Source organism: Pseudomonas antarctica, from assembly GCF_900624995.1.
Classification (GTDB): Bacteria; Pseudomonadota; Gammaproteobacteria; order Pseudomonadales; family Pseudomonadaceae; genus Aquipseudomonas; species Aquipseudomonas antarctica.
In genome coordinates this window covers 1-57671 of sequence record NZ_UYXQ01000021.1, presented here as the reverse complement: position 1 = coordinate 57671, position 57671 = coordinate 1, and the positions used below count along the sequence as shown (strand labels likewise).

56 protein-coding genes and 2 pseudogenes (1 of these 58 running past the window's edge) are annotated in these 57671 nt (G+C 57.1%); 16 read left to right on the top strand and 42 right to left on the bottom strand.

Features of this window, described 5'->3' with window-relative positions:
* The 4 genes from E0F99_RS14310 to E0F99_RS14295 all read right to left on the bottom strand — a co-directional run.
* Positions 1-217, bottom strand: the beginning of a protein-coding gene (locus E0F99_RS14310; protein WP_083359448.1) for a universal stress protein. 284 nt of this gene lie to the left of the window's left edge; 217 of the gene's 501 nt are visible here — the first part of the coding sequence; its start codon is at positions 215-217; its stop codon lies beyond the left edge, outside the window.
* A 66-nt stretch (positions 218-283) separates the two neighbouring features.
* The gene (locus tag E0F99_RS14305) at positions 284-1201 is read right to left on the bottom strand and encodes a 5'-nucleotidase (protein ID WP_083359449.1); all 918 of its coding nucleotides are present in this window, start codon (positions 1199-1201) and stop codon (positions 284-286) included.
* A gap of 15 nt (positions 1202-1216) precedes the next feature.
* Positions 1217-2179: a putative 2-dehydropantoate 2-reductase gene (locus tag E0F99_RS14300; RefSeq protein WP_083359450.1), complete on the bottom strand. Its 963-nt coding sequence runs from the start codon at positions 2177-2179 to the stop codon at positions 1217-1219.
* Positions 2176-2562, bottom strand: coding sequence for a YbbN family protein (locus E0F99_RS14295; protein WP_083359451.1), 387 nt, complete (start codon positions 2560-2562; stop codon positions 2176-2178). The genes E0F99_RS14300 and E0F99_RS14295 overlap by 4 nt, the downstream gene beginning before the upstream one ends.
* Here E0F99_RS14295 and E0F99_RS14290 point away from each other — a divergent pair.
* Both E0F99_RS14290 and E0F99_RS14285 read left to right on the top strand, forming a co-directional pair.
* Positions 2561-2995, top strand: coding sequence for a PilZ domain-containing protein (locus E0F99_RS14290; protein ID WP_083359452.1), 435 nt, complete (start codon positions 2561-2563; stop codon positions 2993-2995). The two genes, E0F99_RS14295 and E0F99_RS14290, sit on opposite strands and share 2 nt — an antisense overlap.
* A 130-nt stretch (positions 2996-3125) precedes the next feature.
* A complete protein-coding gene (locus E0F99_RS14285) occupies positions 3126-4202 on the top strand; it encodes a 3-deoxy-7-phosphoheptulonate synthase (RefSeq protein ID WP_060753323.1) in 1077 nt (358 codons plus the stop codon).
* A 64-nt stretch (positions 4203-4266) separates the two neighbouring features.
* Here E0F99_RS14285 and E0F99_RS14280 read toward each other — a convergent pair whose 3' ends face one another.
* A complete protein-coding gene (locus E0F99_RS14280) occupies positions 4267-4548 on the bottom strand; it encodes a GNAT family N-acetyltransferase (RefSeq protein ID WP_003189869.1) in 282 nt (93 codons plus the stop codon).
* 609 nt (positions 4549-5157) lie between these two features.
* Here E0F99_RS14280 and oprI point away from each other — a divergent pair.
* Positions 5158-5409: an outer membrane lipoprotei OprI gene (gene oprI, locus E0F99_RS14275; RefSeq protein WP_003172710.1), complete on the top strand. Its 252-nt coding sequence runs from the start codon at positions 5158-5160 to the stop codon at positions 5407-5409.
* A 134-nt stretch (positions 5410-5543) separates the two neighbouring features.
* On the opposite strand, the gene E0F99_RS14270 is transcribed toward oprI, so the two are convergent.
* The 3 genes from E0F99_RS14270 to E0F99_RS14260 form a co-directional block, all read right to left on the bottom strand.
* Positions 5544-6515, bottom strand: coding sequence for a L,D-transpeptidase family protein (locus E0F99_RS14270; RefSeq protein WP_083359453.1), 972 nt, complete (start codon positions 6513-6515; stop codon positions 5544-5546).
* A gap of 84 nt (positions 6516-6599) precedes the next feature.
* Positions 6600-6890, bottom strand: coding sequence for a hypothetical protein (locus tag E0F99_RS14265; RefSeq protein WP_058414681.1), 291 nt, complete (start codon positions 6888-6890; stop codon positions 6600-6602).
* A 58-nt stretch (positions 6891-6948) separates the two neighbouring features.
* Positions 6949-7554: an arylesterase gene (locus tag E0F99_RS14260; protein WP_083359454.1), complete on the bottom strand. Its 606-nt coding sequence runs from the start codon at positions 7552-7554 to the stop codon at positions 6949-6951.
* A gap of 10 nt (positions 7555-7564) precedes the next feature.
* On the opposite strand from E0F99_RS14260, the gene E0F99_RS14255 reads away from it, so the two are divergent.
* Both E0F99_RS14255 and E0F99_RS14250 read left to right on the top strand, forming a co-directional pair.
* Positions 7565-8248: an ABC transporter ATP-binding protein gene (locus E0F99_RS14255; protein WP_083359455.1), complete on the top strand. Its 684-nt coding sequence runs from the start codon at positions 7565-7567 to the stop codon at positions 8246-8248.
* Positions 8248-10758: an ABC transporter permease gene (locus E0F99_RS14250; RefSeq protein ID WP_083359456.1), complete on the top strand. Its 2511-nt coding sequence runs from the start codon at positions 8248-8250 to the stop codon at positions 10756-10758. Before E0F99_RS14255 ends, E0F99_RS14250 begins: the two co-directional genes overlap by 1 nt.
* Before the next feature lie 41 nt (positions 10759-10799).
* On the opposite strand, the gene greB is transcribed toward E0F99_RS14250, so the two are convergent.
* Positions 10800-11273, bottom strand: coding sequence for a transcription elongation factor GreB (gene greB, locus E0F99_RS14245; protein ID WP_083360479.1), 474 nt, complete (start codon positions 11271-11273; stop codon positions 10800-10802).
* Positions 11274-11398: 125 nt separating this feature from the next.
* A complete protein-coding gene (locus tag E0F99_RS14240) occupies positions 11399-12448 on the bottom strand; it encodes a hypothetical protein (RefSeq protein ID WP_083359457.1) in 1050 nt (349 codons plus the stop codon).
* 238 nt (positions 12449-12686) lie between these two features.
* Here E0F99_RS14240 and E0F99_RS14235 point away from each other — a divergent pair, with 238 nt between their 5' ends.
* Genes E0F99_RS14235 through E0F99_RS14225 form a run of 3 tightly spaced genes read left to right on the top strand, consistent with a single transcriptional unit; the run spans position 12687 to position 16095 of the window.
* On the top strand, positions 12687-13613 hold the full coding sequence (locus E0F99_RS14235; RefSeq protein WP_083360480.1) for an ABC transporter ATP-binding protein: 927 nt from the start codon (positions 12687-12689) through the stop codon (positions 13611-13613).
* Positions 13610-14335: an ABC-2 transporter permease gene (locus E0F99_RS14230; protein ID WP_083359458.1), complete on the top strand. Its 726-nt coding sequence runs from the start codon at positions 13610-13612 to the stop codon at positions 14333-14335. The genes E0F99_RS14235 and E0F99_RS14230 overlap by 4 nt, the downstream gene beginning before the upstream one ends.
* Before the next feature lie 14 nt (positions 14336-14349).
* Positions 14350-16095, top strand: a complete 1746-nt coding sequence (locus tag E0F99_RS14225) for a Gldg family protein (protein WP_083359459.1) — start codon at positions 14350-14352, stop codon at positions 16093-16095.
* A gap of 18 nt (positions 16096-16113) precedes the next feature.
* Here the strand turns inward: E0F99_RS14225 and E0F99_RS14220 are convergent, their stop codons facing one another.
* The 3 genes from E0F99_RS14220 to E0F99_RS14210 form a co-directional block, all read right to left on the bottom strand.
* The gene (locus tag E0F99_RS14220) at positions 16114-16422 is read right to left on the bottom strand and encodes a hypothetical protein (RefSeq protein WP_083359460.1); all 309 of its coding nucleotides are present in this window, start codon (positions 16420-16422) and stop codon (positions 16114-16116) included.
* A gap of 258 nt (positions 16423-16680) precedes the next feature.
* Positions 16681-17115 (bottom strand): DoxX family protein, encoded by a 435-nt coding sequence (locus E0F99_RS14215; protein WP_083359461.1) that lies wholly within the window; start codon positions 17113-17115, stop codon positions 16681-16683.
* Between the two features lie 103 nt (positions 17116-17218).
* Positions 17219-18640 (bottom strand): MltF family protein, encoded by a 1422-nt coding sequence (locus E0F99_RS14210; RefSeq protein ID WP_083359462.1) that lies wholly within the window; start codon positions 18638-18640, stop codon positions 17219-17221.
* Between the two features lie 236 nt (positions 18641-18876).
* Between E0F99_RS14210 and E0F99_RS14205 the strand changes: the two genes are divergently transcribed.
* The 4 genes and pseudogenes from E0F99_RS14205 to E0F99_RS14190 form a co-directional block, all read left to right on the top strand.
* A complete protein-coding gene (locus E0F99_RS14205; protein ID WP_083359463.1) occupies positions 18877-19683 on the top strand; it encodes a TatD family hydrolase in 807 nt (268 codons plus the stop codon).
* Between the two features lie 96 nt (positions 19684-19779).
* Positions 19780-21261 carry a methyl-accepting chemotaxis protein gene (locus tag E0F99_RS14200; protein WP_083359464.1) on the top strand — a complete coding sequence of 494 codons (1482 nt, stop codon included), beginning with the start codon at positions 19780-19782 and terminating at the stop codon, positions 21259-21261.
* 195 nt (positions 21262-21456) lie between these two features.
* A pseudogene (locus tag E0F99_RS14195) lies at positions 21457-21974 on the top strand (type IV secretion protein Rhs); the annotation flags it as partial.
* A gap of 196 nt (positions 21975-22170) precedes the next feature.
* Positions 22171-22419 (top strand): annotated as a pseudogene (locus E0F99_RS14190) (DUF962 domain-containing protein); the annotation flags it as partial.
* 6 nt (positions 22420-22425) lie between these two features.
* Here E0F99_RS14190 and E0F99_RS14185 read toward each other — a convergent pair.
* The 3 genes from E0F99_RS14185 to E0F99_RS14175 all read right to left on the bottom strand — a co-directional run bounded on the left by E0F99_RS14185 (position 22426) and on the right by E0F99_RS14175 (position 24399).
* The gene (locus tag E0F99_RS14185; protein WP_083359467.1) at positions 22426-23223 is read right to left on the bottom strand and encodes an acyl-CoA thioesterase; all 798 of its coding nucleotides are present in this window, start codon (positions 23221-23223) and stop codon (positions 22426-22428) included.
* A 90-nt stretch (positions 23224-23313) separates the two neighbouring features.
* Positions 23314-24075, bottom strand: a complete 762-nt coding sequence (locus E0F99_RS14180) for a CHAD domain-containing protein (RefSeq protein ID WP_083359468.1) — start codon at positions 24073-24075, stop codon at positions 23314-23316.
* Between the two features lie 45 nt (positions 24076-24120).
* Positions 24121-24399: a hypothetical protein gene (locus E0F99_RS14175; protein WP_010176194.1), complete on the bottom strand. Its 279-nt coding sequence runs from the start codon at positions 24397-24399 to the stop codon at positions 24121-24123.
* A 216-nt stretch (positions 24400-24615) separates the two neighbouring features.
* Between E0F99_RS14175 and E0F99_RS14170 the strand changes: the two genes are divergently transcribed.
* Positions 24616-25653, top strand: coding sequence for a patatin-like phospholipase family protein (locus E0F99_RS14170; protein ID WP_083359469.1), 1038 nt, complete (start codon positions 24616-24618; stop codon positions 25651-25653).
* A 50-nt stretch (positions 25654-25703) separates the two neighbouring features.
* Here the strand turns inward: E0F99_RS14170 and E0F99_RS14165 are convergent, their stop codons facing one another.
* The 6 genes from E0F99_RS14165 to kdpF form a co-directional block, all read right to left on the bottom strand.
* Positions 25704-26393 carry a response regulator gene (locus tag E0F99_RS14165; protein ID WP_083359470.1) on the bottom strand — a complete coding sequence of 230 codons (690 nt, stop codon included), beginning with the start codon at positions 26391-26393 and terminating at the stop codon, positions 25704-25706.
* A gap of 37 nt (positions 26394-26430) precedes the next feature.
* Positions 26431-29082 (bottom strand): sensor histidine kinase, encoded by a 2652-nt coding sequence (locus tag E0F99_RS14160; RefSeq protein ID WP_083359471.1) that lies wholly within the window; start codon positions 29080-29082, stop codon positions 26431-26433.
* Between the two features lie 135 nt (positions 29083-29217).
* Positions 29218-29763: a potassium-transporting ATPase subunit KdpC gene (kdpC, locus tag E0F99_RS14155; protein WP_083359472.1), complete on the bottom strand. Its 546-nt coding sequence runs from the start codon at positions 29761-29763 to the stop codon at positions 29218-29220.
* An 84-nt stretch (positions 29764-29847) separates the two neighbouring features.
* Positions 29848-31899, bottom strand: coding sequence for a potassium-transporting ATPase subunit KdpB (kdpB, locus tag E0F99_RS14150; RefSeq protein ID WP_408003451.1), 2052 nt, complete (start codon positions 31897-31899; stop codon positions 29848-29850).
* Positions 31900-31920: 21 nt separating this feature from the next.
* Positions 31921-33615 carry a potassium-transporting ATPase subunit KdpA gene (kdpA, locus tag E0F99_RS14145; RefSeq protein WP_083359474.1) on the bottom strand — a complete coding sequence of 565 codons (1695 nt, stop codon included), beginning with the start codon at positions 33613-33615 and terminating at the stop codon, positions 31921-31923.
* 9 nt (positions 33616-33624) lie between these two features.
* Entirely contained in the window at positions 33625-33714 is a 90-nt protein-coding gene (gene kdpF, locus E0F99_RS14140; protein WP_003218754.1) for a K(+)-transporting ATPase subunit F, read from the bottom strand.
* Positions 33715-34126: 412 nt separating this feature from the next.
* Between kdpF and eat the strand changes: the two genes are divergently transcribed.
* Positions 34127-35491, top strand: coding sequence for an ethanolamine permease (gene eat / locus E0F99_RS14135; protein ID WP_083359475.1), 1365 nt, complete (start codon positions 34127-34129; stop codon positions 35489-35491).
* 109 nt (positions 35492-35600) lie between these two features.
* Positions 35601-35768: a DUF2897 family protein gene (locus E0F99_RS14130; RefSeq protein ID WP_083359476.1), complete on the top strand. Its 168-nt coding sequence runs from the start codon at positions 35601-35603 to the stop codon at positions 35766-35768.
* Between the two features lie 8 nt (positions 35769-35776).
* Here E0F99_RS14130 and E0F99_RS14125 read toward each other — a convergent pair whose 3' ends face one another.
* Together E0F99_RS14125 and E0F99_RS14120 are read right to left on the bottom strand one after the other, a co-directional pair.
* Complete coding sequence (locus E0F99_RS14125) at positions 35777-36625, bottom strand: urea carboxylase-associated family protein (RefSeq protein ID WP_083359477.1); 849 nt, start codon at positions 36623-36625, stop codon at positions 35777-35779.
* Positions 36626-36646: 21 nt separating this feature from the next.
* Entirely contained in the window at positions 36647-37285 is a 639-nt protein-coding gene (locus tag E0F99_RS14120) for a GntR family transcriptional regulator (RefSeq protein ID WP_083359478.1), read from the bottom strand.
* 121 nt (positions 37286-37406) lie between these two features.
* Here E0F99_RS14120 and E0F99_RS14115 point away from each other — a divergent pair, with 121 nt between their 5' ends.
* Positions 37407-37964, top strand: a complete 558-nt coding sequence (locus E0F99_RS14115; RefSeq protein WP_083359479.1) for a TetR/AcrR family transcriptional regulator — start codon at positions 37407-37409, stop codon at positions 37962-37964.
* A 27-nt stretch (positions 37965-37991) separates the two neighbouring features.
* On the opposite strand, the gene E0F99_RS14110 is transcribed toward E0F99_RS14115, so the two are convergent.
* From E0F99_RS14110 to E0F99_RS14025, 18 genes are all read right to left on the bottom strand, one after another.
* On the bottom strand, positions 37992-38324 hold the full coding sequence (locus tag E0F99_RS14110; protein WP_083359480.1) for a ComEA family DNA-binding protein: 333 nt from the start codon (positions 38322-38324) through the stop codon (positions 37992-37994).
* Between the two features lie 111 nt (positions 38325-38435).
* Positions 38436-40430, bottom strand: coding sequence for a polysaccharide biosynthesis protein (locus E0F99_RS14105; RefSeq protein ID WP_083359481.1), 1995 nt, complete (start codon positions 40428-40430; stop codon positions 38436-38438).
* A gap of 94 nt (positions 40431-40524) precedes the next feature.
* Positions 40525-41541, bottom strand: a complete 1017-nt coding sequence (locus E0F99_RS14100; RefSeq protein WP_130908799.1) for an MraY family glycosyltransferase — start codon at positions 41539-41541, stop codon at positions 40525-40527.
* Entirely contained in the window at positions 41538-42497 is a 960-nt protein-coding gene (locus E0F99_RS14095) for a UDP-glucose 4-epimerase family protein (protein ID WP_083359483.1), read from the bottom strand. Before E0F99_RS14095 ends, E0F99_RS14100 begins: the two co-directional genes overlap by 4 nt.
* A 14-nt stretch (positions 42498-42511) precedes the next feature.
* Positions 42512-43639: a non-hydrolyzing UDP-N-acetylglucosamine 2-epimerase gene (gene wecB, locus E0F99_RS14090; protein ID WP_083359484.1), complete on the bottom strand. Its 1128-nt coding sequence runs from the start codon at positions 43637-43639 to the stop codon at positions 42512-42514.
* Complete coding sequence (locus E0F99_RS14085) at positions 43632-44642, bottom strand: polysaccharide biosynthesis protein (protein ID WP_083359485.1); 1011 nt, start codon at positions 44640-44642, stop codon at positions 43632-43634. Before E0F99_RS14085 ends, wecB begins: the two co-directional genes overlap by 8 nt.
* A 13-nt stretch (positions 44643-44655) precedes the next feature.
* Complete coding sequence (locus tag E0F99_RS14080) at positions 44656-45513, bottom strand: dTDP-4-dehydrorhamnose reductase family protein (RefSeq protein ID WP_083359486.1); 858 nt, start codon at positions 45511-45513, stop codon at positions 44656-44658.
* Positions 45514-45516: 3 nt separating this feature from the next.
* Positions 45517-46758, bottom strand: a complete 1242-nt coding sequence (locus tag E0F99_RS14075; RefSeq protein ID WP_173667127.1) for a glycosyltransferase family 4 protein — start codon at positions 46756-46758, stop codon at positions 45517-45519.
* Position 46759: 1 nt separating this feature from the next.
* Positions 46760-47971: a glycosyltransferase family 4 protein gene (locus E0F99_RS14070; protein ID WP_083359487.1), complete on the bottom strand. Its 1212-nt coding sequence runs from the start codon at positions 47969-47971 to the stop codon at positions 46760-46762.
* Between the two features lie 17 nt (positions 47972-47988).
* Complete coding sequence (locus E0F99_RS14065; RefSeq protein WP_083359488.1) at positions 47989-49119, bottom strand: EpsG family protein; 1131 nt, start codon at positions 49117-49119, stop codon at positions 47989-47991.
* Complete coding sequence (locus E0F99_RS14060; RefSeq protein ID WP_083359489.1) at positions 49104-50384, bottom strand: O-antigen translocase; 1281 nt, start codon at positions 50382-50384, stop codon at positions 49104-49106. Before E0F99_RS14060 ends, E0F99_RS14065 begins: the two co-directional genes overlap by 16 nt.
* Positions 50368-51513: a dTDP-4-amino-4,6-dideoxygalactose transaminase gene (rffA, locus tag E0F99_RS14055; protein WP_083360482.1), complete on the bottom strand. Its 1146-nt coding sequence runs from the start codon at positions 51511-51513 to the stop codon at positions 50368-50370. The genes E0F99_RS14060 and rffA overlap by 17 nt, the downstream gene beginning before the upstream one ends.
* Positions 51514-52402: 889 nt before the next feature.
* Positions 52403-52636 (bottom strand): lipopolysaccharide assembly protein LapA domain-containing protein, encoded by a 234-nt coding sequence (locus E0F99_RS14050; RefSeq protein ID WP_083359490.1) that lies wholly within the window; start codon positions 52634-52636, stop codon positions 52403-52405.
* A 24-nt stretch (positions 52637-52660) separates the two neighbouring features.
* Positions 52661-52957 (bottom strand): integration host factor subunit beta, encoded by a 297-nt coding sequence (gene ihfB, locus E0F99_RS14045; RefSeq protein ID WP_003218804.1) that lies wholly within the window; start codon positions 52955-52957, stop codon positions 52661-52663.
* Positions 52958-53088: 131 nt separating this feature from the next.
* Positions 53089-53370 (bottom strand): hypothetical protein, encoded by a 282-nt coding sequence (locus E0F99_RS14040; RefSeq protein ID WP_083359491.1) that lies wholly within the window; start codon positions 53368-53370, stop codon positions 53089-53091.
* Positions 53371-53530: 160 nt separating this feature from the next.
* Positions 53531-55225, bottom strand: coding sequence for a 30S ribosomal protein S1 (gene rpsA / locus E0F99_RS14035; RefSeq protein WP_064451489.1), 1695 nt, complete (start codon positions 55223-55225; stop codon positions 53531-53533).
* 119 nt (positions 55226-55344) lie between these two features.
* On the bottom strand, positions 55345-56034 hold the full coding sequence (gene cmk, locus E0F99_RS14030) for a (d)CMP kinase (protein ID WP_003172653.1): 690 nt from the start codon (positions 56032-56034) through the stop codon (positions 55345-55347).
* Positions 56031-57671, bottom strand: a 1641-nt coding sequence (locus E0F99_RS14025; protein WP_130908798.1) for a bifunctional prephenate dehydrogenase/3-phosphoshikimate 1-carboxyvinyltransferase, incomplete at its 5' end; no start/stop codon positions are given. The genes E0F99_RS14025 and cmk, both read right to left, overlap by 4 nt.

Below are 57671 nucleotides of genomic sequence, written 5' to 3'. Positions count from 1 at the left end.
TCGCCATCACCGTGGTCAGCCCCTGGCTTTGCCATTCACTCAAGGCCTTCTCATCAAGGTAGCTCTGCAACACCGATTCGGCGAACAGACCAATCGGCTCGACCACATGAACCACATACAAATCCGCCTTGAACGTTCGGGCCAGTGCCAGCGCATGTTGCATGACATAGGGCGCATACAGACCGAGGTCCGTGGCGTACAGCATCGAACGAATCATAGAACCTCCTGGACGGCCAGGATGGCGGGGATTGAATGAGCTTAGCAGCGCCTAAGGGACTTCGGCTTAGCTCTCGGTGTGGATTTTCAACTCATTGCTGATGCCATGGGGCACATGCCCGGTGGCCACCACTTCCCTGGCTTTCTCACAATGACCTGCCTGGTCATCGAAAAACACATCAGCGCCGAACGCCTCCAGAAACGCGGATTTATCCAGGCCTCCGAGGAACAGCGATTCATCCAGGCGGATGTCCCATTCGCGCAAGGTACGGATCACCCGCTCGTGGGACGGCGCCGAGCGCGCGGTGACCAGCGCGGTGCGAATTGGGCACGCCTCGTCGGCGAACTCACGCTGCAACAGGTTGAGTGCCGCCAAGAAACCTTTGAACGGGCCACCATGCAAAGGCTGACGCGCCGACTCGCGCTCGCTGGCCTGAAAGGCTGCCAACCCGTCCGACTGATAAACACGTTCAGACTCATCGGAAAACAGCACCGCATCGCCGTCGAAGGCAATCCGCAGTTCCTCACTCGAGGCCCGTCGCGTGCCGCCCGACAGAATGGTCGCCGCAGCAAAACCGGCGTCCAGTGCACTGCGCACGTCTTGCGCGTGGGTCGATAGAAATAGATGGCAACCAAACGCGGCCAGATAAGGATAAGGACTACGCCCACCGACGAAAGCGGCGCGGGAAATGTCCAGGCCGTAATGCTGGATCGAATTGAACACACGCAAGCCAGTGTCGGCACTGTTGCGCGACACCAGCACCACCTCGACACGGGCACGGCCAAGGCTGGCGTTGAGACTCAGAAGTTTTTTGACCAGCGGGAAGGCCTCGCCGGGTTCGAGAATTTCTTCCTCGTGTTCAATCTGATATTGGCGGTAGGTCTCGACACCTTCGGCCAGGTATATCGTATGGCTCTCGCTCAAGTCGAACAGTGCCCGCGATGAAATCGCCAGCACCAACTTGTCGCCCAATCCCTTTGCCATGGTGTTCCCCCCGAATCAGCGGTTGTGCCGATCCATAAAACTCAAGGCCTGGTACAGCGCCTCAATACGTGGCAATTCACACCCCGCCGCCTTCGCAGCGGCCAATGGCCGGGCGTAAATCGCCGCCAGCTCCAGCGGGCGCTTGTGCACATGGTCGTGGAACATGCTGGGCAGGTAGTCGTCCATGGTTTCGGTCATGGCGAACATCTGCTCGGCGTAGCTGGCAGGAATTTCATGGCCGCAGGCGTGGGCGCCCTTCACCACTTCGGCCATCAATGCCTGGATCAACTCGCGGCTGGATTCATCGGCCATCATTGCCGTGGTACCGGTGCCCAACAACACGGAAAGGCCGTTATACGGCACATTCCACACCAACTTGTGCCAACGGGCCAGGTGCACGTTAGCCATGGCCTGGGAGTCAATGCCGGCCGTGTGAAACAGCGCCGCCCCCGCTTCGACAATCGTCTTCTGGCGCACCTCATCGTTGGCCGCGGTACCACTGTGATAGCCAAGATTGACCCGGCCCAAGGCCTGATGCTCGACGACGCCCGGTGCGGAGCGGTGCACGCCGATGTAGCACAGGCCACCCAGCAAGTGCAGCGACGGCGGCAGGTGTGCGCGCAGGCTGTCTTCGACGTCGAGGCCGTTTTGCAACAGCACCACTTTGGCGTCCGGCGCGGCGACTTGGGCAATGGTCGGCGCGAGGTCCACATTGCCGGTGGATTTGGTGCCTACCAGCAGCCAATCGCACGCCGGCATATCAGCGGCGCGGGCATAGGCCTGCACCGGGTGCAGGTGCAACGTGCCATGCAGCGTGCTGTTGAGGTGCAGACCGTGCTCGCTGACCGCTGCGTATTCGCTGCGCAACAGGAAGTGCACATCGAACCCGGCACGCGCCAGCATCATGCCGTAGAACCCTCCGATGGCACCGGTGCCGATAATGCCAATGCGTGGCGACGGGGATGCAACTGCGGTCATGGCAAATCCTCTGGTGTGCGGGTAAGTGCGTCATTCACCGCTTCGGTAAGGTCGGCAAGCGTAAGACGCGTCTGTAATTGCCCAAGGAATTGACCCTCGCACACGAGGAACAACGCGGGCAAATGAAAGATCTGGTAGCGCTGGACCGCACCGCCGTTGTGCCCGGCATCCACCCAGCACACGCGGTCTACCGGCAAGCGCCAACCCGGCAGTTGCTGGCGTGCCCAGCGGCAACTGGAACAGCCGACACTGGTAAACACCAAAAGCGAAATACCTGGCAATCCCAGCAGTTGCTGGTCAATATCCAGGTCGGTCAATTCCAGTTCCTTCACTATACTGCTGCTGCTGCCGTCAACTGGACGGTGCTCGGAGTCCGTGTACATGGGTCGTTTTTTACCTCACCCTGATGATGTCGCTGTCGAGTTAATCCAACGTCCCGCTCCTGCCATTCCCCGCCAACGCCTGCACACTATCGGCCTGGGCGGCGTCGCCTGCAATTGCCCGCGTGCCTGGCGCCAGGGTACGGCGGTTGATTTGCGCATTCCGTCCCTGGGCGCCAGCGCCTGTTATCCAGGCTATGTAGCCTGGTGCCGCAAGGTCGAAAATAGCTATCGCATCGGTATTTCTTTTACCGATGAACACGCCTTATTCGGTGCGCGCATGGGCGAGCAAGTGTGCCAGATCGAACGCTACTGCCGCTTGCAAGAACACGCTGAGCCGACGCCTGCGCAACTCGAAGCCATGGCCCGCGAGTGGGTCTCGCGCCATGCCGGCGAATTCTCTCGTGAGACTTTTGTGGCGCCGGCGCTGGATTAAACCCGGCTTTGCCCATTGTCGCGGGCCCGTGTTACGCGCTAAGGTTCCTCCCCCCTGTATTCAAATCATGCTGTGCCCGCCGCACGGGGATGGCTGGCGGCCGGCACCCGTGACCCTGGCGAGTAACACGATGGCTGATTTACCGATCAATGACCTAAACGTCGAATCCAACGAGACCCTGATCACTCCCGATCAGCTCAAGCGCGAAATCCCCCTGAGTGACGCTGCCCTGCAGACCGTGACCAAGGGCCGCGAAGTTATCCGTGACATTCTCGACGGCACCGACCACCGCCTCTTTGTGGTGATCGGCCCTTGCTCGATCCACGATCTCAAGGCTGCCCACGAATACGCCGAGCGCCTCAAGGTGCTGGCGGCTGAAGTGTCGGACACCTTGTACCTGGTGATGCGCGTCTATTTCGAAAAACCGCGTACCACCGTCGGCTGGAAAGGCTTGATCAACGACCCGTACCTGGACGACTCGTTCAAGATTCAGGACGGCTTGCACATCGGTCGTCAGTTGCTGCTGGACCTGGCCGAAATGGGCCTGCCCACCGCCACCGAAGCCCTCGACCCGATCTCCCCGCAGTATCTGCAGGACCTGATCAGCTGGTCGGCCATCGGCGCGCGCACCACCGAATCCCAGACCCACCGTGAAATGGCATCCGGCCTGTCGTCGGCAGTGGGCTTCAAGAACGGCACCGACGGCGGCCTGACGGTTGCGATCAACGCGCTGCAGTCGGTGTCCAGCCCGCACCGTTTCCTGGGTATCAACCAGGAAGGTGGCGTGTCCATCGTCACCACCAAGGGTAACGCCTATGGTCACGTGGTATTACGCGGCGGCAACGGCAAGCCCAACTATGATTCGGTCAGCGTTGCGCTGTGTGAGCAGGCACTGAACAAGGCCAAGATCAAGCCGAACATCATGGTCGACTGCAGCCACGCCAACTCCAACAAGGACCCGGCCCTGCAGCCGCTGGTGATGGAAAACGTCGCCAACCAGATCCTTGAGGGCAACCAGTCGATTATCGGCCTGATGGTCGAGAGCCATCTGAACTGGGGCTGCCAGGCGATTCCAAAAGACCTGGCCGATTTGCAGTACGGCGTGTCGATCACCGATGCCTGCATCGACTGGTCCGCCACCGAAACCACCCTGCGCAGCATGCATGCCAAGCTCAAGGACGTATTGCCGAAACGCAAACGCACCTGACCTCAAACTGCGCACACAAAAACGCCAGGCTTAGCCCGGCGTTTTTCGTGGTGCGGCCGATACGTTACAGCTTCGCGGCATGGCGCTGGTGGCGCTCCATGTAACGCTCTACGTAAGAGCACGAAGGGATCACCGTATACCCGGCCTCTTCGGCGAACTTCAACGCTTCTTCGGTCAACGCCGCAGCAATGCCGCGACCGCGCAACGCATTGGGCACGAAGGTGCGATAGATATCCAGTGTCTGTTTACCGAGGTCCATATAGGTCAGATAGGCACGATGACCGTCCACATTGGTCTCGAACTGATGACCAGCCTGGTCATGGTGGATGGACAACGCCTCGCTCATCACTACTCCTCGCGGGTCTTGGATTTCGACCCCTACCTTACCGATGTTTTTCCGGCGAAGGAACATCTACGCCACCCCGTGCCGGTTTCGACAACGAGAAAACCTATAGCGCTCACAACCAGCACGTAGGGAATAGTAGGCGCCAATCCTGCAATTGCTCAAGGCGCACTCGTCATTCCCGTCGCTGGAGGTTACAGAAAGGGCATCGACCACTCTGTGATCGATAGCCTGAACATTGCCGGCAGTTGAAGCTTGAGACGAACTGCCGCTCTTAAAGTCACCTCTACATGCGCAAAAGATGCTGGGTGAGGTAAGGGCCAAGTAAAAAAAGTGTCAACGTCGATATATAAATTTTTACCCGTTTACGTGGCGTGGCACATGCGGGCCGCACCTTTCAGCGTGGATCCAGTTCCCGGCAAAATGAAAAAACTGGGCAGTTTTTATACAATCCTCCAAAATATTAGCCAAAACAGATTCGGCACAAGAATTTTTTTTGCTTCTTGCGCTACGTCAGTTTACTTACTACAAGTAATGAGTAGTATGTACGCCGGCTATCAGCTCACCCTGAGAAAGTAGCCATTTAATAGAAAGTCCTTGAAGGGGAACACGATGAACAACGTTCTGAAATTCTCTGCTCTGGCTCTGGCCGCAGTTCTGGCTACCGGTTGCAGCAGCGTCTCCAAAGAAACCGAAGCTCGTCTGACTGCAACTGAAGACGCAGCAGCTCGCTCCCAGGCTCGTGCAGACGAAGCCTACCGTAAAGCTGATGAAGCTCTGGCTGCTGCTCAAAAAGCACAACAGACTGCTGATGAAGCTAACGAGCGCGCTCTGCGCATGCTTGAAAAAGCAAGCCGCAAGTAATAATCCCTCGGGGTTGTTATCAAGCCGATCCATTCTTGGGTCGGCTTTTTTATTGCCTGCAATTGCGTCCTGAAAACCAGGCAATAAAAAGCCCGCCGCAGCGCAAGGCCGAAGCGGGCGTTTGAGTGACAGGCTTATTGCTGCAGATCGACCGGCGCACTGGACGCAACCGGTGCATTACCACCCGGCACACCAATCTGCGTGGGCAGACCATCTTCGGCCGCGACCACGTCACGCACCTGATCCCAGTTCACCCGCAGGTTGTTGGCCAGGTCTTCGCGTTTGAGCAAGGCATTGATAACCGCAGTGTGCTTGTCGACCACTGACGGTGTGCCGTCGTCGTTGAGCGGCGTATGCGCCTCGAGGTAGACCTTGCCGCCACTGCTGCCGAACTTGTAGGCATCGTTGATGATGCGCACCGACGTGCCGACCGGCACCATGTCGGCCATTTCCAGCACATTGTTGTTGAACATGCGGAAGCAACCATGGCTTGTACGCGTGCCGATACCAAATTTCATGTTGGAACCGTGGATCAAGTAACCCGGCGTGCCCAAGGTGAACTTGAACGGCCCCAGCGGGTTGTCCGGCCCGGCCGGCACCACGTTAGGCAGTGGATCGCCGTTAGCGGCGTGCTCGGCCTTGATCGACGCGGGGGGTGTCCAGGTCGGGTTGGGAATCTTGCCGGTGATGGTGGTGTGCGCAACCGGTGAACCCCAGCCTTCACGGCCAATACCCAACGGGAACGTGTACACCACGTTCTGGCCTTTTGGGTAGTAGTAGAGCCGGTATTCCGCCAGGTTGATCACAATGCCTTCGCGCGGGCCGGGAGGCAGGATAAACCGTGTGGGCAGCACAATTTCGGTGCCTGCGCCGGGCAACCAGGCATCAACGCCCGGGTTGGCCGCAACCATCTCCGAATAGCCCAGGTCATAAGTGGTGCCCAGGTCAGCAAAGGTGTCTTCGTACTTGGCTTTGATCACTTGGACCTGACCCACGATGTCTTCACCCGGCGGTGGCAGGGGCAACTGCAAGGCTGATGCCGACCCGGCTGCACAGAGGGCAGCGAGCGACAGCCAGCAGGTAACGACGGAAAGGCGCGACAACATCCGGAAAATCCTTCGCAGAACGACGGGTAGGAAAAAACTGATTGTATACGTGAAGCGAGCGTCAAGCACCCACCCACCCAGCGACTACTCGAAGCGCAGTTCCGGCCAGATCAACGGCGTGCCGCGCTTTTGCGATTCAAGAATGGCCCGGCACAGCGGGCACAGCCGCTGGTCCTGGAAGATCGAGCGATCCACCGACGACCAGCGTGGTTGCGCGGGCAGCAAGGTGCCGCAGAGCGTACGGTCGATGGAGCCACCCAGCTCCAGTTGACGTGCGACCAGATGCACCCGGACTTCCTGGCAGGCGAACAGATCCAACTGCTCGTCAGGCTCGATCAGTTGGTAGTTGAACAGGGACCAGGCAGGGCGCGACATCGGGGGCTCCAGATCGGGGGGGCGCCACCTTAGCCGAAAGCCTGCCGGTAGAAAAGCGTCATAGCAGCGGTTTTAGCGTCGGCCAGACATTTTCCAGCAACTTGCCCTGGGCGCCGACTGCCGGATGCAGTTGATCAGCCTGCATCAGCTCCGGATGGCCGCCCACGCCTTCAAGGAAAAACGGCACCAGCGGGACACTTTTTTCCTTGGCCAGGGCCCCATAGACCTCGGCAAACGCGGTGGTGTATTTCGGGCCGTAATTGGGCGGTAATTGCATGCCCAACAACAGCACCTTGGCGCCACCGGCCTTGGACTGGTCGATCATCGATGCAAGATTTTGTTTCAATTGCGCTGGCGGCTGGCCGCGCAGGCCGTCGTTACCGCCAAGCTCAATGATCACCAGGTCCGGCTTATGCTCTGCGAGCGCCGCCGGCAGCCGCGCCAGGCCTCCGGCACTGGTGTCGCCGCTGATGGAAGCGTTGACCACCTTATCGTCGAAACCTTCGCTCTTGAGCCTTTGTCCCAACAACGCCACCCACCCTTTGCTGGTATCCAGTCCGAAACCGGCACTGATACTATCGCCAACGATCAGGACTGTACCCGCCGCTGCGTTCTGGGCCATGCACATCAAGGCCAGGCCAGCACTCAAAAACCACATTCGCATTGGATTCTCCATGGGCGCAAGCATTCTCACCGCGCGAAACCTTAGCAAAGTGGTTCCCAGCGCGGAAGGTGAACTGACTATCCTGCACGAACTGAGCCTGGAACTGAACAAGGGCGATAGCCTGGCTATCGTCGGCAGCTCCGGTTCCGGCAAATCCACCCTCCTCGGCCTGCTGGCGGGCCTCGACCTGCCCAGCAGCGGTGAAGTCACCCTCGCCGGGCAAGCCTTGAGCACCCTCGACGAAGACCAGCGCGCGCGCATCCGCGCCGAGCACGTGGGCTTTGTCTTTCAATCATTCCAACTGCTCGACAGCCTCAACGCCCTGGAAAACGTCATGCTGCCGCTGGAGTTGGACGGCCGCAAAGACGCCCGCGAGCGCGCCAGGCACCTGCTGGAACGCGTGGGCCTGGGCGAACGGCTGACCCATTCGCCACGCCAGCTGTCCGGTGGTGAGCAACAACGGGTCGCCATCGCCCGGGCATTTGCCGCCGAGCCGGACGTGCTGTTCGCTGATGAACCCACCGGCAACCTCGACAGCCACACCGGTGAGCGCATCAGCGACCTGCTGTTCGAACTCAATAAAGAGAGCGGCACGACCCTGGTGCTGGTGACCCATGACGAGCGCCTGGCCCACCGTTGCCGACGCCTGATCCGCCTTGAAGCTGGCCTGATGGTCGCGCCCCTGGAGCCTTGATGGCACGTTTGCCGCTGTTGCGCCTGTTCAGCCTTGCCATGCGTCAACTGCTGCGCGACGCCCGCGCCGGCGAGTTGCGCGTATTGTTCTTCGCCCTGGTGGTGGCCGTGGCAGCCAGCACTGCCATCGGCTACTTTGGCGCGCGCCTCAACGGCGCCATGCTGTTGCGTGCCACCGAGTTTCTCGGTGCCGACCTGGTACTCGAAGGCAGCTCGCCCGCCCGGCCCGAGCAAATCAAATCCGGGACCGAATTGGGCCTGGATCACGCACGCATCGTCGAGTTCTCCAGCGTTATTGCCACGGATAACGGCATCCAACTCTCCAGTATCAAGGCGGTCAACGCGCAATACCCGCTGCGTGGCGAGCTGAAAAGTGCCGCAGAGCCCTTCGGTACTCAAACCCCCGGAGGTGGCCCCAAGCCCGGTGAAGCCTGGGTAGAAGCACGGTTGCTGACGGCGCTGAACCTGAAGCTCGGCGACAGCATTGATGTCGGCATGAAGACCCTGCATCTAACACGCATATTGACGTATGAGCCCGACCGCGCTGGCAACTTCTACAGCCTCACGCCACGGGTGATGATCAACCTGGCGGACCTGGACGCTACCGGCGTGGTTCAGCCCGGCAGCCGCGTGAGCTACCGCGAACTGTGGCGCGCGCCCCAAGGCAGTACGGCGCTGCAAACCTATCGCGACTTGGTCAAACCGGGCCTCGCCGCCAACCAGCGTTTGCAGGATTCGCGGGACGGCAACCAGCAAATCGGCGGTGCCCTGGGTAAGGCCGAACGCTACCTGAACATGGCCAGCCTCGTCGCAGTGCTACTGGCCGGGGTGGCCGTGGCACTGTCGGCCAACCGCTTTGCCAGCCGCCGTTTCGACGCCAGTGCACTCCTTCGCTGCCTCGGTTTGTCACGCCGCGAAGCGATGTTGCTGTTCAGCCTGCAACTAAGCGTGCTGGGCCTGGTAGCAAGCCTGGCCGGCGCCCTGCTCGGCTGGCTGGCGCAATTTGGCCTGTTCTATTTCCTGCATGACCTGCTACCGGCAGACGTGCCACCCGGTGGGTTGCTGCCGGCGGTGGCCGGCATCGGCACCGGGCTGGTCGCCCTTGCAGGCTTCGCCCTGCCGCCGTTGGCGGCGCTGGGCCGCGTGCCACCTTTGCGCGTATTGCGTCGCGACCTGCTACCGATCCCTTCCAGTACCTGGATGGTTTACGGCGCTGCGCTGTTCGCGCTCGGCCTGATCATGTGGCGACTGAGCCTCGATCTGGTACTGACCTTCGCGTTACTGGGCGGTGGTGTAGTGGCTGCGCTGATCCTCGGCGGCTTGCTGCTGTTGCTGCTGCAAAGCCTACGGCGCTTATTGGCGCGCGCTACCCTGCCCTGGCGCCTGGGCTTGGGCCAGTTGCTGCGTCATCCGCTGGCGGCGGCTGGGCAGTCCCTGGCGTTTGGTTTGATCCTGCTGTCCATGGGTTTGATCGCCCTGCTGCGCGGCGAGTTACTCGACACCTGGCAAAACCAGCTGCCCAAGGACGCCCCCAACTATTTCGCCCTGAACATCCTGCCAGCCGACAAGGAGGCCTTTGGCGCCCGCCTGCTGGACGTGCAAGCACAAGCGGCGCCGCTGTACCCGGTGGTGCCGGGCCGCTTGATCAGCATCAATGGCGAGCCGGTGCAGCAGATCGTCAGTAAAGACTCCAGCGGTGACCGTGCCGTGCAGCGTGACTTGAGCCTGACCTGGGCGGCCGACCTGCCGCCGGGTAATGTGCTGACCGCAGGTTCGTGGTGGTCGCAGCAACCGAGCGATGACATCCCGGGAGTGTCGGTGGAAGCCAAAGTCGCTGAAAGCTTGAAGCTCAAGCTCAACGATCATCTGGTGTTCACCGTCGGTGGAGAGAACCGCGAAGCGCGCGTCACCAGCCTGCGGACGATCAACTGGGATAACTTCCAGCCCAACTTCTTCATGATCTTCCAACCCGGTACCTTGAAAGACCTGCCCGCGACCTATCTGACCAGCTTCTACCTGGCGCCCGGCCATGACCAGCAGATTGTCGACCTGTCGCGAGCGTTTCCGGCGGTGACGATCCTGCAGGTCGAGGCCTTGCTGGAGCAACTGCGCAGCATCCTCGCCCAAGTGACCCTGGCGGTGGAATACGTGTTGTTGTTCGTGTTGGCTGCGGGGATGGCGGTGCTGTTTTCCGGCTTGCAGGCCACCCTGGACGAACGGATTCGCCAAGGTGCGCTGTTACGGGCGTTGGGTGCGGAGCGCAAGTTGCTGGTCAAGGCGCGGCGCATCGAGTTTGGCTTGCTGGGCGCGGTCAGCGGCCTGCTGGCAGCACTGGGCACGGAACTGGTGACATGGGTGCTGTACCGCTACGCGTTTGACCTGGTCTGGCACCCTCACCCGTGGCTATTGCTGTTGCCGGTGATCGGTGCCGTGCTGATCGGCGGTGCCGGAGTATTCGGTACGCGCCGTGCGCTGAATGCCAGCCCGTTGACGGTGTTGCGCGAAGGCTGAAACGACCGATGGCCAGCTCGCGTTAACGTGCCGGCCATCGTCTACTTCACATACTCGATACCGGTAATCCACCAGCACACTTCGCCGGTCGGGGTCTGCACGATGGCCTCATCGTCAACTTCTTTACGCAGCAGAGCCCGCGCCATCGGTGAATCGATGGAGATATAGTCCATGCGCTCATAAATTTCGTCATAGCCGACGATACGGAAACGCTTGGTTTCGCCCTGCTCGTTTTCGATATCGACCCACGCGCCGAAGAACACCTTCCCTTCCTGCTCGGGCATGTACTCCACTACCCGCATGTCTTCCAGACGCTTGCGCAAATAGCGCACCCGCCGATCAATCTCACGCAGCAGCTTCTTGTTGTATTGGTAATCCGCGTTCTCGCTGCGATCCCCCAGGGAAGCCGCCCAGGTCACCTTGCGGGTGGTGTCCGGACGTTTTTCACGCCACAGGTAATCCAGCTCTTTTTTCAGCGCTTCATGACCTTCTTTGGTAATCAGCTTGGTACTCAAACGCTTGCATCCCCAGGCAATGTCCAATGGTGCCGATACGCCGCGGCTTCATGCCTTGGCGTCGGCTGGCGAGGATTGATGATAAATGAACCGAGGAAAGTAGCCAGGTCGCAGCACACATTGATTCAGGCCGGGTCATCCAAGGTCTGATCCAGCTCAAGGAGCATGCCTTGCAGGCGCTGGCGCATACTCGACACCTGCGCCATCGCCGACGTCAACTTTTCGGCCTTCTGGCTGACCTCCATTCGATGATTATGCAACTGCGTATCGCGCTGCTCCAACTCACGGCTCTTCTGGTCCAATTCACCCTGAGCCTGCTGCAGTCGAGCCTGCCACTGCTCAAGCTCCTCTTCTCGCTCAATGACCACGCGTTTTTGTTGCGTCAGCTCTTGGGCAACCTTAGCGAGACTGGTCAGTGTGCTGTCAACTTCCAGCATCGATGCATGCTCCATCGGCGCGGGACGCTTCGCCAGCACGGGCTCACTTGGTTCACCAGGCTCAAATTGAGCTTGAGCGGGCGGCGCGCTGAATTCGCCCTGCGGCTCCATCACCTGCGCAACCTCGTCCATCTGCGCCGTCTGCGCGATCGCAATGGAAGGGGCCGACGGTTCTTCAACGATAGGCTCTCGAGCAGGCTGCTCGGCCGGCCGGAGCGGGTTCGAGATTTTAGGCGGCGAGACCGTTTGCGACGAGAAGCGAATGGACGGCACGATCAACGAAGCACTTTCTATAGCAGGCAATGCGGACGCAGACATGCCCAAGGTGATTACCTTCATCACCAAGGCCTTCTTGATGATCATTGAATGATGATCCTCCGGCCTCGCGGGCGGCAACTTGCAGCCTTTTAAATCAATGAAATGAAAGGGAATCGACGTCTCGATAACTGCGCCGGTCTTAGTGCCGGAAGCCGCCGCTGTCATCAGAATTTGCTTAAAGACCTGCATGGCTACTTGCAAGTCTTCCTTGGATTCAACACTGCCCAGAAAATACCGTTCGAGCTTCTTGCGTAACGCGGCGATATAGACCCTGGAGTTACCGGGCTCGGTCTCCTCATCCAGGCTGTAGACAAGAAAGTTGGAATCGGTTTGCGCGACAGCAAACCCGCAGAGCAGTGCACCGTTGACCGGAGCATCCTGAGCGCTGTGTTCAAGAGCAAGCGTGCGTAAAAGCATCATGGTATTCAGGCCTCATTCAAAAGAGTAAACCTTACATAAAGACCGGATAACACCCGACCATTAATAAGCCTCGGAAACAACGCAATTGTTTCAGCAAGTAAGGCCTCTTGACGTAGGAACTATCTGATAAACATGTCCCCACGTTCCCAATTCAAATGATTGAACGTAACCTTTCAGCACTCAACCGTTCATGACGGGCATATTTTCATACGCTCTGCAAAACTTATTCGGTAAAAAAATGCTCGAGATAAGCAGCCTGACAAAGTACCAGGGCAAAAGAACAGTCATCACCGATCTCTCATTTTTCGCCCAACGCCAGGAATGCATAGGCCTGTTCGGAGAGGATGGCGCAGGTAAAACAACACTGCTGAATTTGATAGCCGGGTTGGTGACGCCCTCTGGCGGGCATATCAACATCCAAGGGTTCGATACCCAAACCCATCCGCTTCAAGCGCGCAAAGCCCTCGGCTATCAACTCCAAGGGGGCCTGAGCCATCACACGATGTCCGTCAAGGGCGTGCTCAATTTCATGGCGGACATTCGAGGTTTCAGCGGAGCGGAAAAACGCAGCCGAGTAGATCGGGCAGCCATGCGCCTGGAATTGTCACGTGTGCTCAACGCGCCCATCGATACGCTGTCCCTCGGTTTGAAGCGCAAAGTCGCTATCGCCCAGGCGATCTTGCATACCCCCAGCCTGCTGCTGCTGGATGAACCGACTGAAGGGCTGGCGACAAATCAATTATTAAAGTTCAGGACGCTTATCCACTCCTTGACCGAAGAAATGACGGTGATCATTGCGTCCCGGCATTGCAATGAGCTGTCCAGTATTTGTACGCGCGCTGCGGTTATCGCCGGCGGCCGCCTGATGGCTGACACCCCATTACCCGACTTACAGCGCCACTCCCGGCATTTCCGGGCCGTCACTCTGGCGGCAGAAACACCTCTGGATTTACTTGCATTGGCCGTATTACCCGGCGTTGCGGGTATTGAAGAAGACCGGCATGCCCCCGGCACCGTAACGGTTCTCGCCATGCCGGGGCACAACATTTATCCCGCAATAAACGCACTTATTGCCAGCCGTGGCTGGAACATAACTTCACTGAATCTGGAGCCTGGGCGACTGAACGAAGTTGTTCATCATCTGAGCCAAGAGGTATCCATTTGAAAATGCTGCCCGTCATTTTTAAACGCCAGCTCACCAGTTACGCCTGCACACCAGGCACGTACCTGAGTGTTGCTGCTTTTCTGGTGCTGTGCGCCACCCTTGGGGTGTATACAAGCCAGTGGCTGGAACGCGACAGCGGCAACTTACAGGCCTTTTTCCAATTGCATCCTTGGCTCTACTTACTGCTGATTCCAACGTTATCCACGCAACTGTGGTCGGACGAGCGTACTGCAAGCCTACGCGACGTCATGAACACGCTGCCTATAACTACTTTCGAACGTGTCATCGGCAAATTCCTGGCCGCATGGGTCGTATGCGGTATCGCGCTGGTCTTGACTTTTCCGACAGTAATTGTCGCAAACTACTTGGGCCCTGCGGACAATCTCGTGATCACTTCTCAGTTGCTGGCCAGCGGGTTGCTGGCGGGCAGCTATCTATCTGTCGGCTGCTTCATTTGCGCCCTGACGCACCGCCGGGTGGTTATTTTTCTATTGACGCTGGGCTTGCTGTTTATCGCCAGCGTACTTTCGTCAGTTCTGGACTCACTTGAACATCAGGCACCTATCTGGGTTATCGACAGTTTGATGGCGCTTAACCCTATCTCGCGCTTCAGCACTATCGACAACGGTAAACTGACACTGCACGACAGCCTGTTTTTTATTAGCATCATCTTTGCCTTTCTGTCGGCAACGACCGTTATCCTCAATTACAAAAACAGTTGAGAAGGAAGCAACGTATGCGATCCGTCCTTCGTACGGGTATGACACTCGTGGTCATACTGTTACTTTTCCTGGCATTCAATCTGACTTGGGTAAATAACCTCCCCGATATCCGCTGGGATTTTTCACAACAAAAAGTTCACACGTTATCGCCCCCGGCACGGCAATTACTCACGACACTCGAGCATCCACTGGACCTGTATTACTTCAACTCAAATAATGACCCGAAGAAAAGCCAAGCACTAAAACGCTATGGTGAGCGTGTGGAAGACCTGCTGAAAGAGTACGAAAAAGCCGCCAAAGGCATGATTAACCTGCACGTGGTTGATCCAGCGCCTTATACAGAAGAGGCCTACAAAGCCGGTTTATTCGGTCTTGACGACACGCACGGATTTCTAGGCCTCATAGGTGCCCGTGCAGGCCAGGCTGCACAACGTATCGACGTATTTCGCCTCGACGATGAGCCACTGCTTGAGTATGAAATCAGCCACCTGATCTACACCTTGATGCACCCCGAGCGCGCCACTGTCGGTCTTCTATCCGGGCTCACATTGAATAAGCCTGCCGGGCAGGTGTTGGAGCAAATGCAGCGGCATTTCAACCTTATTGAACTGGCACCAGACACCGAACACATCCCTCAATCGATCGGAACACTGATGGTGGTGCATCCTCGCGCGTTGCCCGAGGCCACCCTGTACGCGGTTGAACAGTTTGTATTGGGCGGCGCCAAGCTGATGATGTTTATCGACCCCATGAGCGAGATGGATACGAGCGCTGCGCCGCAAGACCCGAAGCTGGAGGAGCTGCTGACCGCATGGGGCATACAGATGCCGACGGACAAACTACTGGTCGATAATCTCTACGCCTCATCGGCGTCGTTCGGCCCAGGGGAGCCGACCGTACTGCATCCGGCCCGCTTAAACCTGCCACGGCAGGCAATGACGGAGAATGACATCAGCGCCTGGAAACTGAACTCAGTAATCGTCTCGAGCAGCGGCGCACTTTCGCGGGTAAGAAAAAGTCGTACGACGCTCACCCCGCTGCTGCAAAGCTCCAGGCAGTCTGCGCTATTGGCCAGCCAGCGCTTTGCAGCCGCGACCGCGTTTGATTCACTGATCGACGAAACGTCCACTCACGGGCAACGCCAGGTGATCGCCGCTCGCGTTGATGGGCCGGCCTATTCGGCATTTCCCGACGGCATGAAAGGGCAAACAGTCGGTTTGCAAAAGGCTGCAAATATCCAGGTGGTCGTGGTCGCCGACACCGACTTACTGATGGACACCGTCATCAATTCTGCGTCCAACAGCAACCTGCCGTTTGTGTTGAATACCCTGGAGAACCTGGCGGTCCCTGATGTTCTCGCGAGCATTCGACCCCGTGCGATCGGCGGTCAACCGATGAACCCGCTGGAGTACATGCGCGAGACAGCAGAACAGACCTACACGCAAAAGTCCGCTGAACTTGAACGAAGGCTTGAGCGAACGGAACAGGAGTGGCAGCGATTGAATCCGCCGAACTCAAGCTTCGGTACCCATACGGTGGATAGCAATACCCAGTTGCAAGCGCTCAACAAGGAACGTCTGCGACTGCCCATGGAGCTGCATGCACTCAAAGTCGAGGCTTACAAGCAGGTGCATCAAGCGGAACGCCACCTCAAGCTGCTCATTATTGCTGCGGTGCCGCTGCTGTTATGCCTGATCGCCTGGGCAGTTTTCCTGTACCAGTGCCGACGTCGATCACCCACCAGCGCCTCACTTCGCTGATTAATTAACAACAATAGGTCAACGGCGAGCAATCAACCCTTGCCGGGCAATACGCGTCAGTTGGCGGATCACCTCATCGGCGTCGCCCGCACTGGGCGCCTGGATAACTGCCAGATCAAAGCTGTTACTGGCAAAGCGGGCCAGGGATTCGCCATCTTCGACAAATTGGATCAGGAACGCCGAAGGCCGCCCGGTGCGACGTGGCCAACCGTCCAGGTAACGCAACAGCGTCGGTTGGTGCTTGCCGCCCAGAAGAATTTTTGGATTGCGTTGAGTCAGGTCCGCAGTGATCGGGGCCAGGCATATGAGGGGGCGTAGTGCATTCATCGTGTCGTGTCTCTGCCTCAAAAGTCTGCGGGCAGGTGAGAGGCAACACCGAACCAGCGCTTTAGCGGTATTTCGAAGCCCGACTCTGATGAGTACACGCGTCTGTCGGGCTGCATTGAGACCCAGTGGCGCCCCGCAATTAGCTGTTTAAATCGGCGCATGAGCAGCATCCTAGAGAAGCCGGTGGGGCAGTGTCAAGAATCCCGAGCAACGAAAAAGCCCGCTCATGGCGGGCTTCTTCTGAGTTTTATCTGCGTATCAGCGGGCGATGGCACCGTCGACAGACAGTTTGCCCGCCCCTTCCAACATTACCGCCAGCGAGCCGCCAAGCAAGGCCAGTGCGAATTCATAACCGTTGTTGGCCATGAAAAGACCGTTATGGATATGCACCGAGAAGATTGCCACCAGCGACAGGAAGGTCAGCCCCAATGCGGCCGGACGCGCCAGCAAACCGATGATCAGTGCCAGGCCGGCGAAGAATTCCGTACCGCCTGACAGCACCGCCATCAGCGTGCCCGGCGTCAGGCCGAGGCTCTCCATGTACTGCGCAGTACCCGCCAGACCGTAGCCGCCAAACCAGCCAAAGAGTTTTTGCGAACCGTGGGCAGCGAAGATGATGCCGACAAAAATTCGCAGGACAGTCAGACCGTAACCGGCGCGGGTGGACAGGACTCGGTTGATCAGTGGGCTCATGCTGCTAATCCTTTTCAAAGTAGGGGTGGGTTGGCCGCTATATTAATCGGATAAGACAATGATAAAAGCGCAAAAAATGCCTAATTATTATCGATAAAACCGATTATTTGCGTGACGCGATTTTTGCCGTTACCGGCTCCAGCGACGCTCGCTCCCGATCGAATGCCAAGTAGTACTTGTTCACGCTATTAACATAGCTGACCCCGCCCATTCCCACCTGCTCCATGGCAATACGTTCAACCTGGAAGAACCACTGATTGGGGTTGAGCCCCCGACGACGAGCCTCTGCGCGCATACCTTGCACCCGCTCCGGCCCCATGTTGTAAGCCGCAAGCACGAAGGCCATGCGTTCACGCTCGTTGAGTTTGGGGCTGGCGAAAAATTTGCGCCGGATCATCGCCAGGTAGCGGGCGCCTGCCTGCACATTACTGTCGAGGTTCTCGATATTGTTGACACCCACACGCTGCGCCGCGGATGGCGTGATCTGCATCAGCCCCGTAGGGCCGCCGCTGTTGCGCACGCCGGGGTCAAGCGCTGACTCCTTGAACGCCAGCGCCGCCAGGTTCAACCAGTCCATGCCTTGCTCGCGGGCGTGCTTTTGCAAGACCGGGCGCAGTTTTTCCAGGCGCTGGCGGTCGGCACGTGCCAGCGGGTTGCGGACCTGATAGAGGCGTCGGTAGATACGCTGGAATGCCACGTCCTGATCGGCGGGCGTGTGATACGTCTTGAGAAAACGATCAATACTGGCCCGTAGCATCGAGGCGTCCTGGCGCACGAACCAGTACTCATCGCCTGGCTCACTGATCGCCACCTGCCGATCAAAACGCAACCTGGGCAGGATTTTCGACCAGCGCTCGGCAATCGGTTTCTCGACGATGGTGAGGTGAAAGATCCCAGCTTGAACCATCTCCAGCACATCTTCCACGGCCAACGTCGGATCGACCCATTCCACCTTCACCGGCGGCCGCTTGTGCAAAGCCAGTTGCTGGTTGACCTGGTTTATCGCATCCGCCGCCGCACTGCCGGTGGTCAACGCCAGCGTGCGCCCGGAGAGTTGCTCCAGCTTGGTAAAGCGCCGCTCGCCCTTGACGCCCACCAGCCAAAGCCGCACATCACTGGCTATTGGGTCACTGGTGCTGATCTTGTGCGCGGCCTTTACGTCCAGCAACTCACCGGGGGCGACCACGTCGCCTTCGCCACGCGCCAACGCGCCGAGCAGTTGGTCCTTGGCCTTGGGAATAATCTTGAGGTTGATTTCCTCACCGTCACGGGCGTGACCATTGAGGTATTGCTCAAAGGCGCGCAGGCGGTGGTACTCAACGCCGATGGCCTGGCCCTGCACCTCACCGGAGCTGTTACGGCTTTGATTGACCAGCACACGTAAGGTGCGGCTGGAGCGAATCTGCGCCAGGTCACGAACCTTGCCGGGCTTGGTCACTTCCAGCGGCCCGTCCAGACGTGCGACCGCTGCCATGGGCAGCAGTAACGTCAGGCACAACATAAGCAACGCCGAGGGTCGGATCATCCGCTCTCCGGAAAGAATACTGACCAGTGCCATCGTGAAAGACGCGGGACTGGGAGTCAGAAACAGAGCGCTTTATGCGCTGGCAAAGCGCGCAACGGTGGCACGATGGAAAGCGTATGGCCAACCACTATGTCACTTGCGACGTTCAAAGACAGCTATAACTCGTTGTAGTTCTTCGTTTTTCTTATAAATCTACAGCTCTGATATGCTTTCCGGCCGCAGGCGGAGATAGCACCATGCAACTCATTGATATCGGCGTCAACCTGACCAACCCCAGTTTCGACGAGAGGCACCAGGCCGTTCTCGACCGTGCCTATGCCGCCGGCGTGCAGCAATTGGTACTCACCGGCACCAGCGTCGAGGGCAGCGAACAGGCGCTGGAGCTCTGTGTAAAACTCGATAACAGCGGCCAGCGCCTCTTCAGCACTGCGGGCCTTCATCCCCATTCGGCCAGCGACTGGAACGGCGAAAGCGCACGGCAATTACGGGGTTTGCTCAACGAAAGCCGCGTGCGTGCGGTGGGCGAATGCGGGCTGGATTTCAACCGGGATTTTTCCCCGCGCCCACAGCAGGAAAAAGTCCTCGAAGAACATCTGGCGTTGGCCGTTGAGTTGAAACTGCCGGTGTTTCTCCACGAGCGCGACGCCAACCAGCGCCTGCTGGAGATCCTCAACGACTACCGCGACCACCTGACCGCCGCCGTGGTGCATTGCTTTACCGGCGAACAGCAAGCGCTGTTCAGCTACCTCGACCTCGACCTGCATATCGGCATCACCGGTTGGATCTGCGATGAACGCCGAGGGACTCACCTGCATCCGCTGGTCAGGGAAATCCCTCGCGGGCGTCTGATGCTGGAAAGCGATGCGCCCTACCTGCTACCGCGTACCCTGCGACCAAAGCCGAAAAATGGCCGTAATGAACCCGCCTACCTGCCGGAAGTGCTGCGCGAAGTTGCCTTGCACCGCAACGAAACGCTGCAAGACCTGGCCGCACACAGCACCGCCTGCGCCCGCGCCTTTTTTGGTTTACCTCAAGTGGATTGATGCGGCGCATTGACCCATGTCAAAACCGGTTTCCTGAGTAGCGGCACAATAATGGCACCTTGCCAATGCTGTTTCCGCTATCAGAGAAAACCTTCCATGGGTGCCTGGCTTAGCAATATCTCGTTGAAATACAAATTCTGGGCCGTCAACGCGGTCGCGTTCATCACCACTCTTGTGCTGGTACTTTACGCCGTGCAGCTGGAACAACAGGCACGCAGCGATGCTTCCCAGGCATCGGCGCAGGCACAGGCGCGCTTGCTCGGTGCTTGGCCGGCCGACAAACCGTTGCCCAAGAGCGAGCAATGGCTGACGTTTGCGCGCGGCCAAGCCCCACAGATGGCCGATCAGGATCTGTCGGCCCTAAGCAACACCAGCGGTTGGATTGAGCTCAATCACATGCCGTTGTTCGGTGAAAACCCGCTGATTGGTGCCGACGTGATCGCGCGCGCCGACGGTCAACAGATCGCCGTACTGGCCTACGGGCACAGCCTGAGCCAGGTATTCGGCGAACGCTTTGCCAATTACGCCGTGGCGGTTCTGATCCTGATGCTGGCGATGCTCGGTGCCTCGCAGTTGCTGATCCGCTTCCTGCTCAGCCAACTCAACACCCTCAAGGACGTCATGCTGCACGTGGAGAAGACCGGCGACCTGTCGGCCCGCGTGCCGCTGGCCTGCAAGGATGAAGTCGGCCAGATGGCCAGTGCCTTCAACGCCATGCAAGCCGGCTACCAACGGGTGGTCAGCACGGTGGCGCGCACCGCCCAGCAACTGGACGATGGCGCCGCGCGCCTGGCCAGCAGCATGAACGAAGTGCAACACGGCATGCTCGGTCAGCAAAGCGAAACCGACCAGGCCGCCACCGCGATCAACGAGATGACCGCCACCGTCTACCACATCGCCCAGCACGCCGGCGCCACTCGCGACCTGTCCCAGACCGCCGACACCCTCGCCGGCAGCGGCCAGGAAGTGGTCGGCCGGGTACAGCGCTCGATTGCCGGCCTGTCCAGCGGCGTGCAACAGACCGCCGAGATGATCCAGAAACTTGCTGACGACAGTCAGAAAATCAACGGCGTGGTCAGCGTGATCCACAGCATCGCCGAACAGACCAACCTGCTTGCCCTCAACGCCGCCATCGAAGCCGCCCGCGCCGGCGAAATGGGTCGTGGTTTTGCCGTGGTCGCCGACGAAGTACGCAACCTGGCCAAACGCGTGCAAAACTCCACCGACGAAATCACCCGCATGGTCTCAGCCCTTCAGGCCGGCACCCGTGACGCGGTGGACTTCATGCAGGAAAGCTCCTTCAAAGCCGACGACTGCGTACAGCAAGCCCAGGAAGCCGGCGCGGCCCTCGCCGAGATCACCGGCGCCGTGGCGCAGATGCGCGAGAGCAACACCCAAATCGCCGTGGCGGCCGAACAGCAAAGCCATGTCGCCGAAGAGATGAACCGCGCGGTGGTGAGCATTCGTGATGTGACCGAGAACACGGTGCAGCAGACCGTGGATTCGGCCACTACCAGCAATGAGCTGGCGACCTTGGCTGGGGAGTTGAGTAAGGCGATTGGGCAGTTGAAGCTGTAGGGTTTCTCAACCTGTAATCCCACTCCTACGATCGCCCTGCGTTACTCGAGATCTTAGCGAAACGTACTAGTCATCCTGGCGAATAACGCCGACATATTTACCTGACAAACCCCTTCAAAGTCTCTCGCCTGACTGTTCAGTGCGAGGGACCGCCGATGTACTTCTCCGTTAATGCCTGGCCCTATGGGGTGCCGTTTGATCCCGGTGATTGCCAGGTTTGTCCTGGCCCCCATGGATGCAAAAACGCCGGATGTTGAAGGCGTTTTGCGTGACTTTCGCAACTGCCTGAACACCTTTGACGACTGGGCCGAAAGCTTCTGGAGCGCTTAGGCTCTGGAAGTGGAGCAGGTGTTCAAGGTTGGCGAAGACGTCGCACTGGTAGCACCGCTCTCTTCCAAAGCGCCAAATCGCACAGTTGCCACGTGCAAGGCCCTGGGTTCGTTGACCCGGGGCACATGTTCGAAAGTGCGCAGTTCGTGCCCATTGGCAACACGCCGGTGATGCTGCAAGCCATTGCAGCGAATGGCCGCCCGGTTGGGGAACCTATCCACCACACCATTGGCCGCTGCGGCATTCTTGAAGTCAAAGAATGTGGCCGTGACCAGCAGTACCACATCACCTTTTATCCCAACGTTTCCATAGAACACGTCAAGGCGTTGTATGCGTCTTATCAGTCGGTGATAGCTGGGTTGGAGCATCGCATAAATTCGGAAGGATAGATGGGATCGGGGGGCAAAAAACGCACTACAAGGTGCGCGTAATCTGATTGATCCGCGCGCATTGGATCATGATGATGTAAACAGAGTAGACAGCCACTATAGCCCCCATAGCCAACCCCAATTCGCCACCCCGCGCCCCTCAAACCTAAACTCTGCCCAAGCTATTTCAACGGACAGAGGATTCACGATCATGGGCAAACGTCACCCCAATCTCCCCGCCTGGCAATGGCGTAATTACCCACAAAACCATCAGCACCCGACCAACTTGGGGCTGCAGTTGATTGCCGTACCCCTGCTGATCATCGGGTTTCTGTTGATCGCGTCTGGGGTGTTCAGCCTCAGCCTGGCCAGTTTTGCCGTCGGCGTAATCGGTGTGTTGGCGGGCGTGGCGCTTCAGCGCTATGGGCGCACGCTGGAAGCTCAGGGCAGCCAGCGGTTCTGAATCTCAGGCGAAGACCACTACGGTCTGCCGGCTAATGGCGATCAGCTCGCCGCTCGGGCTCCACAGTGCGGCGGCGGCGTGGCCGTAGCCGTCGCGGGCGTGTTCGATGTTGACGCAGTACTGGCACCAGTCGAGGGTGGTCAGGTCTTGCAGTGGCTGGATAAATTCGATGGTCCAGGTCAGCGTGCTGCCCGGAGCCGGTTTGGTCAGGTGCGGCAGCAAGGCCGGGGGCCAGGCGTCGACCAAAGCGAGGATGTGCGCCTCGGTCAGCGGTTCTTCCTTCACGTCCCCACGCAGGCGTACCCAACCGCCCATGTCGCGGGATTTATTGCCAGTGAACGGCAAGCCGCCGACACTCCAGCGCATCGCCAGATGGCGCATGAACTCGGGGGTAACGCCCTTGATATAAGGCAACTCCTGGCATTCCTCCCAATGTTTGAACGTAGGCGGCGCCTCGCTCGCGACCTCAATCACTGACTCACGCGGCGCGCCGAAACTGGCCTGTACCAGCGTCGCCACTTCACCGTTCTGCGTCACGCGGCCAAGCAACTGGCTGACGGCCTTGCCTTCGCGCAGCACTTCGACTTGGTAACTGGCCGGCACATCCGGCGCAACCGGGCCGACAAAGGTGATGGCCAATGAGCGCAAAGGGCGATCTGCCGACACTTTGGCGCGCAACGCTTCGTATTGCAGCGCGGCAACCAGGCCACCAAAGCTCGCACGGCCCTGGGCCCACTCGGCGGGTATGGTGACATCCAACGGGTTGGTACGGGCAGCGTCGAGCAAATCACTAAAGCGCATGGCGACCTCACATCAAGAAAACCGATGGGGCGATCTTAACTATCGGGCCGGCAAGGTACAGCGCCCATTCCGGCCAAAAACCGGACCGGCTTAGAAACAGTCCGCGCTGAGCTTGTCCAGCACGCGGTCCGCTTCGCCTTCCGCCTTGGCCATGGTGCGATGCCAGACAGGAACACACGGCTGCAAATCCGGTTGATGCCCGGCCTGGGCCAGCCACTGCCAGCAGTCGTGCCAATCACCCAGGGCGCCTTGGGCTTGTTTGAGCCGCGACACGGCTTTGGAAGGCAGTTTGTCCAGCTCGGGGTAAGCCTCAGCGGCGTAGCGCACACGCTTGATCAGCAGGCGGAGACGGTGGCGATCATGATTGGGGTCTTTGAGGGCTTCATCAAGCGTATGCCATTGCTTGGCCAGACGCTTTTCAATACGCGGGAGCAGGCCCTTGAGTAATTTCTGGTGTTGGGACGCACGGATAAAGCGTGGGAATGCATCGAGGATCAGCAGCAGGTGCGCCACTTCCGGGCTTTGCGCCACGTGGCGATAGGCGTCGGGTTGCAGGCGCAGGCGCCGGTCCGCCGCTTCGTGGTAGCCATGCTGATGCAGATACGCCGCCAGGACTTCTCGGTCGCGTAGCGGCGTGGTCAATTGGCCGACTGTGCTGGCGGCCAATTCTAGCTGTTCCACTCCCGGCAAACCGCGCAAGGGCCGCAACAAACTGCGCAAGCGCCGCACGGTCGTGCGCAGATCGTGCAGGGCTTCATCGTCGGTAACGGCAGCGAGACGAGCCTGGCAGCTCAGCAACCCTACTTCCAGGCCAATGACCTGAGCGACTAACTGATCGACCAAAGCTGACATCCCTTCCTCCCTTGACGATGAAAAACCCTACTTGGCCGCTACAGGTCAACGCCCGGCGCGCGACTCGCGAATATAGAACCGCGCTTTTTCGGCTTTGTTGGAGCAGCCTTCAAACGCTTCGAACTGCTGCTGGGTCTTGGCACCTGTCAACAAGGACAAGGCCTTAGAGTAGCTCACGGTGCCGGCAAACCCTTCGGCCTTGGCCAAGTCCAGCTCATGCCATGCCGCGTCCAACTGCGTGCCACAGCTATCGCGGTAAGCGGTTTTCCCGGCACAACCGGCCAGGGCCAACACGATCACAGGTACACACATCCAGGCTTTCATCAATGACACCTCAAATAAAGAAAAACAGTCGTAGGGTGTAGACGTTGCCTACAAGGAAAAGTGCCTTGTCCGACGCCTGAAATCAGAAGCGCTTATCGTCAGAGCATACTCGAGCCTGCTCACGATTCAGGAAAAATATTACGCGGCTGCGCGAAGATTGAAGCGGCCCCCTTAAAAGGTGCATTGTGGGCACCTGCCTTGGGAAGGACATGGACCATGAAGAAGCGTGTTGCCTTGGTACTGGGCTCTGGGGGAGCCAGGGGCTACGCCCATATCGGCGTGATTGAAGAAATCGAGCGGCGTGGCTATGACATCGCCTGTATCGCCGGCTGCTCGATGGGCGCCGTGGTGGGCGGAATCTATGCCGCCGGCAAACTTGACGAGTATCGAAACTGGATCGAAAGCCTCGATTACCTGGACGTGCTGCGCCTGGTGGACGTGAGTTTTCGCCTGGGAGCCATTCGCGGCGAGAAAGTCTTCGGGCAAATCCGCAAGATCGTCGGCGAGATCAATATCGAAGAGCTGCGCGTTCCCTACACCGCCGTAGCGACCGACCTGACCAACCAGCAGGAGATCTGGTTCCAGGAAGGCTGCTTGCACCAGGCCATGCGCGCGTCAGCGGCGATCCCCAGCCTGTTCACGCCCGTGATGCAGGGCAACCGCATGCTCGTCGACGGCGGCCTGCTCAACCCGCTGCCGATCGTGCCGGTAGTATCGAGCCATTGCGACTTGATCATCGCGGTCAACCTCAATGCCACCAACCAAAAACACTACCAGTTGCCAGTGATACAGCGCCCACCGGCGTTCAAGAGCCGCTTTAACAGCTTGGCCAAATCACTGGGTTCTCACCTGCCGTTTCGACGCAAACAAGCCGAGCAGTTAATGAAGCTGGAGCAAGAGGCCTTGCAAGCTCAGACCGCCGAGATCAACCCATGGCTGGAATCGGCCGAGCCCGAATCCCAGCAACCCGCCGCCGCACCGGAAAAAGCCGGAGCGCCGAAATCGGCGACCGGTTCGTTCATCATCGACAACGTCGGCCCGGCGTCCCTGCTGGACCTGATCAACCAGAGTTTCGAGGTGATGCAGACGTCGCTGGCGCAATACAAAATCGCTGGGTATCCGCCCGATGTGTTGATCAACGTGCCAAAGCGGGTGTGCCGGTTTTTCGAGTTCTACAAGGCGCCGGAGTTGATCGCCTTAGGGCGGGAAATTGCCAGGGATACATTGGACAAGTATGAGAGTGAGCAGGGTTGAAAGAGTGGGCGGGCTTGCTCGCGAAGGGGCCAGTTCAGATGCAGCTCAACTCAAGCACTCAATAATCGATACCCCACCCCCGCCTCAGTCACAATAAACCGTGGCTGCGTCGGATCATCCGCCAACTTCTGGCGCAAATGGCCCACCACAATGCGCAGGTAGTGGCTGTCTTCGGTGTGGGTCGGGCCCCAGATATCCTTGAGCAGTTGCTGCTGGGTGATCACGCGCCCCGGGTGCCGCGCCAATTGCGCCAGCACCGCATATTCCTTGCGGGTCAGTGCCACCTCGACACCCTCCAGCAGCACGCGGCGATAGGCCAGGTCCACCGTCAGCGGGCCAAAACTCAAGGCGGCTTCCTGGGCCTCCCCCGCTGGAGTCTGGCGCAGTAAGGCGCGAACTCGGGCGAGAAACTCCTGGATACCAAAGGGTTTGGTCACGTAATCATTCGCGCCGCTATCCAGGGCCTCGACTTTTTGCACCTCACTGGCGCGCACCGATAACACCAGCACCGGCACCGTTGACCACTCGCGAAACTCGCGCAACACGTGTTGGCCGTCCATGTCGGGCAGGCCGAGGTCGAGTACGAGCAAATCCGGTTTGCTTAAAGCCGCCTGGGCGAGGCCCTCGTTGCCCGTGCCGGCCTCGATCACCTTATAGCCCTGGGAGGCCAGGCTGATACGCAGAAATTTGCGGATCTGCGGTTCGTCATCAATGACTAAAATCGTCGCGGTCTGGCTCATGGTGTCCAATCAAAATCCGTGGAAAAAAGAGGGTAGCTCAAGCGTCGCGCTCCAGGCCAGGCTGAGTCGGCAATGGCAGGAACAAGGTGATGCAAGTGCCTCGTCCTTCAATGCCATCGGCGACGCTGATGCGCCCACCGTGAGCGCCGACCATGCCCTGGCAGATCGCCAACCCCAGGCCGGTGCCCTGCCCGCCGCGATCACCGCGGGCGGCGGTGTAGAACATATCGAAGATCTTCGCACGCTCGTCTTCGGGAATCCCCGGCCCCTCATCGGCCACCGCAAAAAACAACTGGTCATCCACCACGCCCGCGCTGACGTCCAAACGGCCTTGGGCCGGTGAAAAACGCGCGGCGTTTTCCAGCACATTGACCAGCGCCTGCTCGATCAGCGCGGCGTGGACATACAGCAAAGGCAACTGCGCGGGCACGTCAGTCTTGACCTGCAACGGTGCCAGCACCGCGCGCAGACGGCCAAGGGCACTGCCGACAATATCGCCGGGCGAGACCCAATCGCGCGCCAACTTCAGGGCGCCGTGGCCCAGGCGTGTCATGTCGAGCAAGTTCTGGATGTAGCGGTCGAGGCGCTCGGCTTCATCGCGGGTGCCTTCAAGCAATTCGCGGCGATCTTCCAGCGGGATGGCTTCGCCGAGCGCCAACAGGCTGTCGATGCTGCCGCGCATCGAGGTCAACGGTGTGCGTAAATCGTGCGACACCGACGCGAGCAAGGCGCTGCGCAGTTGTTCGGTTTCACCGTGCAGGCGCGCAGACTCCAGCTCCTGCGCCAGTTGCGCCCGGGCCAAAGCCTGAGCCAGCGGCTGGCTCAAGGCGGTGAGCAGCCGACGACGCTGGCCGCTCAATTCCAGGCCCGGCTTGGGGCTCACGCCTAGCAAGCCCAGTGGCCCCTCCTCGCCCGACAGCGGCCACCACCACCAGCGCCCAAACGGCAAGGTGCCGGTGCCCATGCCCGCCGGCTGATCGTGCTGCCAGGCCCAGTCGGCGGCGGCGCGTTCGGATTCAGTGAAAGCCAGTGGTGAACCGGTCTCGACCTTCCAGTCACCCTGCCCGTCTCGATTGACCAGGCACAAATCCAGGTCACTCCAGCCTTGCAGATGATGCGCCGCCGCGCTGATCACCGCCTGGCGATCAGTGGCGGCGGTGAGCTTGCGCGACAGATCGAGCAACTCGCTGGTTTCTTCCTGGGTATCACGCAACGCCTGCAACTGCCGACGCTGGCGTGCGGCCAGGTTGCCGGTCAGTGCCGCCATCAGCAAAAAGAACAGCAGGGTCAACACATCTTCTTCGCGCTGGATCGCGAAGGAGAATTTCGGCGGGATAAACAAAAAGTCGTACGTCAGGAACGACAGCGCCGCACACACCAGCGACGGCCCCAAACTGCTGCGCACACCGACCAGCAATACCGCCGCGAGAAACACCAGGGAGATATTCGGCAACGGCAACACGCTGGCCACGGCCCAGGCCAGCGCCGCCGCCACGACGGTCGCAACCACTGCCAGGCCGTAGTCGAACCATACCAAGCCGCGTACATCCGGCAATCGCGGCGGCGCAGGCATGTCGTCGCTGTCGAGGACATTGATTTCCAAGCCGCGGGCATTACGCAGCAAGCGCGCCGCCAGCCCACCACCGAACAGCCGACGCCGCCAGCGCATGCGCGACTGCCCTACCAGCAACAGGCTGGCGCGGCGTTCGGCGGCATGCTGGATCAGCGTCTTCGCCACCTCACCCGCCCGCAGCAACACCACTTCGCCGCCAAGCCGCTCGGCGAGTTGCTGGGCGTTTTGCAGACGCAGCCGCGATTGCTCATCGCGCGCGCGGCCGTTATCGATATGCACCAGGCTCCAGGGCAAATGCCGACGCTGGGCCACGCGGCAGGCATGACGCACCAGGCGCTCGGCTTGCGCATCGCCATCCACGCCCACCAGCAAGCGCCCGCGTACCGCCGGCGCGGCCTGGCCGAGTTGGCGATAGCCTTGGGCCAAGTCGTCATCCACGTGGGCAGCGGCGGTCTGCATCGCCAGCTCGCGCAGGGCCATGAGATTGGTCTGGGTGAAAAACGCGTCGATGGCGGCACGGGCCTGTTCCGGCACATAGACCTTGCCGTCGCGCAGACGCTCGAGCAGCTCGCGCGATGGCAGGTCAATCAGCAGCAGTTCGTCAGCCGCTTGCAGCACCCAGTCCGGCAGGGTTTCGCGCACTTGCACGCCGGTGATACCGCGCACCTGGTCGTTGAGGCTTTCCAGGTGCTGGACGTTGACGGTGGTGAACACGTTAATGCCAGCAGCGAGCAGTTCCTGAATGTCTTGCCAGCGCTTTTCATGACGGCTGCCGGGGGCGTTGCTGTGGGCCAACTCGTCGACCAATACCAGCTTGGGCTTGGCGGCCAGCAAGCCGTCGAGGTCCATTTCTTCGAGCATCACGCCGCGGTATTCGGTACGCACCAACGGTTGTTGCGGCAAGCCGCTGAGCAAGGCCTCGGTCTCGGCGCGGCCGTGGGTTTCGACCACCCCGGCGACCAGCCGCACACCTTGACGCAGCTGCGTATGGGCGGCCTGAAGCATGGCGTAGGTCTTGCCCACGCCCGGCGCGGCACCAAGGAAGACTTTGAGCCGGCCACGGCCGTCCCGTGGCAGTTCGGCTAACAGGGCATCGGCGCGGCCGGAGTCGCTCATGCTTTGCGGTTCCTTCAGGTATTCAGGTCACTGAAGATCCAATGTAGGAGCGGGCTTGCTCACGAAAGCAGTGAATCAGTCAGCACATTTTTTACTGAAAGACCGCTTTCGCAAGCAAGCCCGCACACAAGGGGCTCAGAGGTTTTCCAGCGCCATGTTCAGCGCCAGCACATTCACGACAGGCGGCCCCACCAGCGGGCTTTCGATGTGCTCATCGAGCAAGCGCTGCAGTGTAGACACCGGCACATTCCGGGCCGCCGCTACTCGCGCCAGTTGATAGGCAATCGCTTGCGGTGGCAAGTGTGGATCAAGACCACTGCCGGAGGTAGTCAGTGATGCCAAAGGCACCGGCCCCTGGCCTGGCACCTGTTCCTTATTGGCATCATCAAAGATGCGCGTGGCCAGCGCCGGGTTGCTTGGGCCCAGGTTACTCGCGCCGCTGGAAACCGTCGCAAACGCGCCGGCCGAGGGGCGCGGATGGAACCAGCCGTCACCGGTAAAATCCTGAGCGATCAGGCTGGAACCACGCACTTTGCCGTCGGCATCACGCACCAGGCTACCGTTAGCCTGGTCAGGAAAGGCGACTTGCGCGATGCCGGTCACGACCAGTGGATAGGCGACGCCGGTGATCAGGGCCATGAGGACCAGCAGGCTCAGGGCCGGGCGGATCGTGGTGGACATTTCAAATTCCTCAATTCGTTTATCAGCGCAGGACGCAGAGCGTCCGGGGCGGCATTCCCACGCGGAGCGTGGGAACCATCCGGGTTACACCAGGTGCAACGCAGTCAGCAGCATGTCGATCGCCTTGATACCCACGAACGGCACCAGGATCCCGCCCAGCCCATAGATCAGCAGGTTGCGACGCAGCAATGCCGCCGCACTCGCCGCCTGCACGCGCACACCGCGCAGCGCCAGGGGAATCAGCACCACTATGATCAACGCGTTAAACACAATGGCGGAGAGAATCGCGCTCTGCGGGCTCTGCAGGTGCATCACGTTGAGCACACCCAGTTGCGGGTAGATCGAGGCGAACAGCGCGGGCAGGATCGCGAAGTATTTGGCCACGTCGTTGGCGATGGAAAACGTGGTCAGCGCACCGCGCGTCACCAGCAATTCCTTGCCGATCTGCACCACGTCCAGCAGCTTGGTCGGGTCGCTGTCGAGGTCGACCATGTTCGCCGCTTCGCGAGCAGCCTGGGTGCCGTCATTCATCGCCATGCCGACGTCAGCCTGGGCCAGTGCCGGGGCATCGTTGGCGCCGTCGCCACACATCGCAACCAGGCGACCGTCGTTCTGTTCATGGCGAATACGCGCGAGTTTTTTCTCGGGTGTTGCTTCGGCCAGCACGTCATCCACGCCGGCTTCTGCCGCAATCGCCGCAGCGGTCAGCGGGTTATCGCCCGTCACCATCACGGTGCGAATCCCCAGTTTACGCAGCTCGGCAAAACGTTCGCGGATGCCAGGCTTGACCACGTCTTTGAGATGGATCGCACCCAGCAATTTGCCGTCGGCACACACCAGCAACGGCGTACCGCCGCTTTGGGCGATCTTGTCGATTTCCCGCGACAGCGCCGGCTGCAGGTCACGACGTTGTTGGCCAATAAATGCGAGCAGCGAATCGACCGCGCCTTTGCGGAACACGCGACCTTCGTAATCGACGCCGGACAAGCGCGTTTCAGCACTGAACGGCACCGAGGTCAGTTGGTCCAGGGTCGGCTCAGCCTGAGGATGTAAGGCGCGCAGGTATTCGACGATGGATTTACCTTCCGCCGTGTCATCCGCCAGCGATGCCAGCAACGCGCCTTCAGCCAGGTCATCACCGCTGACGCCAGGCGCGGCAATCACCGCTGCGCAGCGACGGTTGCCGAAGGTGATGGTGCCGGTTTTATCCAGCAGCAACACATGCACGTCACCCGCTGCTTCCACTGCACGACCGGACTTGGCGATCACGTTGAGGCGCACCAGGCGGTCCATGCCCGCGATACCGATGGCCGATAACAGGCCGCCGATGGTGGTAGGAATCAGCGTCACCAGCAGTGCGACCAGGAACACCAACGGCAAGCTGCCATTAGCGAAGTGGGCGAACGGCTGCAGCGTGACCACCACCAGCAGGAAGATCAGGGTCAGGCCGATCAGCAGGATATCCAGCGCGACTTCGTTAGGGGTTTTCTGGCGCTTGGCGCCTTCTACCAGGGCGATCATACGGTCAAGCGTGGACTCACCCGGGTTGACGGTGATGCGGATCAGCAACCAGTCCGACACCAGCCGTGTGTTGCCGGTGACGGCGCAACGGTCGCCACCGGACTCACGGATCACCGGCGCGGATTCACCGGTGATCGCCGCTTCGTTGACCGCCGCAATGCCTTCGATGACCTCGCCGTCACCGGGGATCATTTCCCCGGCGGTGACGCGTACCACGTCGCCTTTACACAGGCTGGTGGCCGGCACGACCTTGAAGCTGCCGTCGGCTTCTTTGCGACGTGCGCTGAGGCCTTCGCTGCCGGCTTTGAGGCTGTCGGCGCGGGCCTTGCCGCGACCTTCGGCCAACGCTTCAGCGAAGTTTGCGAACAGCACGGTGAACCACAGCCACACGGCGATTTGCACGGCGACAAACGTCGGCACGGTGGTGTCGGGCACGAAGCACAACACCGTGGTGAGGATCGCGGTCAGCTCGACCACCAGCATCACTGGCGAGCGTTGCAGTTGGCGCGGGTCCAACTTGACGAAAGCCTGGATCAGCGCCGGGCGCCACAGCGCGGGCATGGCGGTCTTGGGCGACTCCTGAGTGTTCACAGGAGCGGCGTTTTTTACAGGCATATTCATTTTCATATCCCCTTTTTAGAAGCCCATGCTCAAGTGTTCAGCAATGGGGCCTAACGCCAGCGTTGGCAGGAACGTCAGGCCGCCCACCAGCAAAATGGTCACGGCCAACAAGGTCACGAACAGCGGGCCATGGGTCGGGAAGCTGTTCTGGCCAATCGGTGCGGTCTTTTTCATCGCCAGGCTGCCGGCCAGGGCCAGTACCGGGAGGATGTAGCCGAAGCGACCAATCAACATGCCCAGGCCCAACATCAGGTTGTGGAACGCGGTGTTGCCACTGAAGCCGCCGAACGCCGAACCGTTGTTGGCACTGGCTGAGGTGTAGGCGTACAGCAACTGGCTGAACCCGTGGGGGCCAGGGTTACTGATGGCACCTGCCGGGCCCGGCAGGCTGGCAGCGATGGAACTCAGCACCAGCACACCGACGGGCATGACCAGCAAGGTCACCACCAGCAGTTGCACTTCCTTGGCCTGTAGCTTCTTGCCCAGGTATTCCGGGGTGCGGCCGATCATCAGGCCGGCGAGGAACACCGCGATCAATACGTTGAGCAACATGCCGTACATACCGGCACCGACGCCGCCGAAGATCACTTCGCCGACCATCATATTGACCAGCGCCACCATGCCGCTCAGGGGGCTGAGGCTGTCCTGCATGCCGTTGACCGACCCGTTGGACGCCGCAGTGGTGGTCACCGACCACAACACGGTGCCGGTGGTGCCAAAGCGCGTTTCCTTACCTTCCAGCGGTGCGGTTTGCTCCACAGCCGGGTTGTTCAGGGTCGGATTGGGCTGGTATTCAGACCACAGCGAAGTCGCACCGCCGATCAGGAACAGCGCCAGCATGCAGCCGAGGATGGCGCGGCTCTGACGCAGGTCCTTGACGTAATGACCGAAGGTAAACACCAACGCCACCGGGATCAGGATGATTGAGGCCACTTCGAACAGGTTGGCCCAGGCAGTCGGGTTCTCAAACGGATGCGCCGAGTTGACGCCAAAGAAGCCGCCGCCGTTGGTGCCCAGTTGCTTGATTGCAATCTGGCTCGCAGCCGGGCCCAGTGGGATCACTTGGTCAACGCCCTGCATCGTCACGGCGTTGACATAGTGAGCGAAGGTTTGCGGGACGCCCTGCCACACCAGGAACAGGGCAAACACCAGGCACATCGGCAGCAGGCCGTAGAGGGTAGCGCGGGTCATGTCGACCCAGAAGTTACCCAACGTCTTAGTGGATTTGCGACTGATACCACGGCAAAGGGCGACCAGCACGGACAGCCCGGTGGCGGCACTGACGAAGTTTTGCACCGTCAGGCCGACCATCTGGCTGAGGTAGCTCAGGGACGCCTCACCGCTGTAGTTCTGCCAGTTGGTGTTGGTTATGAAACTGACTGCAGTGTTGAAGGCCAGGGTCCATTCCTGGCCTGGCAATTTTTGCGGGTTCAGTGGGAGATAGCCCTGGAACAGCAGGATCGCGAACAGCAACACAAAACCCGCCAGGTTGAACGCCAGCAACGCCAGCATGTACTTCTGCCAGCTCTGTTCCTGATGTTCATCCACGCCCGACAAGCGATAACACGCGCGCTCGACAGGGCCGAACACCGGCGTTAGCCACGTGCGCTGACCTTCCATCACCTTGTAGTAGAACCGCCCCAGGAACGGTGCCGGCACCAGCACCACGACAAAGAAGGCGATGATCAGCCAATAGTCATAACTGTGCATAGCCTGCTCCTAGTTCCGATCCGCGCGTAACAGCGCAACCAGCAGATAAATGAACAGCGCCACGGCCAATAGCAGTGACACCCCGTCCAGAACGCTCATGGAAGTCTCTCCGTTTTGCGGCGATTGCCGCGTGTGGGGCAATTGTCCGCAGAAGTGGCGTAAAGGAACGAGAGCGAGGGTATGGGTGGGGCGTAAAGACAGCGTAAAGAGTGGGTTTATGCAGGGTTTACAGGGGGATTTATGCCGCCTTTGCGGGCGTCTTCGCGAGCAAGCTCGCTCCCACATTCGACCGAGTACATTCTCTGGAGCGCGGTCAACATGTGGGAGCGGGCTTGCTCGCGAAAGCGCCAGGCCTGGCACAGCTGCTCCAACCTGGTGCACCTTGAGTAGATTTCAAACGCCAAACCGTCTCGTCGGCGACAGTTCGACGCCTTTACGACACCGCATCGCGCAATGGCATGGCCGCTGCAACACCCTGAATCATTCAAAACCGTTCAGGGAGTGCAACACGATGAACACACAACTCAAACCCACCTTGGGCACCCTGCATTTATGGGGCATTGCCGTGGGGCTGGTAATCTCCGGCGAATACTTCGGCTGGAGCTATGGCTGGGGCGTGGCCGGTACGTTGGGCTTTCTGGTGACCTCGTTGATGGTTGCCGCCATGTACACCTGCTTTATATTCAGTTTTACCGAGCTCACTACTGCGATTCCTCACGCTGGAGGGCCGTTTGCCTACAGTCGTCGCGCCTTTGGTGAGAAAGGCGGCTTGATCGCCGGCCTTGCGACGTTGATCGAATTCGTCTTCGCACCGCCCGCTATTGCCCTGGCGATCGGGGCGTATCTGAATGTGCAGTTTCCGGCTCTGGACCCCAAACACGCCGCCGTGGGTGCCTACATCGTGTTCATGGGCCTGAATATTCTCGGCGTAAAGCTCGCGGCCACCTTTGAGCTGGTGGTGTGCGTGCTCGCCGTCGCTGAATTGCTGGTGTTCATGGGCGTGGTCGCGCCGGCTTTCAGCTTCAGCAACTTCGCCCTGAATGGCTGGGCCGGTTCCGATACCTTCGGCGCGCCCGCTATTGCGGGGATGTTTGCGGCGATTCCCTTCGCCATTTGGTTCTTCCTCGCCATCGAAGGCGCGGCCATGGCCGCCGAGGAAGCCAAAGACCCCAAGCGCACCATTCCAAAAGCCTACATCAGCGGCATCCTGACGTTGGTGATCCTGGCCATGGGTGTGATGTTCTTCGCTGGCGGCGTGGGCGACTGGCGCACCCTGTCGAACATCAACGACCCCTTGCCGCAAGCGATGAAAACCGTGGTGGGCGACAGCTCCGGCTGGCTGCACATGCTGGTGTGGATCGGCCTGTTCGGCCTGGTGGCGAGTTTCCACGGCATCATCCTCGGTTACTCGCGCCAGTTCTTCGCCCTGGCTCGTGCCGGTTACTTGCCGTCTTTCCTCGCTAAACTGTCGCGCTTTCAGACTCCGCACCGGGCAATCATCGCCGGTGGCGTAGTCGGCGTCGCTGCCATCTACAGCGACGGCCTGATCAACCTGGGCGGTATGACGTTGACCGCAGCCATGATCACCATGGCGGTATTCGGGGCCATCGTGATGTACATCATGAGCATGCTCAGCCTGTTCAAACTGCGTAAGACCGAACCGCTGCTGGAGCGTACCTTTCGCGCGCCGGGCTACCCGATCGTGCCGGGCATCGCCTTGGTACTGGCGGTGGTATGCCTGGTGGCCATGGCTTGGTTTAACACGCTGATCGGGCTGATTTTCCTGGGCTTCATGCTCGTGGGGTTTGTGTACTTCCAACTGACCGCGCAAGACCGGGCCGATGCACCGGCAGATGCGATGTTGACGGGTCTTTAGGCTACTGGGGCAGAACGGGCCTACAATGAACTACTAAGATAGCCCGTTACTCAAAGCAGCAATTACCGTGGGAAACTTCCCCACGGTTTGCTGCCTCAAGGAGAGCCCTATGCCGTGGTATGCCTGGTTGATTTTAGTGGTCGCGATCGGTTCGATCGTCGGTGGTTTATTGATGCTGCGAGACAGCGCCAACAAGGTAGAACTCACCGACGAACAACGTAAGCGCGTGGCCGAGCGCAACGCACAAGCGGACTCAAAAGACGCACAAGACCGCTGAACCAGCCGCTATTCCCAATCCGCCTTGGCGATATGCAACCCGTGCTGGCCTTTATAGGCCGCACGTTCGGGCTGGCTCCAGCCATTGAGCAACTCACTCTCCAACCGATAAATTTCCACACCCAGCGGGCGACACACCGTCAGCGGGTCCTGCGCGTCCGGCCCCCACATTGGTAACGACAGATCCCCGCCCGGGCACGTTGATAGCGCGCAGAGCACATCAATCTCGGCAAAAAACTCCAGGTAGTCGCCCTTCCGTGCCGGGCAGGCTTTCATGAAGTACATGTCGTCATGGTTGAGCCCAGTGCATTGGAAAATATTCAGCACGTCATGCACATCAAACTCGGTCAAGCCGTGGGGAAGCACGGCGCGCGTCAGGTTTGAATGGCAATGGTGATGAAAGTCTTCGCCGGTGAGCATGCGGTTCACATACGGATCGCAACGCGTGCCCAACAAATCATGCAGGCGCCCGCCATGTTCATCGATGCCGTAGCTTGCCAGGCTGTCATCGGTGATGGTCACCAACGGCCGCAGGAACGGCAAGTTCGACCACAACCGGTCATGGGTGCTGACATGCGCGCCTTGCAACTGGCGCGTGCGCGCCGCCCACAAGCGTTCACGCGGGTCGTTAGCGTTCCACACATTGAAGTCGCCGACCTGCGGCCCTACCGGTGTGGTGACACGAAACACGTGCCCGGCCGGCACCTTCCATGCCCTGCCCGTGCGAATCGGCACTTCGAACTGCTCGATCAACGTGCGTTTATCCGCCTGGTCACGAATGCGTTCGTAGAACGCCGTGTCCACCTGCAATGCCGAACCTTTACTGACCTGGTAGGCGGCCGGATAGTCTTTGTACATGCTGCGGTTCCTCGATCAGGGTTAGGTAAACAGGGCCAATGTCAGGCGTTCCGAATCATTCAGGTACACGCTCATCGCTTTACCTGCTGCCGGTTTATCCGCGCGAACCAATAACGCGTAAATCTCACGATCGCGCTCCAGCCAAGGCGACTGGAAACGTTGCTCATCGATGGCGGCACAAAACACTAGCCGCAGTTGGGCAATGACCTGGGCGAAAAACTCATCGAAGAGAGGGCTGCGCATCAGCCCGACAATCAGTTGGTGAAACACCAGGCTGTGCGTAGCCACGGCGCGCCAGTCCTCACGGTCTCGTGCCAGCGCAGTGGCCTCAATGGCGTTATGCATGCCCTCCACCTGAGCGTCGGTCAGCGCGCCGCTCTGGGCGATGGCCTGCAACTCAAGGGTGCGGCGCACGACAAACAAGTCACGCACTTCGCTTCGCTCCAGCCGCCGAACCATCACCCCTTTATTGCGCACGTAGCGGGTGAGCCCCTCCTGGCCCAAACGATGCAACGCTTCGCGGATCGTATTGCGCGAAGCGTTATAGGCTTTGACCAGATCGACCTCGACCAACGCCATTCCAGGCAACAGCCGCCCCGCCATGATGTCGGCACGCAGTTCAAGCGCAATCTGATCGGCTAAGGAAACGCTGAGCGTCATGACCACCTCAAGATTGTTGAACAATCACTGAGCCAGATGTAATCACGTTCCATGCCAACGCCGCTGAACGTTGCCTGTATGGGTAAAAAATAAAATGCGCACTCGCTCACAAGGCAGTCCTATGCGTTACTCCGCAGCCCATAAAGCCCAGACTCATCAACGCATCGTAAGCCGCGACGGCATTGGCGCCACTGGCCTGCAGCCGTTGATGAACGCGCTGAACCTGACGCATGGCGGGTTTTACGCTCATTTCAAATCCAAGGATGAACGGGTGGAAAAGGCCCTGCAGGCTGCGGTTGCCGAACTGGCTACGCATTGCAAGATGCTGTTCAGCCAGGAGCGACCGTTGGAAGCGTTCATCGACAGTTACCTGTCTGAATGGCACCAGACCTCGCCGGATCAAGGCTGCCCACTACCGACCATGTCTTCGGAACTGGGCCTAAGAGGCCAGCATAGTCCGACCACGGATGCGGTACTTGGCGCCCGGCTGAAGCAGGTCGAAGCCGCTCTTGGAAACGCAAATGCCGATGAACAAAACCTGGTGATGATGTCGACGCGGGTCGTTGCGCTGGTACTGGCCAGAAGTGTCGAGAGTGCGCAGCTGGCGACGCGCATCATGGAAGTGGTACGCGCCAGTTTGAAAGCGCAGGTTTCAGAAGGTAAAAAAGCCGGTCATTGACCGGCCTCCTTGCAAACGTTCACATCCTCAATTGATAACCAGCCTGTCGCGGTTCTTCTCCAGCAGCGCCTTGCCGATGCCCTTTACTTCCAATAACTCATCCACTGCGGTGAACGGGCCGTTGCTTTCGCGGTAGGCGATGATCGCCTTTGCCTTGGCAGCGCCGATGCCGAAGAGGTCTCGACGCAGGGTTTCGGCGTCGGCTCCGTTCAGGTTGACCTTGGCGGATTGCTCGACCTTGGTCATCTGGGCGGTGATGGGGGCCGGGGCTTCGGGTTTGATAGAGGGCGCTGCGTTGGCGGCGACCGAGAACGAGGTAAGGAAAGCGAAGACAAGAGAAGATATGTAGGTGTTTTGCATTGGTGACGCTCCATGACATCGGTAGAAGAAAAGCAGCTTTCCGAAGCTGCTTCTTCTAACGTAGGTGATGTTTGGAGGGAGTCAAAAACGCAGGGGTTACAGAGTGTGAGCTTAGGGCTCCAGACGGCGTTGCTGGAAAATGAGATCGACGATTTCGCCATCGGGCGAGTAGCCACTTACCGTATCGCGCAGCAGCTGTCGAACGCGGGAATAATCGTCCTGATCTAAGGCCGCCAGCAGTTCGCTCAGCTTGCCCTTTAGAAGATCCCAGCCCAAGTGGTCTTCGTTAGCACTCATGATCATCGGGTGCTGGGTGGCAACTACGTTGTCGCCAATCAGTAACTCTTCGTAAAGCTTTTCACCAGGGCGTAGTCCTGAAAACTCTACGGTAATATCGCCATGCGGGTTTCTATCGGAACGCACACTCAAGCCCGACAAGTGAATCATCTTCTCCGCGAGTTCGACAATCTTCACTGGCTCGCCCATATCCAGCACGAATACGTCGCCGCCCAAGCCCATTGAGCCGGCCTGAATCACCAACTGCGCAGCTTCCGGAATGGTCATGAAGTAACGGGTGATTTTCGGGTGGGTGACAGTCACCGGGCCACCCGACTTGATTTGCTTATGAAACAGCGGAATTACCGAACCTGAGGAGCCGAGTACATTGCCGAAACGCACCATGGTGAATCGGGTCTTGTTCACCCGCGAGACGTTTGATTTGTCGCCAAACAATACGGGGGCTATCTCACGGCTAAGTGCTTGCAACGTCAGCTCGGCGAGGCGCTTCGTACTGCCCATGACATTGGTCGGACGGACCGCCTTGTCGGTAGAGATCAGCACGAAATTGGCCACCCCTGCCTGCAACGCTGCCTGCGCTGTGTTCAGTGTGCCAATCACATTATTCAACACGCCTTCAGCGATATTGTGCTCTACCATCGGCACGTGCTTGTAAGCAGCAGCGTGGTAAACCGTACTGACGCGCCAGGCTTTCATGACATCGAGCAACTTGGATGGGTTACGGACAGAACCCAGGATTGGCAAAACCTTGACCGGTAGAGACTCGCGATTAATACGCTCCTCCAGTTCGCAAAGGATGCTGTAGAGATTGAACTCGCTGTGCTCGAACAACAGCAACGATGTAGGGCCCAATGTAAGAATCTGCCGGCAAAGCTCTGAACCAATTGAGCCCCCCGCCCCGGTTACCATTACGTTTTGCCCTTTGATACAGCGCTCCAGCAGTTCGTGCTGGGCTGGCACAGTGTCCCGCCCCAATAGGTCTGCAATATCGACTTCCTGGATATCGTCGACCTTCACCCTGCCACTGGCCAGGTCCATAAATCCTGGAACACTGCGTACATGCAGAGGAAAACCTTCAAGAAACCCGAGGATTTCACGGCGGCGACCGCGGTTGGAGGACGGAATGGCCAGCAGAATTTCCTGGGCACCCGTCGTATCAATCATGCGTTGAATATGTTTGGGCTTATACACTTGCAGCCCGGAAATCACGCGGTCGGAAATACTGGAATCATCGTCAATAAATGCCACCGGCCGCATGACGCGCCCCATTCGCAACGCCGCGACCAGTTGATTGCCAGCAGCGCCCGCGCCGTAAATGGCGACACGCGGCAATCCATCTTCGCGGTTGGTAAACGGCACATGCTGCGCGGCGGAAAACCAGTCACCTAAGAAGTATTGGCGCATGCCAAGGCGCAAGCCGCCCACCATGATCAGGCTGAGCCACCAGTAGTTGAAGATAATGGAGCGCGGAACCACATTCTGATGGTTGCTGTACCAGTAAACCACCACGCCAAGGATGAGGGAGGACAAACTGACCGCCTTGATAATGGCGATCAATGCATCGTTGCCAAAGTAGCGCATCACTGCGCGGTACATGCCGAAGCGAATGAACAGCGGTATTGCAACCACTGGAGCAGCAATGAACAACCAGAGGTGAAGACGAACCGGGTTAACCAATTCATCGATGCCCAGGCGTACAACGAACGCAAGCCATAAGGCAGCCCAAACGACAAACACATCCGTGCAGACCTGAATCAGCCGTTTTTTTCGTCTAGGCAGAGCGACCAAATAGGCCCGTAACTTATCCATAGCGTTTTCAGACACCTCTTAACATCCTAATACTTTGCCTTTGCAAAGCCATCCATGCGCCCTTTGAAGGCTTTCAGGCCGGTTAACCGCCAACTTATGACCGCTCAAGCTCGCCAGCGTGAAACTTGATGGCCAACAGGATCAACGGCACGTAAGCAAGAACCAGCGCCCACGCGCCATCCCATCCATATAGAACAACACCCAGCGCAATGGGCAATAGCCAAACGAGGTTGATGGCCGCCACTGCCAACGTCACCGGCAGGTGTTTACCGAATTGGCGTGAAGCAAACTGATAGGCATGACTGCGGTGCGCTTCGTAGACCTTATCGCCCCTTACCAGGCGGCGCACAAGCGTGAACGTTGCGTCGACCACGAATACGCCCAGCAAAATCAACCAGGCCCAAAAAAAAGAAGATTGAACCCAGGCAGCCTGAATAGAGAAACAGCCCAGGATAACGCCTAGAAATCCACTCCCGGCATCCCCCATAAAGATTTTTGCAGGGGGGAAATTCCACAGCAGAAATGCCCCCACTGCTACGGCCAACAGCAGCGGCAGCCAAATCATATCCTGATGACCACTCAGCGCATAAAGCAGACAGCCGCCAAGGCAGGCGCAGATCGCCTCTACACTGGCAATACCATCAATTCCATCCATGAAATTGTAGAGATTGAGCATCCAGACCAGATAAACAGCGGCCAGGACCTTCCCAATCAGACCGAGATGCAGGTCCCAGCCAAATACGGTCAGCGGCGCAAGTCCTTTCATCCAGAACAACGCCCATGCCGCTGCCGCAAAATGGCCTGCCAGACGCCAGCGGGCAGCAATATGACCATGATCGTCCATAAAGCCCAGGACGGCCACCATCACACCCGCCCCCCCAACTGCGATCAACATGCCTGTAGATACCAGACCCAGCCACCCCAAAAGAGGGATCGCCACAAGAAACGCTAGAACAATCGCTACACCACCGCCTCGCGGAGTAGGCACCGAATGCGAACTGCGTGCATTCGGGATATCGATAATGCTGCGCGAAAGCGCATAGCGTCTTAATACAGCAGTCATCAAAAATGAGATCAATGCAACAGCAAGAACGATCCACCAGTCACTCATGTCTTTTCATTTTCCATGTAATCCGACGCTGTAACTTTCAGAGCCTGGTCCACTGACAGCGGCGGCGTCCAACCCAAAACAGCACGAGTCTTGGCAATATCAACCTGCAATGAGCCACACAACCGTTGAGAAAGGCTGCCCTTGCCCAGCACGTTGGCAGCCGCACGCAATAAAACAGCCGGCACAGGCAGAAGGCGCGCAGGCTTACCCAAGGCTGACGCCATCTTGCGCAGCAGTTGGGTAGTCGACAAGTCTTCGCCATCGCTGACCATGAACGTCTGATTCGCTGCTGCTGGATGACGGGCGCAGAGGATGGTCAAATCAACCAAATTATCCAAGGCCACGAGGCTGCGAGCGTTATGAATTGCGCCGAAAGGCAGCGGAATACCTTTATGCAGCCAACGCATCATGTTGAGGAAATTGGCTTTTACCCCTGGTCCGTAAACGAGTACAGGCCGGATGATCACCACCTCCATACCCGTCGCCAAGGCCAGCTCGCGAAGACACTGCTCTGCTTCCAGCTTTGAAACACCGTAAGGGTCTGCCGGATTACCTGGCTGATCCGCAGTGAACGGCATGCCAGGTTCTGTGCCTTCGCCGTTGACCTTGATCGAGCTGAGAAATACAAACCGGCGCACGCCAGCCTCTGCTGCCTGACGTGCCACATTAAGCGTGCCCTCAACGTTGATGTGGCGGAAGGCCTGGAGGGGGTCCGCTTCCAAGTCGTTCATGACGTGCACGCGAGCCGCGCAGTGGATTACTGCGTCCACACCGGCCAGTTCGGCCGAGAAATCTGCAGTCGAAAGGTCCTCGAATCGGACCACCTGCGCAGCCGTTGCACACGTAAAGTGGCTTCCCCTTGCTGCAACGGTGACACGAACATCAGTGTGGCCGGCTAACACTTGGACCAACCGGCCTCCAACGAATCCCGAAGCCCCAGTCACGAATATGTGCACGTAAAGCTCCTTGCTTACGATTTTGACCAGACGGTGCGGTTAATGTAATCGGTGTAACTGTGCACAATACGCACGACTTTCTTGGACACGGCACCGCCAAGGTAATCACCGACCACCGCTAGCACCCGCTCGCCACGCACGTGTTGGGTGGTGACGACACGGACGGCATCAAGAACGCGCTCGGCCGTCAACCCGCACATGATCAGCGTGCCTTCGTCCATACCCTCTGGGCGCTCATGCGCATTCCTGATGGTAACTGCGGGCAGGTTCAACAGTGAGGCCTCTTCAGTGATAGTGCCGCTGTCGGACACCACGCAAAATGCCTCCATCTGCAACTTGATATAGTCAAGCAGTCCAAACGGTTTGACGAAGCGAATCAAAGGATGATCCAGCGACTCGCCTAGCGCTTCGAGACGCTTACGGGTGCGCGGGTGAGTCGACACGATTACCGGGTATTGGTATTTGTCTGCCAATGCCTTCAAAGACCCCAGCAAGTCTCTAAGATTGTCGGGCGTATCAACGTTTTCCTCGCGGTGCGCGCTGACGACAAAATACGCTCCCGCTGCGAGCCCTTCCCGAGCGAGAACATCCGACGCTTCAATCTTAGGCATGTAATGAGCCAAGACTTCCGCCATATGAGAACCTGTCTTGATAATGGTTTCTGGACGAACACCTTCATCAAGTAGATAACGGCGCGCATGCTCGGTCAGAACCATATTGATATCGCTCAAATGGTCCAATACTTTGCGATTGAGCTCTTCAGGCACGCGCTGATCAAAACAGCGATTTCCTGCTTCCATATGGAAAACCGGGATTTTTCGGCGCTTTGCGGAAATGACCGCCAGGCACGTATTCGTATCACCATAAAGCAGCAGCGCGTCCGGTTTTTCTAATTCGAAAAGCTCATCGGATTTGGCAATGACTTGTGCAATCGTCTGCGCTGCAGTATCACCGACGGCCCCTAAAAAATGGTCCGGCTTGCGAATGTCCAGATCGTCAAAAAAGACCTGATTAAGCTCATAGTCATAATTCTGACCCGAGTGAACCAGAACATGATGAGTTTGTTTATCAAGTTCTGCGATCACGCGGCTCATTTTAATCAGTTCAGGGCGAGTGCCGACCAGTGTCATAACCTTAAGCATTGAGCTGCTCCTGAATAAATTCCAGTTTCAATAACAATGCTTTGACACCCTCAACATCCAGACGCTCGGTATTATGGGACGTGTAGTCATCTAGCTCGGAAATGTGCGTTTCGCCTTCGACGAAATACTTTTCATAGTTCAGGTCGCGGTTATCCGCCGGAATACGATAGTAGCGCCCCATGTCCTCTGACTTGGCCATCTCTTCGCGAGAAATCAGCGACTCGTAAAGTTTCTCGCCATGACGTGTACCGATCACTTTAATTGCGTTCAAGCGATTGAAGAGTTCTTTCAGCGCCTGCGCCAAATCTGCCACAGTAGAAGCAGGCGCTTTTTGCACGAAAATATCACCCTGCTGGGCAAACTCGAATGCATGAAGCACCAAGTCTACCGAGTCTTCCAACGACATCAGGAAGCGGGTCATATTGGGGTCGGTCACCGTCAGTTCGCCCCCCTGCTTCAATTGATTGACGAACAGCGGGATGACCGAACCGCGCGAAGCCATCACATTACCGTAGCGCGTGGAGCAAATAACCGGGCCGCCGTGCGGGATCATCCGAGATTTGGCCACCACCAACTTTTCTGCCATTGCCTTGGAAATACCCATGGCATTGATTGGGTAGACCGCTTTGTCGGTACTCAAAACCACAACCCGTTCTACATTGTTGGCTATGGCCGCATTAAGAACGTTTTCTGTACCCAGGACGTTGGTTTTAACCGCTTCCATCGGGTAAAACTCACAGGACGGGACCTGCTTGAGTGCGGCGGCGTGGAAGATATAATTCACGCCAACCATCGCTTGGGAAATGCTCGCGTAGTCACGCACATCACCAATATAAAATTTGACTTTGTCATTGCCGAGCGCAATGCGCATATCTTCCTGTTTTTTCTCGTCGCGGCTAAACACGCGGATTTCTTTCACGTGTGTGTCGAGAAAACGTTTCAGCACGGTATTACCAAAAGAACCGGTGCCGCCCGTGATCATCAATATTTTGTTATCAAACATAAAAGCTCCTAAACTATTGCTGTGCACGCATAAACTGAATCAGGTCCGGCCATGACGGTGGAGTGTAACCCACGGCCTCACGAAAGCGCGTCGAATCGAGGGAACGATCAATCACAAATTTATCATCAGGAATAATATCAATTTCTTTGTTATAGACCTTAGCGATTTCAGTCAGCAACGTGAACTTATCAATAGGGTCAACCGAGACGTGATACAGACCGAACACGCTTTCGTTAGGCAGCACATACTCAACAATGATGCGCGCCAGTTCTGCAGTGGGGACACCGGAAAAAATAGCGTTGGTGAATCCCTTTACCGATCCTTCCTGAGATAGAAACCAGTCAACCAAAGACGCATTGCTCGCTAACTCATGACCAATGATGGAGGTGCGTAACGTTATCGCGTGAGGCTGATCACTCAACTCACCTATAAATTTGGACTTCCCATACAGGTCTTCTGCATCAGAAATATCCGACTCCAGGTACATGCCCTTCGAACCGGAAAAGACACAGTCGGTGCTGATATGTATCAGCCGCGCCTGGGTAAGCAGGCACAATTTGGATAAACGATGTGGCAACATCGAATTAAGCGGCAACGTTGATAATGGGTCTTTTGCTTGTGCCAACTGCTTGATCAAGCCGACGCAGTTGATCACCACGTCCGGACGATTGTCTTCAAATACCGAGACCAACGTTTCGTAATCTAAAACATCAACATTTGAATAAAAGCAGCCCTTGTGTTTATCTTCAAAGTACTCTTCCCCGCGGGGGCCACGCATAGTGCCGAAAACACTATGTGAAGTGTGATTGGAAATATACTTGAACACAGCACTTCCAAGCATTCCTGTCACGCCCAGCACTAATATTTTCATGGTTTATCTCTGAGGGTTGCCAATACGTTCTTTAATGATCTGTACCAATCGACGGGATTGCGTCTTCATTTCGTAATTGTTACAGAAAAAACTGAACGACGCCGCTCCGTAAGCGGCTCTTTTTTCCGGCGTAGCCTCGTAGAGCGCCTCGATATTCCGTGCGAGCGCTGCCGCGTCCTCGGCCGGAGAACACAACCCAGCCTTAGCCAGCGCCACGATCCTCGCACCTTCTCCATCCAGAGCAGCCAATATAGGCTTGCCTGCTGCCATATACGCCTGGATCTTACTGGGGATGGTCAACGCGAAGATTTCCTCACGCTTGAGTGTCACCAGTAGCGCCTCACTCTCTGAAAATAATTCAGGCATTACTGACGATGGCAGTCGCCCTACGAGCTCAAGATTGTGCAGGCCGTGTTCACGCTTTTGCTCATGCATCCAATCCAAACGGCTGCCACTGCCGACTACGACAATCTTGCAATCCAGGTGAACCAATGCTTTTGCGGCATCGACTATGGTTTCCAAGGACTGCGCAAACCCTAGGTTCCCGGCAAAAACCACGCAAAATTTAGACTGCAATAACCGACTGATCTCCACCGGCAGGCGGTCGGAAGGATTAATCTGGGCGGCAGGGGCACGGTAAGAATTGGGGTAGTAAACGATCTTGTCTTTCGCCACATACTTGGAGGCAGAGGCAATGAATGCTTCAGATTGAACCAGCACAGTGTCGGCCTTGGCGTAGATTAAACGCACCAAAACGCCGATTGCCTTCAACAGCAGCGAATTCGTGATGAACCCCGTGGCCTTAAGTGTCTCCGGCCATAAATCCTGAACCCACACCATCAAATGAGCCTTGCTGGAACGTTTCAACACGATAGCGGGAATAGCTGCCGTAATCGGTGAGACCGCAAAGACAATGATCGCGTCGAACTGCTTACCAGCGCTCTGCTTCGGAAAGTATCTGATCCCATTTTTCACAAATGAGAGATAGTTGAGAAGCAGGTTTCTGGCACCACCAGACTTGCGTGGCCTCAACGGCACCCGGTGGATTTTTACGCCGTCCTTGTACACCTGCTCATTGCAAGCAGCCTGGTCATAATTTTCATAGGTTTCGCCGTCCGGGTAGTTAGGTTGCCCGGTAAAGACTTCCACGGTGTGCCCAAGACACGCCAGCTCCTCAACAATGTCATTGATAATAAAGCTCTCAGGATAAAAATACTGAGTGACAATCGCAATATTCAAAGACATATCATCCCACGCTATCAAATCGGGATTTAAGCGCTTTGGGCCCTTGAACAATTACAGATTTGAAAAATGACAACATAGCAACCCAACGATTCATTGAACCATCAAAAACAGGTGCGCGGTTAGACAACTCAACAAACCTTTTTGAGGTCTCGACAATATCAAACATTTTAGCTTTTTGTCGATGGTTAACAGAGACGTCACTGTATTGTTCGGGACTCATATCATGCAGCATCTCGAGGGTTTCCAAGATGCCCATTCTCACCGTCGTCGCGGATTCTTCGTTGTAGGAATAGCCTGAAATATCCGAAAACAACCCACAGGTCAGTGGTAACTCTATGGATTCAATGCCTACCACCGAAGGCACACCGGCTGCAGCGGCTTCGATGATAGTCGTACCCGAGCCAACGAAACAAAACGCCCCGTCAAAAAGGCCGGGCAGCTCGGCATACTCCACCTCGCCCATGAAGTGCACGTACTCACTCACGCCACACGCCTGTGCCAACGAGACCAACGCCGCATGTTCCGGACCGTCACCATAAATAAAATATTCAAAATTAGCGCGTTTACGAAGCCCACTCAACTGGGTAATGACGTGTTTATTGTACACTTTAAAATCGACTAGACGCCCTACAGACACAATACGCAGGGACGATTGAAGTGGCTGCCGATCGCTATAGTTCTCGAAAGAAATACCCAGCGGCAATACGTCCAGCGTGCCTACATCAACATTAGCAAACGCGGCTGCCATTTCGGCAGTACGCTCATTGGGAAACAATGTCAATTGGACGTTTCGATCATACAACTCAAGCATCTTCTTTCTGAAATATATGTTTCGCTCACGCCACCAGCTGATTTCCATAGAGTGATAGACACCAATACTTAGAAATGTAAACTTCAGCCTGGCCTTATTCAGGAAAACATAGGCCAACGTCAACACGTCTACCACATGAACAATATCGTAGACCAGCGGATCTTTTTTTGCGGGCAACAGCGCATTTATCCAACTGGACGCGGCAAAAAAGGGCACATGCTCTACGACATTGACTCTGGCGTAACGAGACAGCTCATTGAACAGACCTGCATCATATTTACTCGACAATAATGTAACAGTTACGGTATACCCCGCTTGGCTGAGGTATTTAGACAGCCTGACCACATAGGTCTCAACCCCACCAATGGCCAAGCCCCCCATGACAAACAAAATACTTTTCATGCAATAATCCCGATAAATTATAGAAAATTAAAAAACACTTCGGAATCGCCTGTCCACCCTGAGTGAACACTCAAATTCAGGTACAGTGTGCCGAGCGCATAAACAGAGACCATTACAACCCCACGCCTGTTACCCAACAGGTGCACGGCGAGCATCGGTAACAGGACATATTCAAACATCGATATGCTCGCATAGCTGCGACCGGCGAGAATTGCAAAATCGCCCAGTACAATTCGTAAAAACGTCGCGCAGTAAAAAACGCAGAAGACGAGCTTAAAGGTTGGATAGCGTGCCTCCAATTTCTCCGAGCATACTAATCCAACGACAATCAAAATCAGATTTTTGATATTAACGATATTGAAAATCGGCAGAACATAGCCGTACTTCTCCGTCGTCAGATAAGAATCAATTTTTTCACCAATAAAACCAATAAAGTCCAACTGACGCAATAGCAGTTTTGAATCAACAAAAGACGCCATCAACAGAAGTGCAACACTGAGTAACAGGTAAAAATTCCGCGAGGGCTTCAAGAGATACAAAACAAGGGGAATCATAAATAATATCGACGACACGTGCACCATCATGGCCAGCGCAAGATAGACCGCCAACATCGCGTATTCTTTTTTGTGGAGATACGTCGCGGCCAAAAATACCAAGCCGGACGCAATCCCCAAACGCATGGCGTTCAACTCTTTCGCCAGAAAGAAATGAGCAAAATAGACCAATACGCCCAAGGCAAAATAAGGAGAAAAGTAACGAATACTCTTGAGGTTGAGACTTACCGCAAAGAGCGCGCAGAAGCCGAATAAAACAAAAGAATTCCGCCCCACTACCGCCAGCATCGAGAGAAAAATATAAAACCCGAATTCGATATTAAACGCTGTATAGCTGTAGTCGCAGAACAGGTTATGACATTCCAGAACGGAAGGCACTTCTTGTATCATTCTCAGGTAGGCAAGATCATCATTGCCCACCCCTGCCATCCTGAATGTCGCCAGCAGGATTAGAGCCCCTCCCATCAGGGCGCCGACCGCTGCCCGAGGAAGCGTGTGATCACTGAGGGTGTCCCACGCTGCAACGATTACTAGAAGCCCGAATACGAGGTATAGCGGTAGGGTGAATTCCATGCCCATCAGTTGCGTGCCCAATAGATAAATCCGGCAGTGGAAATTATAAAAAACGCTATATATGCCAACATATAAGAATACATAACACCGTGCACACCACCCACCTCACGGCCGATAAAAAATGTCAAACCGACAAAAAGCAGCGCCTGTAGCACCTCAGAGAAGATATACAATTTCGTTGCGGCTTTCGCCACCACAACAAAACCTACAACATAAGAAGCGACCTTAAAGAAATCACCGACCAATTGATAAATGATATAGCCTTCCAACTCATGAAACTCGGAAGACAATAACATCGGAATAAAGAAACTCCGACCGATATAAAGAACGCTGGCCCCTGCCAAAAACAACGCCATTACCAACAACATAAATTTAATGACTTGCGCCTTGATCACCGCCTTGTCTTGGGTGGCGGACACCATCGGCATATAATAAGACGCCAAAAACACACTGAAAAAACCGATGTACGCGCTCGACAGCTTGATACTTCCTTGCCAGATGCCCGCTTCGGCATAACCGACCTGTGCTATTAGCGATTCCCTGATAATAATTTCGACCACGGGAAACATCAGGGCACTGACGAGCAACATCAGTCCAAACCTGGAAAAATTCTTGCCCAACCCCACATCCAACTTCCGCCCCTTGAGCATTCTGAACAGAGGCGTCCCTTTAAGGTAAACCAAAGAGATAAGAGCCGGCATGGTGAATATAGACAACATCGCTATCGCAGCACCGGGCAGGCCAAATGCAGAGATCAGCCACCAGATCACGGGAAGCACAACAATGTTAGCCACAACTTGAACGATTGAGTTGACCTTGAGTTTACCAAGGCCATTGAAGAACCCTGAAAACAGGGTATTGAATGCAAAAACAAACTGAGCAAAAGCCAGCAGCACAATAATCCAGGAACGCTCCGGTTGCCCGAACACAAAATTCGATATTTTGGTCGAAAATACAACCATCAAGACAAATGACACAAGACAGAAACTGAAGGCATAACACACCGACGTCGAAAATAACCTGTGCAACTTAAATTGGTTATTTTTAAATTCCGCAACGTATTTAATTATACCGTGGCTTATCCCCCCTCCCGCCAAGAGGACAGCGATAGACACCAAGCTCATGAAATGCCCTAGCTGGCCGAGACCGTCAACTCCCAGGTACAGAGCGATTAATTTTAGTATGCAAAAGCCAACGAGTATCTTTGACGCTTGAGCGGCGCTTGTAAAAAAAGCGCCGACCAGCATGCTACGGTTTGAGCCCTTCAATTCACCAGCCCGCGGCATCAACGGCCCCCATTACAGAGTTGATGACATGCAGCACCTCAGGCTCCGTCATGCCATACCACACAGGTAAGCGAATAAGGCGCTCACTTTCCTTGGTGGTAAAACGATCTTCGCCTACGAACCGGCCTAACAACACACCGGCCGGTGCGCTGTGAAGTGGGACGTAATGAAATACCGCCCCCACACCTGCCGCGTTCAGATAACTGAGGACTGATTTACGTGCGTCGATGTCCTTTACCTTAATATAAAACATGTGCGCATTGGCAATACAATCAACCGGCACCGTGGGAATTTCAAGCACCCCTGCCGCCACCAATCCTGCGAACGCCATGTTGTAGCGCTGCCAAATGCCGAGCCTAATATCGTTAATCTGCTTCGCGCGCTCCAACTGACCAAACAAATAGGCAGCCTGTAACTCACCCGGCAAATAACTACTGCCAATATCAACCCACGTATACTTGTCAATCACGCCTCTAAAAAACTGACTGCGATTGGTACCTTTTTCTCTGATAATTTCTGCACGACCAATGAAGCGCTTATCATTGATCAACAATAATCCGCCCTCGCCACCACTCGTGTAGTTTTTTGTTTCATGAAAACTATAAGCTGCCAAATGTCCGATCGTGCCCAGCCAACGCCCTTTATAAGTCGACATCATACCTTGAGCAGCATCTTCCACGACAAACAAATCATGGCGCTGTGCAATGTCCATGATCACGTCCATTTCACAGGCGACACCTGCATAATGAACGGGGACGATTGCTTTGGTCTTGACAGTGATCGCTGCCTCGATAAGCGTTTCATCAATATTCATAGTATCCGGGCGAATATCGACAAAAACGATCTTCGCGCCTCGTAATACAAATGCGTTTGCGGTACTGACAAAGGTAAAGCTGGGCATAATAACTTCATCGCCCGGCTGTATATCTATCAAAATAGCCGCCATTTCAAGTGCTTGGGTGCACGACGGCGTCAGCAGAGCCTTTTTACATGAAAATGTCTCTTCAAACCATTGTTGGCAACTAATGGTGAAATCACCGTCACCCGACATCTTAGCGCTGCGCATTGCGCGCATAACATATTGATCTTCATTACCCGTATAGGGTGGTTTGTTAAATGGAATCTTCATCAAGCTCACCGTAAAATTCTTTTTCTAGCTTAGTAAATCGTTCAATTCTTGACTCGTTTTTCAGGCACTCCAGTGTAAGCACCCCTAGTGACGGCCAGCCGCGCCCCCATTGTACAGCCCTCAGCCGATACTCTCCCGGAAACCAATCACCTCTGCGGCACCGACGATGACAGGCGGAGGTCTTTATACGCGCTGTGAGCATTAAAATTGATTGTACAAATTTTCCCTTGGTTTGCGCTCGGAACGCAACACACCTATGGATACATTTCGAGGCAATTCTTGACCTTAACCGACCGCGACGAGGGAAGGCGCAACCGCCACGCCTTGAAGCCTCAGCATTACAGACTTCACCCCATCACTCAAAGGCGACAATGAATTGTTAAAAGCCTTTTTACGGCCGCTGCACCACTAACTTTTAAATAGCAGGCTTAGTTCAGATATTTGCTTAAAGGCAAAATCTGCGAAATATGATTAACCGTAACCAAATGAGTTTCTGTCTTGACGCTGCCGGGACACGTAGAGTTGGAGAGTTATATACAGAGACGAGAATGTTTGCTTTAGCAAGTGAACGCTCACTGCTCGCTCACCTGTCAAGTATCGAAACGCAAAGGACGGCTGTCATTAATGCGCGGAATCTTACCCTATATCCCACACACTTTGAACCTTGGCACGTCTATTTTATAGCGATCGCCCAAGGCATTCCGATCTGGAATTATCTGATTTTTTGCAAAAAAAGCGGATAGGGAGCAATCGGTTACCCCGAGCAACCGAGGCAGGGCCTTACGCGCAGGTGGTAGAGCACCAGAATAACGCGCGCGCCACTTAAGAGGATGCTGGAGGGCTGGGAGCCCATAACAGCAGTTGCGAGGAAGGGGAGGCTATCCGTGCGCTATCGAAACTTGCTTGGCCGACGGCTACTGGTAACCAGTAAACCCAATAGCGGCCCTACCATCAATCCGACAATCAGCGCAGCCACAACGTACACCGCCACTGGCAGCTGCATCGTTGTCCACCCCAGGAGCGAAAGAGAGACGCCCTGTTGGTTTTCCAAAACAAAGGCCAAAACCACCAGCGCAACAGCCAGTACGACCAGCACCAGAAAAACGCGTTTAATCCCACGCATAACTTACTCCTGTCCCAAAACCACTCAGACGCCCTCTTCCTCGTCTTCGTTCACTCGATCCCTTAATTCCTTACCCGGCTTGAAATGCGGCACAAACTTACCGTCAAGGCTGACGGATTGCCCGGTTTTCGGGTTACGGCCTACACGCGGTGCGCGGTAGTGCAAGGAAAAGCTACCAAAGCCCCGGATCTCGATTCGATCCCCAGTGGCCAGGCATTGGGACATTTGCTCAAGCATGGTCTTGATAGCCAGCTCTACATCCTTGGATGAAAGCAGCCCTTGATGGGTGACAATTCGTTCGATCAACTCCGACTTCGTCATATTTTTCCCTTCTTTTTCAAGCAGCTAGGAAAAGCGCTCCAAAGGTTTTAGCATGACTCGGCGATTTTGAACAGCCCACAACTTAACTTATCTGCGGGTTAATTTAACCCCCGCAATAAAGGCCTAACCCCTCAATTACAGATCACCAGCATCGTGCGGGTCACTGCACCTGCCGGGTTCCAACCAAACAGGTAGTCACCCTCTTCATCCTTGGCGTCACTGGAGCGCGTTACAACCTTATAGCCCTGCCCCTTGCACTCACGCGCTGCACGCTTCTCGCACTTATCCCAATTGGAGCCAAGCCCCGAGCAGTCAATCTCAATACCACTGACGCCGTGCCTGGCGTGAGTCTTGGCACTGGTGGAGCAGCCTGCAAGCAGCATCATTGAGAAAACGACAATAAACCTGTTCATTCAAATCCTTATTGAAGCAACAACACTAAATAGCGCGTATGAAAACTATATTCAGTTCTGACACCCCGCGGTAAGCCTTGGTTCGAGGTTGTTGATTCAACAAATTTCAGGCACAAAAAAGGGCGACCGAAGTCGCCCTTTTTCTATGGTCTGACAGAACTTAGTTCTGTTTTTCCATCTGTGCACGCAGCAGGTCGCCCAGAGTGGTAGGACCAGCAGAAGGCTCAGACGAAGCTGGCTTGTCGCGCAGGCTCTGAATGGCTTCTTTCTCTTCGATCTCGTCTTTCGATTTGATGGAGAGCTGGATTACGCGGCTCTTGCGGTCAACGCTGATGATCTTGGCTTCTACTTCCTGGCCTTCTTTCAGAACGTTGCGCGCGTCTTCAACGCGGTCACGGCTGATTTCGGAGGCTTTCAGAGTCGCTTCGATATCGTCGGCCAGAGTGATGATGGCGCCTTTAGCGTCAACTTCTTTCACAGTGCCTTTAACGATTGCGCCTTTGTCGTTCTCTTGAACGTACTCGGAGAACGGATCGCTTTCCAGTTGCTTGATACCCAGGGAGATGCGCTCGCGCTCTGGGTCAACCGACAGGATAACGGTGTCCAGCTCGTCGCCCTTCTTGAAACGACGAACAGCTTCTTCGCCAACTTCGTTCCAGGAGATGTCGGACAGGTGAACCAGGCCGTCGATGCCGCCGTCCAGACCAATGAAGATACCGAAATCGGTGATCGACTTGATGGTGCCGGAGATTTTATCGCCCTTGTTGAACTGGCCAGAGAAATCTTCCCATGGGTTAGATTTGCACTGTTTGATGCCCAGGGAGATACGACGACGCTCTTCGTCGATGTCCAGAACCATAACTTCCACTTCGTCGCCGACTTGTACGACTTTCGAAGGGTGGATGTTTTTGTTGGTCCAGTCCATTTCGGAAACGTGTACCAGGCCTTCCACGCCTTCTTCCAGCTCTGCGAAGCAGCCGTAGTCGGTCAGGTTGGTAACACGCGCGGTTACGCGAGTGCTTTCTGGGTAACGAGCTTTGATAGCAACCCATGGATCTTCGCCCAGCTGCTTCAAGCCCAGGGAGACGCGGTTACGCTCACGATCGTACTTCAGAACCTTGACATCAATCTCGTCGCCAACGTTGACGATTTCAGAAGGATGCTTGATACGCTTCCAAGCCATGTCGGTGATGTGCAGCAGGCCATCGACGCCACCCAGATCGACGAATGCGCCGTAATCGGTGAGGTTCTTGACGATACCTTTGACTTGTTGGCCTTCTTGCAGGGATTCCAGCAGAGCTTCACGCTCGGCGGAGTTCTCTGCTTCCAGCACGCTGCGACGGGAAACGACAACGTTGTTGCGCTTCTGGTCGAGCTTGATGACCTTGAATTCGAGTTCTTTGCCTTCCAGGTGCGTGGTGTCGCGCACTGGACGAACGTCGACCAAAGAACCTGGCAGGAACGCACGGATGCCGTTAACGTCGACAGTGAAGCCGCCTTTAACCTTACCGTTGATAACGCCCTTGACCACTTCTTCAGCTGCGAAGGCTGCTTCGAGAACAATCCAGCATTCAGCGCGCTTGGCTTTTTCACGGGACAGCTTGGTTTCACCGAAACCGTCTTCAACCGAGTCCAGAGCAACGTGAACTTCGTCACCGACATTGATAGTCAGGTCGCCAGCATCGTTGTAGAACTGTTCCAGCGGGATCAGAGCTTCAGACTTCAGACCAGCGTGAACGGTTACCCAACGAGCTTGGTAATCGATATCAACGATAACACCGGTGATGATGGAGCCAGCCTGAAGGTTCAGGGTTTTTAGGCTTTCTTCAAAGAGTTCCGCAAAGCTTTCGCTCATTTTAATTCCTGTTGATAAGGGCGAAGAATACGCCCATCTCCACACCCCAGACGGTGTGGGTTAGTTTCAATTAGAAGAAGCACCGCAGGACTATGACTGGTCCCCTGCAGCCTTCTTGGTCACCCGGCGATATCGCGAATGGCGATTTCACTCAAGATGCGTTCCAGCACCTGCTCGATGGAAAGCTCCGTGGAATCCAGCTGTATGGCGTCAGCCGCCGGTTTGAGCGGGGCTACCGCACGCTGGGTATCACGCTCATCGCGTGCACGGATCTCATCTAGCAGACTCGACAGACTAACACCATCGACTTTGCCCTTCAACTGCAAGTAACGGCGGCGAGCCCGTTCCTCGGCGCTGGCGGTCAGGAAAATCTTCAATGGCGCCTCAGGAAACACGACGGTGCCCATGTCACGGCCATCAGCCACTAGGCCCGGCGGCTCCTGAAACGCCCGCTGACGCTGCAGTAACGCGTCACGCACGGCCGGCAGCGCGGCAACCTGGGAAGCCCAGGAGCCCACTTGTTCGTTACGCAGATCATCGGTCACATCGTCCCCTTCCAGGATGATGCGCTGCGGATGACCTTCCGTCGCGCCGACGAACTGCACATCGAGATGCGCCGCCAGCAACTTCAGGGACTCTTCGTTGGTCAGGTCCACGCCATGGTTGCGTGCCGCAAATGCCAGCAAACGGTACAGCGCGCCGGAATCCAGCAGGCACCAACCGAGGCGCTTGGCCAGGATGCCGGCGATTGTGCCTTTGCCCGAGCCGCTTGGCCCGTCGATGGTAATCACCGGTGCTTTGATATTCACAATTGAGCCTCTTGGGCAACACGGATGCCGACGTGGGCACACAGTGTAAGAAAGTTCGGAAAAGATGTAGCAACATTGGCGCAGTCACGGATGCGAATCGGCGCCGCCGCACGCAGGGAAGCCACGCTGAAAGCCATGGCGATCCGGTGATCGCCATGCGCATGCACTTCGCCACCCCCTATCGGACCACCGTCAATGATAATCCCATCAGGCGTCGGTTCACACTTCACGCCCAGCGCCAGCAGACCGTCGGCCATGACCTGGATACGGTCAGACTCTTTAACCCGCAGTTCTTCAGCGCCACGCAATACGGTGCGCCCTTCGGCACAGGCCGCCGCAACGAACAATACCGGGAATTCGTCGATAGCCAACGGCACCAGCGCTTCGGGAATCTCTATGCCTTTCAACGCAGCGGCACGCACGCGCAGATCAGCAACCGCCTCGCCACCCACTTTACGCGGGTTCTCCAGGGTGATATCCGCGCCCATCAGCCGCAGGATATCAATCACCCCGGTGCGAGTCGGATTGACGCCGACATGCTCCAGCAACAACTCGGAGCCCTCGGCAATCGAAGCCGCCACCAGGAAGAACGCCGACGAGGAAATATCCCCTGGCACTTCTATATGCGTGGCAATCAAAGCATGGCCTGGCTCGACCGACGCCGTAGCCCCCGCCACCTCGACCGGATAACCAAACCCGCGCAACATGCGCTCGGTATGGTCACGGGTCGGCGCCGGCTCGGTCACCGAGGTTTTACCCTCGGCATACAACCCGGCCAACAGCAGGCAGGATTTGACCTGCGCGCTAGCCATCGGCATCGAATAGGCCATGCCTTTCAAAACCTGCCCGCCACGAATAGTCAGCGGCGGACGCCCTTCTGGTCCGGTTTCGATCACCGCCCCCATTTCCCTTAGCGGCTTAGCCACGCGGCTCATCGGGCGCTTGGAGAGCGAGGCATCACCGGCCAACACACTGTCGAAGCGTTGCGCCGCCAGCAACCCGGACAACAGGCGCATCGACGTACCGGAGTTACCCAAGTAGATAGGGCCAGGCGCCGGCTTGAGGCCATGCAAGCCTACGCCGTGAATGGTGACGCGCCCATGGTGCGGCCCTTCAATCACCACGCCCATGTCGCGAAAGGCCTGCAACGTCGCCAGGGCATCTTCACCCTCAAGGAAACCTTCGATCTCGGTCACGCCTTCAGCCAACGAACCCAACATGATCGAACGATGGGAGATCGACTTATCGCCCGGCACCCGAATCTGCCCGCTCAAGCGCCCGCCCGGGCTGGCGAGAAAGGTCAGCTCATCGGCGTTCATGGCGGTTTCCATGTAGGCCCGGCGAGCCAGGATCTTGCTGAAATGCTCACGCGCCACCCGCGCACGGGTGAACACGCCCAATAGTTGATGGCCATCTCCGGCATCGACCGCGTCGCGCAAGGCGTCGAGGTCACTGCGGAAGGTGTCCAGGGTGCGCAACACCGCCTCACGATTGGCAAGGAAGATGTCGTGCCACATCACCGGATCGCTGCCAGCAATTCGCGTGAAATCGCGAAAGCCACCGGCGGCATAACGGAAGATGTCGAGATTTTCGTTACGTTTAGCCAGGGAATCCACCAAGCCAAACGCCAGCAGATG

Coding starts and splice junctions, on each gene's coding strand:
- E0F99_RS14305 (WP_083359449.1), bottom strand. CDS start 1,201: ATGGCAAAGGGATTGGGCGACAAGTTGGTGCTGGCGATTTCATCGCGG.
- E0F99_RS14300 (WP_083359450.1), bottom strand. CDS start 2,179: ATGACCGCAGTTGCATCCCCGTCGCCACGCATTGGCATTATCGGCACC.
- E0F99_RS14290 (WP_083359452.1), top strand. CDS start 2,561: ATGGGTCGTTTTTTACCTCACCCTGATGATGTCGCTGTCGAGTTAATC.
- E0F99_RS14295 (WP_083359451.1), bottom strand. CDS start 2,562: ATGTACACGGACTCCGAGCACCGTCCAGTTGACGGCAGCAGCAGCAGT.
- E0F99_RS14285 (WP_060753323.1), top strand. CDS start 3,126: ATGGCTGATTTACCGATCAATGACCTAAACGTCGAATCCAACGAGACC.
- E0F99_RS14280 (WP_003189869.1), bottom strand. CDS start 4,548: ATGAGCGAGGCGTTGTCCATCCACCATGACCAGGCTGGTCATCAGTTC.
- oprI (WP_003172710.1), top strand. CDS start 5,158: ATGAACAACGTTCTGAAATTCTCTGCTCTGGCTCTGGCCGCAGTTCTG.
- E0F99_RS14270 (WP_083359453.1), bottom strand. CDS start 6,515: ATGTTGTCGCGCCTTTCCGTCGTTACCTGCTGGCTGTCGCTCGCTGCC.
- E0F99_RS14265 (WP_058414681.1), bottom strand. CDS start 6,890: ATGTCGCGCCCTGCCTGGTCCCTGTTCAACTACCAACTGATCGAGCCT.
- E0F99_RS14260 (WP_083359454.1), bottom strand. CDS start 7,554: ATGCGAATGTGGTTTTTGAGTGCTGGCCTGGCCTTGATGTGCATGGCC.
- E0F99_RS14255 (WP_083359455.1), top strand. CDS start 7,565: ATGGGCGCAAGCATTCTCACCGCGCGAAACCTTAGCAAAGTGGTTCCC.
- E0F99_RS14250 (WP_083359456.1), top strand. CDS start 8,248: ATGGCACGTTTGCCGCTGTTGCGCCTGTTCAGCCTTGCCATGCGTCAA.
- E0F99_RS14240 (WP_083359457.1), bottom strand. CDS start 12,448: ATGATGCTTTTACGCACGCTTGCTCTTGAACACAGCGCTCAGGATGCT.
- E0F99_RS14235 (WP_083360480.1), top strand. CDS start 12,687: ATGCTCGAGATAAGCAGCCTGACAAAGTACCAGGGCAAAAGAACAGTC.
- E0F99_RS14225 (WP_083359459.1), top strand. CDS start 14,350: ATGCGATCCGTCCTTCGTACGGGTATGACACTCGTGGTCATACTGTTA.
- E0F99_RS14220 (WP_083359460.1), bottom strand. CDS start 16,422: ATGAATGCACTACGCCCCCTCATATGCCTGGCCCCGATCACTGCGGAC.
- E0F99_RS14215 (WP_083359461.1), bottom strand. CDS start 17,115: ATGAGCCCACTGATCAACCGAGTCCTGTCCACCCGCGCCGGTTACGGT.
- E0F99_RS14210 (WP_083359462.1), bottom strand. CDS start 18,640: ATGATCCGACCCTCGGCGTTGCTTATGTTGTGCCTGACGTTACTGCTG.
- E0F99_RS14205 (WP_083359463.1), top strand. CDS start 18,877: ATGCAACTCATTGATATCGGCGTCAACCTGACCAACCCCAGTTTCGAC.
- E0F99_RS14200 (WP_083359464.1), top strand. CDS start 19,780: ATGGGTGCCTGGCTTAGCAATATCTCGTTGAAATACAAATTCTGGGCC.
- E0F99_RS14185 (WP_083359467.1), bottom strand. CDS start 23,223: ATGCGCTTTAGTGATTTGCTCGACGCTGCCCGTACCAACCCGTTGGAT.
- E0F99_RS14180 (WP_083359468.1), bottom strand. CDS start 24,075: ATGTCAGCTTTGGTCGATCAGTTAGTCGCTCAGGTCATTGGCCTGGAA.
- E0F99_RS14175 (WP_010176194.1), bottom strand. CDS start 24,399: ATGAAAGCCTGGATGTGTGTACCTGTGATCGTGTTGGCCCTGGCCGGT.
- E0F99_RS14170 (WP_083359469.1), top strand. CDS start 24,616: ATGAAGAAGCGTGTTGCCTTGGTACTGGGCTCTGGGGGAGCCAGGGGC.
- E0F99_RS14165 (WP_083359470.1), bottom strand. CDS start 26,393: ATGAGCCAGACCGCGACGATTTTAGTCATTGATGACGAACCGCAGATC.
- E0F99_RS14160 (WP_083359471.1), bottom strand. CDS start 29,082: ATGAGCGACTCCGGCCGCGCCGATGCCCTGTTAGCCGAACTGCCACGG.
- kdpC (WP_083359472.1), bottom strand. CDS start 29,763: ATGTCCACCACGATCCGCCCGGCCCTGAGCCTGCTGGTCCTCATGGCC.
- kdpB (WP_408003451.1), bottom strand. CDS start 31,899: ATGCCTGTAAAAAACGCCGCTCCTGTGAACACTCAGGAGTCGCCCAAG.
- kdpA (WP_083359474.1), bottom strand. CDS start 33,615: ATGCACAGTTATGACTATTGGCTGATCATCGCCTTCTTTGTCGTGGTG.
- kdpF (WP_003218754.1), bottom strand. CDS start 33,714: ATGAGCGTTCTGGACGGGGTGTCACTGCTATTGGCCGTGGCGCTGTTC.
- eat (WP_083359475.1), top strand. CDS start 34,127: ATGAACACACAACTCAAACCCACCTTGGGCACCCTGCATTTATGGGGC.
- E0F99_RS14130 (WP_083359476.1), top strand. CDS start 35,601: ATGCCGTGGTATGCCTGGTTGATTTTAGTGGTCGCGATCGGTTCGATC.
- E0F99_RS14125 (WP_083359477.1), bottom strand. CDS start 36,625: ATGTACAAAGACTATCCGGCCGCCTACCAGGTCAGTAAAGGTTCGGCA.
- E0F99_RS14120 (WP_083359478.1), bottom strand. CDS start 37,285: ATGACGCTCAGCGTTTCCTTAGCCGATCAGATTGCGCTTGAACTGCGT.
- E0F99_RS14115 (WP_083359479.1), top strand. CDS start 37,407: ATGCGTTACTCCGCAGCCCATAAAGCCCAGACTCATCAACGCATCGTA.
- E0F99_RS14110 (WP_083359480.1), bottom strand. CDS start 38,324: ATGCAAAACACCTACATATCTTCTCTTGTCTTCGCTTTCCTTACCTCG.
- E0F99_RS14105 (WP_083359481.1), bottom strand. CDS start 40,430: ATGGATAAGTTACGGGCCTATTTGGTCGCTCTGCCTAGACGAAAAAAA.
- E0F99_RS14100 (WP_130908799.1), bottom strand. CDS start 41,541: ATGAGTGACTGGTGGATCGTTCTTGCTGTTGCATTGATCTCATTTTTG.
- wecB (WP_083359484.1), bottom strand. CDS start 43,639: ATGCTTAAGGTTATGACACTGGTCGGCACTCGCCCTGAACTGATTAAA.
- E0F99_RS14085 (WP_083359485.1), bottom strand. CDS start 44,642: ATGTTTGATAACAAAATATTGATGATCACGGGCGGCACCGGTTCTTTT.
- E0F99_RS14080 (WP_083359486.1), bottom strand. CDS start 45,513: ATGAAAATATTAGTGCTGGGCGTGACAGGAATGCTTGGAAGTGCTGTG.
- E0F99_RS14075 (WP_173667127.1), bottom strand. CDS start 46,758: ATGTCTTTGAATATTGCGATTGTCACTCAGTATTTTTATCCTGAGAGC.
- E0F99_RS14070 (WP_083359487.1), bottom strand. CDS start 47,971: ATGAAAAGTATTTTGTTTGTCATGGGGGGCTTGGCCATTGGTGGGGTT.
- E0F99_RS14060 (WP_083359489.1), bottom strand. CDS start 50,384: ATGCCGCGGGCTGGTGAATTGAAGGGCTCAAACCGTAGCATGCTGGTC.
- rffA (WP_083360482.1), bottom strand. CDS start 51,513: ATGAAGATTCCATTTAACAAACCACCCTATACGGGTAATGAAGATCAA.
- E0F99_RS14050 (WP_083359490.1), bottom strand. CDS start 52,636: ATGCGTGGGATTAAACGCGTTTTTCTGGTGCTGGTCGTACTGGCTGTT.
- ihfB (WP_003218804.1), bottom strand. CDS start 52,957: ATGACGAAGTCGGAGTTGATCGAACGAATTGTCACCCATCAAGGGCTG.
- E0F99_RS14040 (WP_083359491.1), bottom strand. CDS start 53,370: ATGAACAGGTTTATTGTCGTTTTCTCAATGATGCTGCTTGCAGGCTGC.
- rpsA (WP_064451489.1), bottom strand. CDS start 55,225: ATGAGCGAAAGCTTTGCGGAACTCTTTGAAGAAAGCCTAAAAACCCTG.